The sequence below is a fragment of the Paralcaligenes sp. KSB-10 genome (genome assembly GCF_021266465.1).
In the GTDB taxonomy this organism is placed as follows: Bacteria; Pseudomonadota; Gammaproteobacteria; order Burkholderiales; family Burkholderiaceae_B.
Genome location: NZ_CP089848.1, coordinates 2,290,369 through 2,347,212, shown reverse-complemented (window position 1 = coordinate 2,347,212; position 56,844 = coordinate 2,290,369). Strand labels below are relative to the sequence as shown.

At 60.5% G+C, this 56,844-nt stretch carries 49 protein-coding genes and 1 riboswitch (2 of these 50 cut by a window edge); of the genes, 21 read left to right on the top strand and 28 right to left on the bottom strand.

Annotation, left to right across the window (positions count from 1 at the left end; genetic code table 11):
* Positions 1-93 carry the 3' portion of a VOC family protein gene (locus LSG25_RS10620; RefSeq protein WP_232740913.1) on the top strand. It extends 330 nt beyond the left edge of the window, so only the last 93 of its 423 coding nucleotides appear in the window; its start codon lies off the left edge, out of view; it ends in the stop codon at positions 91-93.
* Between the two features lie 383 nt (positions 94-476).
* On the opposite strand, the gene LSG25_RS10615 is transcribed toward LSG25_RS10620, so the two are convergent.
* The 3 genes from LSG25_RS10615 to LSG25_RS10605 form a co-directional block, all read right to left on the bottom strand.
* On the bottom strand, positions 477-1,295 hold the full coding sequence (locus LSG25_RS10615; protein ID WP_370635844.1) for an alpha/beta fold hydrolase: 819 nt from the start codon (positions 1,293-1,295) through the stop codon (positions 477-479).
* Entirely contained in the window at positions 1,292-2,845 is a 1,554-nt protein-coding gene (locus tag LSG25_RS10610) for a benzoate-CoA ligase family protein (protein WP_232740912.1), read from the bottom strand. Before LSG25_RS10610 ends, LSG25_RS10615 begins: the two co-directional genes overlap by 4 nt.
* An 81-nt stretch (positions 2,846-2,926) precedes the next feature.
* Positions 2,927-3,394 (bottom strand): DUF4863 family protein, encoded by a 468-nt coding sequence (locus LSG25_RS10605; protein WP_232740911.1) that lies wholly within the window; start codon positions 3,392-3,394, stop codon positions 2,927-2,929.
* A 141-nt stretch (positions 3,395-3,535) separates the two neighbouring features.
* Here LSG25_RS10605 and LSG25_RS10600 point away from each other — a divergent pair, with 141 nt between their 5' ends.
* The 5 genes from LSG25_RS10600 (at position 3,536) to LSG25_RS10580 (ending at position 9,679) form a co-directional block, all read left to right on the top strand.
* Positions 3,536-4,438 carry a helix-turn-helix transcriptional regulator gene (locus LSG25_RS10600; protein WP_232744648.1) on the top strand — a complete coding sequence of 301 codons (903 nt, stop codon included), beginning with the start codon at positions 3,536-3,538 and terminating at the stop codon, positions 4,436-4,438.
* 116 nt (positions 4,439-4,554) lie between these two features.
* Entirely contained in the window at positions 4,555-6,213 is a 1,659-nt protein-coding gene (gene boxC / locus LSG25_RS10595) for a 2,3-epoxybenzoyl-CoA dihydrolase (protein ID WP_232740910.1), read from the top strand.
* Between the two features lie 54 nt (positions 6,214-6,267).
* Positions 6,268-7,695 carry a benzoyl-CoA 2,3-epoxidase subunit BoxB gene (boxB, locus tag LSG25_RS10590; protein ID WP_232740909.1) on the top strand — a complete coding sequence of 476 codons (1,428 nt, stop codon included), beginning with the start codon at positions 6,268-6,270 and terminating at the stop codon, positions 7,693-7,695.
* Between the two features lie 89 nt (positions 7,696-7,784).
* On the top strand, positions 7,785-9,044 hold the full coding sequence (gene boxA, locus LSG25_RS10585; RefSeq protein ID WP_232740908.1) for a benzoyl-CoA 2,3-epoxidase subunit BoxA: 1,260 nt from the start codon (positions 7,785-7,787) through the stop codon (positions 9,042-9,044).
* A gap of 191 nt (positions 9,045-9,235) precedes the next feature.
* Positions 9,236-9,679: a MaoC family dehydratase gene (locus LSG25_RS10580; RefSeq protein WP_232740907.1), complete on the top strand. Its 444-nt coding sequence runs from the start codon at positions 9,236-9,238 to the stop codon at positions 9,677-9,679.
* 96 nt (positions 9,680-9,775) lie between these two features.
* Here the strand turns inward: LSG25_RS10580 and LSG25_RS10575 are convergent, their stop codons facing one another.
* The 3 genes from LSG25_RS10575 to LSG25_RS10565 form a co-directional block, all read right to left on the bottom strand.
* A complete protein-coding gene (locus tag LSG25_RS10575; RefSeq protein WP_232740906.1) occupies positions 9,776-10,210 on the bottom strand; it encodes a TM2 domain-containing protein in 435 nt (144 codons plus the stop codon).
* A 678-nt stretch (positions 10,211-10,888) separates the two neighbouring features.
* On the bottom strand, positions 10,889-12,082 hold the full coding sequence (locus LSG25_RS10570; RefSeq protein WP_232740905.1) for an acyl-CoA dehydrogenase: 1,194 nt from the start codon (positions 12,080-12,082) through the stop codon (positions 10,889-10,891).
* Positions 12,083-12,157: 75 nt separating this feature from the next.
* Positions 12,158-13,855, bottom strand: coding sequence for a thiamine pyrophosphate-binding protein (locus tag LSG25_RS10565; protein ID WP_232740904.1), 1,698 nt, complete (start codon positions 13,853-13,855; stop codon positions 12,158-12,160).
* Between the two features lie 135 nt (positions 13,856-13,990).
* On the opposite strand from LSG25_RS10565, the gene LSG25_RS10560 reads away from it, so the two are divergent.
* On the top strand, positions 13,991-14,881 hold the full coding sequence (locus LSG25_RS10560; protein WP_232740903.1) for a LysR substrate-binding domain-containing protein: 891 nt from the start codon (positions 13,991-13,993) through the stop codon (positions 14,879-14,881).
* 13 nt (positions 14,882-14,894) lie between these two features.
* The gene (gene ggt, locus LSG25_RS10555) at positions 14,895-16,676 is read left to right on the top strand and encodes a gamma-glutamyltransferase (RefSeq protein WP_370635843.1); all 1,782 of its coding nucleotides are present in this window, start codon (positions 14,895-14,897) and stop codon (positions 16,674-16,676) included.
* 48 nt (positions 16,677-16,724) lie between these two features.
* Here the strand turns inward: ggt and purU are convergent, their stop codons facing one another.
* The 5 genes from purU to LSG25_RS10530 are packed head-to-tail and all read right to left on the bottom strand — an operon-like array spanning position 16,725 to position 20,611.
* Positions 16,725-17,579 (bottom strand): formyltetrahydrofolate deformylase, encoded by an 855-nt coding sequence (gene purU / locus LSG25_RS10550; RefSeq protein ID WP_232740902.1) that lies wholly within the window; start codon positions 17,577-17,579, stop codon positions 16,725-16,727.
* On the bottom strand, positions 17,576-18,709 hold the full coding sequence (locus LSG25_RS10545; protein ID WP_232740901.1) for an NAD(P)/FAD-dependent oxidoreductase: 1,134 nt from the start codon (positions 18,707-18,709) through the stop codon (positions 17,576-17,578). The genes purU and LSG25_RS10545 overlap by 4 nt, the downstream gene beginning before the upstream one ends.
* Before the next feature lie 40 nt (positions 18,710-18,749).
* A complete protein-coding gene (locus LSG25_RS10540; RefSeq protein WP_232740900.1) occupies positions 18,750-19,274 on the bottom strand; it encodes a flavin reductase family protein in 525 nt (174 codons plus the stop codon).
* 27 nt (positions 19,275-19,301) lie between these two features.
* On the bottom strand, positions 19,302-19,934 hold the full coding sequence (pdxH, locus tag LSG25_RS10535) for a pyridoxamine 5'-phosphate oxidase (protein ID WP_232740899.1): 633 nt from the start codon (positions 19,932-19,934) through the stop codon (positions 19,302-19,304).
* A gap of 32 nt (positions 19,935-19,966) precedes the next feature.
* Positions 19,967-20,611, bottom strand: coding sequence for a gamma-glutamylcyclotransferase (locus tag LSG25_RS10530; RefSeq protein ID WP_232740898.1), 645 nt, complete (start codon positions 20,609-20,611; stop codon positions 19,967-19,969).
* Between the two features lie 163 nt (positions 20,612-20,774).
* On the opposite strand from LSG25_RS10530, the gene LSG25_RS10525 reads away from it, so the two are divergent.
* A complete protein-coding gene (locus tag LSG25_RS10525) occupies positions 20,775-21,653 on the top strand; it encodes a ThiF family adenylyltransferase (protein ID WP_232740897.1) in 879 nt (292 codons plus the stop codon).
* Between the two features lies 1 nt (position 21,654).
* On the opposite strand, the gene LSG25_RS10520 is transcribed toward LSG25_RS10525, so the two are convergent.
* From LSG25_RS10520 to uvrA, 3 genes are read right to left on the bottom strand one after another with little or no spacing between them, the layout of a single operon-like run.
* Positions 21,655-22,290 (bottom strand): aminotransferase class IV, encoded by a 636-nt coding sequence (locus LSG25_RS10520; RefSeq protein WP_232740896.1) that lies wholly within the window; start codon positions 22,288-22,290, stop codon positions 21,655-21,657.
* A complete protein-coding gene (locus LSG25_RS10515) occupies positions 22,287-23,552 on the bottom strand; it encodes an aminodeoxychorismate synthase component I (protein WP_232740895.1) in 1,266 nt (421 codons plus the stop codon). The genes LSG25_RS10520 and LSG25_RS10515 overlap by 4 nt, the downstream gene beginning before the upstream one ends.
* Positions 23,552-29,269 (bottom strand): excinuclease ABC subunit UvrA, encoded by a 5,718-nt coding sequence (uvrA, locus tag LSG25_RS10510; RefSeq protein WP_232740894.1) that lies wholly within the window; start codon positions 29,267-29,269, stop codon positions 23,552-23,554. The genes LSG25_RS10515 and uvrA overlap by 1 nt, the downstream gene beginning before the upstream one ends.
* A 180-nt stretch (positions 29,270-29,449) precedes the next feature.
* On the opposite strand from uvrA, the gene LSG25_RS20445 reads away from it, so the two are divergent.
* Positions 29,450-29,578 carry a hypothetical protein gene (locus LSG25_RS20445; RefSeq protein WP_255696545.1) on the top strand — a complete coding sequence of 43 codons (129 nt, stop codon included), beginning with the start codon at positions 29,450-29,452 and terminating at the stop codon, positions 29,576-29,578.
* 116 nt (positions 29,579-29,694) lie between these two features.
* Positions 29,695-30,624 (top strand): glycosyltransferase family 2 protein, encoded by a 930-nt coding sequence (locus tag LSG25_RS10505; protein ID WP_370635842.1) that lies wholly within the window; start codon positions 29,695-29,697, stop codon positions 30,622-30,624.
* 15 nt (positions 30,625-30,639) lie between these two features.
* Here the strand turns inward: LSG25_RS10505 and LSG25_RS10500 are convergent, their stop codons facing one another.
* Positions 30,640-31,143 carry a hypothetical protein gene (locus tag LSG25_RS10500; protein WP_232740893.1) on the bottom strand — a complete coding sequence of 168 codons (504 nt, stop codon included), beginning with the start codon at positions 31,141-31,143 and terminating at the stop codon, positions 30,640-30,642.
* Between the two features lie 149 nt (positions 31,144-31,292).
* Between LSG25_RS10500 and ettA the strand changes: the two genes are divergently transcribed.
* The 3 genes from ettA (at position 31,293) to LSG25_RS10485 (ending at position 33,883) form a co-directional block, all read left to right on the top strand.
* Entirely contained in the window at positions 31,293-32,966 is a 1,674-nt protein-coding gene (gene ettA / locus LSG25_RS10495) for an energy-dependent translational throttle protein EttA (protein WP_232740892.1), read from the top strand.
* Positions 32,967-32,975: 9 nt separating this feature from the next.
* Entirely contained in the window at positions 32,976-33,545 is a 570-nt protein-coding gene (locus LSG25_RS10490; RefSeq protein WP_232740891.1) for an isochorismatase family protein, read from the top strand.
* 113 nt (positions 33,546-33,658) lie between these two features.
* On the top strand, positions 33,659-33,883 hold the full coding sequence (locus LSG25_RS10485) for a glycine zipper 2TM domain-containing protein (protein WP_232740890.1): 225 nt from the start codon (positions 33,659-33,661) through the stop codon (positions 33,881-33,883).
* Between the two features lie 84 nt (positions 33,884-33,967).
* On the opposite strand, the gene minE is transcribed toward LSG25_RS10485, so the two are convergent.
* From minE to LSG25_RS10465, 4 genes are all read right to left on the bottom strand, one after another.
* Positions 33,968-34,234, bottom strand: a complete 267-nt coding sequence (gene minE, locus LSG25_RS10480; protein ID WP_232740889.1) for a cell division topological specificity factor MinE — start codon at positions 34,232-34,234, stop codon at positions 33,968-33,970.
* Between the two features lies 1 nt (position 34,235).
* Positions 34,236-35,051, bottom strand: coding sequence for a septum site-determining protein MinD (minD, locus tag LSG25_RS10475; protein WP_232740888.1), 816 nt, complete (start codon positions 35,049-35,051; stop codon positions 34,236-34,238).
* Between the two features lie 104 nt (positions 35,052-35,155).
* Positions 35,156-35,995 carry a septum site-determining protein MinC gene (gene minC / locus LSG25_RS10470; RefSeq protein WP_232740887.1) on the bottom strand — a complete coding sequence of 280 codons (840 nt, stop codon included), beginning with the start codon at positions 35,993-35,995 and terminating at the stop codon, positions 35,156-35,158.
* Between the two features lie 81 nt (positions 35,996-36,076).
* Positions 36,077-37,831 carry a glutamine--tRNA ligase/YqeY domain fusion protein gene (locus LSG25_RS10465; protein WP_232740886.1) on the bottom strand — a complete coding sequence of 585 codons (1,755 nt, stop codon included), beginning with the start codon at positions 37,829-37,831 and terminating at the stop codon, positions 36,077-36,079.
* A 111-nt stretch (positions 37,832-37,942) separates the two neighbouring features.
* Between LSG25_RS10465 and LSG25_RS10460 the strand changes: the two genes are divergently transcribed.
* The gene (locus LSG25_RS10460) at positions 37,943-39,283 is read left to right on the top strand and encodes a cytochrome ubiquinol oxidase subunit I (protein WP_232740885.1); all 1,341 of its coding nucleotides are present in this window, start codon (positions 37,943-37,945) and stop codon (positions 39,281-39,283) included.
* The gene (locus tag LSG25_RS10455) at positions 39,280-40,329 is read left to right on the top strand and encodes a cytochrome d ubiquinol oxidase subunit II (RefSeq protein WP_232740884.1); all 1,050 of its coding nucleotides are present in this window, start codon (positions 39,280-39,282) and stop codon (positions 40,327-40,329) included. Before LSG25_RS10460 ends, LSG25_RS10455 begins: the two co-directional genes overlap by 4 nt.
* A gap of 14 nt (positions 40,330-40,343) precedes the next feature.
* Here the strand turns inward: LSG25_RS10455 and LSG25_RS10450 are convergent, their stop codons facing one another.
* Both LSG25_RS10450 and LSG25_RS10445 read right to left on the bottom strand, forming a co-directional pair.
* Positions 40,344-41,756, bottom strand: coding sequence for an ATP-binding protein (locus LSG25_RS10450; protein WP_232740883.1), 1,413 nt, complete (start codon positions 41,754-41,756; stop codon positions 40,344-40,346).
* Between the two features lie 6 nt (positions 41,757-41,762).
* Positions 41,763-42,464, bottom strand: coding sequence for a response regulator (locus LSG25_RS10445; protein WP_232740882.1), 702 nt, complete (start codon positions 42,462-42,464; stop codon positions 41,763-41,765).
* A gap of 264 nt (positions 42,465-42,728) precedes the next feature.
* Here LSG25_RS10445 and LSG25_RS10440 point away from each other — a divergent pair, with 264 nt between their 5' ends.
* The 3 genes from LSG25_RS10440 (at position 42,729) to recQ (ending at position 47,790) form a co-directional block, all read left to right on the top strand.
* Positions 42,729-44,510 carry a ClcB-like voltage-gated chloride channel protein gene (locus tag LSG25_RS10440; RefSeq protein ID WP_370636006.1) on the top strand — a complete coding sequence of 594 codons (1,782 nt, stop codon included), beginning with the start codon at positions 42,729-42,731 and terminating at the stop codon, positions 44,508-44,510.
* Between the two features lie 118 nt (positions 44,511-44,628).
* On the top strand, positions 44,629-45,837 hold the full coding sequence (locus tag LSG25_RS10435) for a hypothetical protein (RefSeq protein WP_232740880.1): 1,209 nt from the start codon (positions 44,629-44,631) through the stop codon (positions 45,835-45,837).
* A gap of 120 nt (positions 45,838-45,957) precedes the next feature.
* Positions 45,958-47,790 carry a DNA helicase RecQ gene (gene recQ, locus LSG25_RS10430; RefSeq protein ID WP_232740879.1) on the top strand — a complete coding sequence of 611 codons (1,833 nt, stop codon included), beginning with the start codon at positions 45,958-45,960 and terminating at the stop codon, positions 47,788-47,790.
* A gap of 224 nt (positions 47,791-48,014) precedes the next feature.
* Here the strand turns inward: recQ and ruvB are convergent, their stop codons facing one another.
* The 7 genes from ruvB to LSG25_RS10395 form a co-directional block, all read right to left on the bottom strand.
* The gene (gene ruvB, locus LSG25_RS10425) at positions 48,015-49,079 is read right to left on the bottom strand and encodes a Holliday junction branch migration DNA helicase RuvB (RefSeq protein ID WP_232744645.1); all 1,065 of its coding nucleotides are present in this window, start codon (positions 49,077-49,079) and stop codon (positions 48,015-48,017) included.
* A 56-nt stretch (positions 49,080-49,135) separates the two neighbouring features.
* The gene (gene ruvA / locus LSG25_RS10420; RefSeq protein ID WP_232740878.1) at positions 49,136-49,711 is read right to left on the bottom strand and encodes a Holliday junction branch migration protein RuvA; all 576 of its coding nucleotides are present in this window, start codon (positions 49,709-49,711) and stop codon (positions 49,136-49,138) included.
* A gap of 21 nt (positions 49,712-49,732) precedes the next feature.
* Entirely contained in the window at positions 49,733-50,278 is a 546-nt protein-coding gene (gene ruvC / locus LSG25_RS10415; protein WP_232740877.1) for a crossover junction endodeoxyribonuclease RuvC, read from the bottom strand.
* Positions 50,278-51,870, bottom strand: coding sequence for a bifunctional phosphoribosylaminoimidazolecarboxamide formyltransferase/IMP cyclohydrolase (purH, locus tag LSG25_RS10410; RefSeq protein WP_232740876.1), 1,593 nt, complete (start codon positions 51,868-51,870; stop codon positions 50,278-50,280). Before purH ends, ruvC begins: the two co-directional genes overlap by 1 nt.
* A 21-nt stretch (positions 51,871-51,891) precedes the next feature.
* Complete coding sequence (locus tag LSG25_RS10405; RefSeq protein ID WP_232740875.1) at positions 51,892-52,131, bottom strand: helix-turn-helix domain-containing protein; 240 nt, start codon at positions 52,129-52,131, stop codon at positions 51,892-51,894.
* A gap of 35 nt (positions 52,132-52,166) precedes the next feature.
* Entirely contained in the window at positions 52,167-53,186 is a 1,020-nt protein-coding gene (dusB, locus tag LSG25_RS10400; RefSeq protein ID WP_232740874.1) for a tRNA dihydrouridine synthase DusB, read from the bottom strand.
* Between the two features lie 910 nt (positions 53,187-54,096).
* Positions 54,097-55,257, bottom strand: a complete 1,161-nt coding sequence (locus tag LSG25_RS10395) for an FAD-dependent monooxygenase (protein ID WP_232740873.1) — start codon at positions 55,255-55,257, stop codon at positions 54,097-54,099.
* Between the two features lie 81 nt (positions 55,258-55,338).
* Here LSG25_RS10395 and LSG25_RS10390 point away from each other — a divergent pair, with 81 nt between their 5' ends.
* Positions 55,339-55,818, top strand: a complete 480-nt coding sequence (locus LSG25_RS10390; protein ID WP_232740872.1) for an NINE protein — start codon at positions 55,339-55,341, stop codon at positions 55,816-55,818.
* Positions 55,819-55,939: 121 nt separating this feature from the next.
* Positions 55,940-56,140, top strand: a riboswitch (yybP-ykoY riboswitch).
* Positions 56,140-56,844, top strand: the 5' portion of a protein-coding gene (locus LSG25_RS10385; protein ID WP_232740871.1) for a sodium:calcium antiporter. It continues 300 nt past the right edge of the window; only the first 705 of its 1,005 coding nucleotides appear in the window; the start codon lies at positions 56,140-56,142; its stop codon lies off the right edge, out of view. It overlaps the preceding riboswitch by 1 nt.

Below are 56,844 nucleotides of genomic sequence, written 5' to 3'. Positions count from 1 at the left end.
ACTTTTTGGGGAGGCTACGCGGGCTATTTCCAGGATCCGGATGGCCATCTGTGGGAGATTGCGTGGAACCCGCAATTATTGCCGGAGGATTGAACGGCAATCGGCTAGTGGCGCCGTGCGCATAGTCGTGCTACCCCATAAGCATGCAAAAAGTCGCCTGCAACCGCACAAAAAACGTCAACGCAAGCGGGGGTGGCGGCCCAGGCGGGGTGAGCGAGCTTGAGTCCGCCGCGGCCGCAGCCTGGATCGGGATGCAAGGGAGCGGTTGTTTGAGCGTCAAGGGTGTCCACAGCCCGGGGGGCTGTGGACGACGCGAGTTCCGCGACCGCCCGATCCAGGTTGCGGCCGCGGGCAGTCCTGGCGCAGCCAGGACCGGACGATGCGAGCTCCACCCCGCCTGGGCCGCCACCCCCGCGTCTTAAGAACGCTTAAGAACACTCAAGAACACAAATGCCGGATGGCCACAAAGGTTCACCCTACAAACACGAAGCTCGAATGAATTCATCCATAACCTTGATGACGCGCTCGGGCTGGTCTTTGTGCGGTGAATGGCGGCAATCGGGGAGAATGCACAGGCGGGTCTGCGCGGCGTGACGCTGGATACCGCGGATTTGTTCCAGCGAACCGTACTCGTCGTCTTCGCCCTGTATGGCGAGTATCGGGCAGCGTATGCTACCCAGATACTCCTCGATGTTCCAGTTACGGAACTCCGGATTCAGCCACACATTGTTCCAGCCCCAGAAGGCCGAATCGGGATCCTGGTGATAGCGTTTCAGCCTGGCCGGCAGATCGGTATCCAGATATGCCTGTCGCGCGCCCTCGATGCTGGAAATGGAAATGTCTTCGACGAAAATATGCGGCGCGGCGACCACGACGGCCCGCGCGGCGTCGGGATACATCGCGGCGTAAAGCAGGGCGATAGATCCTCCATCGCTGTGCCCGAACAGAATCGGCTTTTCATCTTGCAGACCCAGCGCCTGGAACAGCGCGGGTAGAACCTCTTTGGCCTGCGTATGCATATACGTGACCGGCCAATGTTCTGCCCGCGGCCGCGGTGTGCTCGACCCGTAGCCGTAGCGCGAAAACACCAGCCCACGGCAGCCGGTGGCGGCGCATGCCTGCGCAGGCCAGTCTTTCCACATGGCCACCGAGCCCAGGCCTTCATGCAGGAAAACCAGCAGCGGCGCGGAGGTTTTTTCGGGGTTGAGCAACAGATATTCGATAGTCAGTTCGCGCTCCGGGAGCCGGATCTGCACATGCCTTGCTTGATTGACGGGCGGGGCGGGCATAGTCATGTATGGGTTTCCATCTGGCGCAGGCGAAAGCGCTGTATCTTGCCTGTGGCTGTTTTCGGGAGTTCTTCGGTAAAGTGGATCTGGCGCGGATATTTAAAAGGCGCAAGATGCTCTTTAACATAACTCTGCAATGCTGTCTTGATTTCGTCGCTGGGCTCATGCCCGGGGCGCAGCACCACGAAGGCCATGGTCTTGATCAGGCCTTCGGCGTCGGGTACGCCGATGACGGCGGCTTCCAGCACCATACCATGCCGGCTCAGGATATTTTCGACTTCGATGGGAGACACATACTGGCCGCTGACTTTGATCATATCGTCGCTGCGCCCGGCGTAGGTGTAGTAGCCGTCCTTGTCGCAAATGTATTTGTCGCCGCTTTTGAGCCAATCCCCGAGGAAGGTGTCGCGTGTTTTCCGCTGATTGTTCCAATACATGAGCGCAGCGCTGGGGCCCTTGATGAACAAGTCGCCGATGGCGCCTGGAGGAACGCGGGCGCCCAGTTCGTCGCGCAGTTCGACTTCGTAGCCGGGCACCGGCTTGCCCGTTGTGCCGTAGCGCAATTGGTCCGCACGGTTGGACAGAAAAATGTGCAGCATCTCGGTCGAGCCTATGCCGTCCAGGATGTAGCAGCCGAAATGTTCGGTGAAGCGGTCTCCCAGGTCCTTGGGCAACGCTTCGCCGGCCGAGGCGCATACCCGTATCGACACCTGGGATCGATCCGGCAGTTCTTTCGCGGCCAGCATGCTGGCGTACAGAGTGGGCACGCCGCAGAAAACGGTGGGCTGGAATTCTGTCAGGCGTTTGAAAACGGCTTGCGCAGTGGGGCGTTCGTCCATGAGTACGACGGTGGCGCCGACCGACAGCGGAAAGGTCAGGGCATTGCCCAGGCCGTAGGCAAAAAAAAGTTTGGCGGCCGAAAACACGGTGTCGTCTTCACGGATTCCGAGGATAGGCTTGCCGTACAGCTCGACGGTATGCCAGAGATTGCCGTGGCTGTGCACGACCCCTTTGGGCTGGCCGGTGGAGCCGGATGAATACAACCAGAAGGCGATCTCGTCGGCGCGCGTCTTGACGGCCGGTATGGCCGCGGCGCCGGTGTAGCTTTCGAAGTCTATACAGGGGGCGGACAGGGGCTGGCCGGGCTCGGCAACGATAATGTGCCTGACCTCATGATTGCAGCGCGCCATCGCTTCTTCCAGCGTGTGAAGCAGCGCCGCCGATACGAATACGGCCTGGGCACGGCTGTGCGTGAGCATGTAGGCATAGTCGTCCGGAGTCAGCAGGGTATTGACCGCAACGGGCACGACCCCGGCGTGGAGAGCACCCAGAAAGGCAATAGGCCAGTCCACGGTATCGTGCATCAGCAGCAGGGCGCGTTCTTCGCGCCGCAGGCCAAGCTGTTGCAACAGCCCGGCGAAACGGGCGCTGCGTTCGGCCAATTGGCCATAGCTGAGCGTGCGCCGGCCGTCTATGTATGCGGTCTTGCCGGTTCGAGTGGCGTTGATGTCACCGAGGTATTGGGCATAATTCAATTCGCTTGGGCAGGTGTTCATATTTGTCTCGCTGGATTATGTGTGTGCGTGCCGTTTGCGGCACCCGGAGCGCCGATGCTGCCGCCGCGTCGCGGCATGGGTTTAGCGGCTGAATTCGATGGCGCCTTGCGGCAGCAGGTAAAGGACCAGGGCCGCGCCGTCGCTGACGGTGGGGCTGTGGGCGCTGCCCGGGCCATATACCAGCCAGCCTGCCGGATTTTGGTCGAATTTTGCCGTGGGACTCAGGGGCATGATGAGATCGATTTCGCCATTCGGGTGACGATGATGAGGGCCGATAAGGTCCTGCATCTGTACGACATCCACTGAATATCCGCCAAGGTCCGCGGCCGGCTTGATGACCCGTCCATAACGAACGCCGCCTTGCTCGTACTTGCACATCCAGCCTTGCTCAATGCCGTCCTTGCAGGATTGGAAAATTTTTTCGTAGATCGGGCCGTGCGCGGGAAAACGTGCATTAAGATCGGTCTGTAGAGCGTTATCGGGAATGCGCGACCCGATTGCATCGGTGACTGTCTTGATGAGGTCCTGAAATTCCTGCACGCTGCTCATCGCGGCAACTCCTTTTTTCAAAAAAATCGTAGGTTATGGATGCAAATTAGGGCTTTTCGAAAGAAGTGTCAAGCACTATAATGCATGTTATCCGATTCCTTAGGGTTATTCTGGGTGAAAAATAAAGCATTCGATCAAGGCCTGGCGCTGGTTGCCGCCAATCCCGAAACCGGCAAGGATGCCTATCTGCTTGCGCTGGGCGAACGGGTTCGGCGCTTGCGGGCCATGCGCGGCATGACCCGCAAGGCGCTGGCGCAGGGGGCCGGTGTTTCGGAGCGTCATTTGGCCAATCTCGAAGGCGGGATCGGCAATGTGTCGATCCTGGTGCTGCTGCAGATTGCGCAGGCGTTCAATTGCGTTCTTGCCGAACTGGTCGGGGATGTAACTACCTCGAATCCCGAGTGGCTGCTGATACGCGAGCTGCTTGAAAACCGCTCGGAAAAAGAATTGCAGCAGGCGCGCGAAGCGCTGACGGGCTTGTTCGGCGAACAGCCGGCGGCACGGCAGAAAAATAAACTGCGGCAGATTGCCCTGATCGGTTTGCGGGGCGCCGGAAAATCGACGCTGGGCCGCATGCTGGCTGAAGATCTGGGCTATTCCTTTGTCGAGCTCAGTGCGGAAATCGAGCGGATCGCCGGCTGCGGGATTCTTGAAATTCACAGCCTGTATGGCCCCAGCGCGTACCGTCGTTATGAAAAGCGGGCGCTCGAAGAAGCGCTGCAGTTGTACCCCGACATGGTGCTGGCCACCCCCGGCGGCATGGTCTCTGAACCGGCCGCCATGAATCTGATGCTTTCCCATTGCTATACCGTCTGGGTCAAGGCGACGCCCGAGGATCACATGTCGCGCGTCATGGCCCAGGGCGATTTCCGGCCCATGGCCGGCAATAATGAAGCCATGGCCGATTTGAAACGAATTTTGGCGAGCCGCGAGGCTTTTTATTCCAAGGCCGATTTTGTCTGCTCGACCAGCCACCAGAGCCTGGCCGAAGCTTACGAAAGCCTGCTGTCGCACATGCGCCAGATGATAGGTGCGGCTGTATAAATCAGAAAAATGCATTTTTATGCATAATTTCTTGACTTGTGAATTTAAGTGCAATATGATGCATTTAAATTCAAGGCTATGAATTATTATTCATTTCATCAAGTCAGGAGCTGTTCATGAGCGATACCGCTACCCAGGTCGATTTTCGCACCCACCCCGGGCTATATAAGCACTGGGCATTGTCTTTCGACGGCGCCGTCGCGACGCTGGCCATGGATGTCGCCGAAGATGCCGGCTTGCGGCCCGGTTACAAGCTCAAGCTCAATTCCTACGATCTGGGCGTGGATATCGAGCTGCATGACGCCCTGCAGCGTATCCGTTTCGAGCATCCGGAAGTGCGCACGGTCGTGGTCACCAGTCTCAAAGACCGGATCTTCTGTTCCGGCGCCAATATCTTCATGCTGGGCCTGTCGACGCACGCCTGGAAAGTCAATTTTTGCAAGTTCACCAATGAAACCCGCAATGGCATCGAAGATTCCAGCCGCCATAGCGGCCTGAAATTCGTGGCGGCCCTGAACGGCGCCTGCGCGGGCGGAGGCTATGAACTGGCTCTGGCTTGCGACGAGATTTTGCTCATCGATGACCGCTCTTCGGCAGTGTCCCTGCCGGAAGTGCCTTTGCTGGGCGTGCTGCCCGGCACGGGCGGTTTGACCCGGGTTACCGACAAGCGCAAGGTGCGCCATGATCATGCCGATATTTTCTGTACGTTGGTCGAGGGTGTACGGGGCCAGCGCGCCAAGGACTGGCGCCTGGTCGATGATTTGATCAAACCCGCCCAGTTCGCCCATGGAATCAAGAGCCGGGCTCTGGAGCTGGCCGCCGGCAGCGACAGGCCGGCCGATCGCAAGGGCGTGGAGCTCACGCCCTTGCAGCGCCTGGACACCGAAACCGGCGTTTCCTACAAATATGTCGATGTGCAGATCGATCGTGAAAAACGCTTGGCCACCTGGACGGTGCGTGCCCCTGAGGCGGCTGTGCCAGAAGACATTGCCGGCATAGAGGCCCAGGGTGCCGCCTGGTGGCCCCTGCAAATGGCGCGCGAGCTCGATGACGCCATTCTTCATTTTCGCACCAATGAACTCGATATCGGTACCTGGGTGTTCAAGACTGCCGGTGATGCCTCTTATGTGCTGGCGGCCGATGCCAGCCTTTTGAAATTTGCCGGGCACTGGTTTGTGCGGGAAACCCTGGGCATGTTGCGGCGCACCCTGGCGCGTCTCGATGTGACCTCGCGCTCGCTGTATGCCCAGATTGAAATCGGTTCGTGTTTTGTGGGCACTCTGCTCGAGCTTGCCCTGGCCTGCGATCGGTCGTACATGCTGGATGATGCCGAAGCCGAACATCCCGCCGAAATCGTAGTCGACGAATTGAATTTCGGCCACTACCCCATGGTCAACGGGCAAAGCCGCATCGAGCGGCGCTTCTACGAAGAGGCTCCGGCGATCGATGCCGTGCGTGCCACGCTGGGGCGCGCCTTGTCGGCCCGGGAAGCCGAGGCGTTGGGGCTGATTACCCTTGCGCCCGACAGCCTCGATTGGGAAGATGAGATCCGCCTGGTGCTGGAAGAGCGCCGGGCCTTGTCGCCCGACGCGCTGACGGGGCTGGAGGCCAATCTGCGTTTCGGTGGCAAGGAAACCATGGAAACCCGGGTGTTCGGGCGCCTGACCGCCTGGCAGAACTGGATTTTCAATCGCCCCAATGCATCGGGCGAAAAGGGCGCACTCAAGTTGTATGGCAAGGGCGAGCAGGCCAGTTTCGATTGGAATCGCGTGTAAGCGGGGCCTTGAAGGCTGCGCGACTATATAGACTATCCTCAAGGAGTTCCAGACATGTCCGGTATCAATTATTCAGAAAAAATTCCCAACAATGTGAACTTGTCGGGCGACCGCGCACTGCAGCGCGCACTCGAACACTGGCAACCCAATTACCTGCAGTGGTGGCAGGAAATGGGCCCCGAAGGCGCCCAGAATTTCGACGTGTATCTGCGTACGGCCGTGAGCGTGCAGCCCGACGGCTGGGCGAATTTCGACCACGTCAAAATGCCGGATTACCGCTGGGGTATTTTTCTGGCCCCGCAAGACGGCAATCGCAAGGCTCATTTCGGCGAGCATATCGGCCGCGATGTGTGGCAGGAGGCGCCGGGCGAGCATCGGGCCAATTTGCGCCGCATCATCGTCACTCAGGGCGACACCGAGCCGGCTTCGGTGGAGCAGCAGCGCCACCTGGGGTTGACCGCGCCTTCGCAATACGATTTGCGCAATCTCTTCCAGGTCAACGTCGAGGAAGGACGTCATTTGTGGGCCATGGTGTATTTGCTGCACCGCTACTTTGGCCGCGATGGGCGCGAAGAAGCCGATGCCTTGCTGCAGCGCAACTCCGGCGACCAGGACAGCCCGCGTATTCTTGGCGCCTTCAACGAGAAGACTCCCGATTGGCTGGCCTTTTACATGTTCACGTATTTCACCGATCGCGATGGCAAGTTCCAATTGTGCGCTCTGGCCGAATCCAGCTTCGATCCGCTGGCGCGAACCACCAAATTCATGCTGACTGAAGAGGCTCACCACATGTTTGTCGGGGAGTCAGGTGTCTCGCGAGTCTTGCAGCGCACCTGCGAAGTCATGAACCAGCTCAAGACCGACGATCCGGCGGCGCTGCGCGCGGCCGGCGTCATCGATTTGCCCACCGTGCAGCGCTATCTGAATTTTCATTACAGCGTGACCATCGACCTGTTCGGCGCCGATCAATCTTCCAACGCCGCCATCTTTTATAGCTCCGGCCTGAAAGGCCGCTATGAAGAGAGCAAGCGCACCGACGATCATCAGCTCAAGAACGACACCTATCGCGTACTGGAAGTCGCCAATGGCCAGTTGCGGGAAATCGAAGTGCCTATGCTCAATGCCCTGAACGAGGTTTTGCGCGACGATTTCATCCGCGACTCGATGGCCGGCATCGGCCGCTGGAACAAGGTCATGGAGAAAAACGGCATTGCCTTCCGCCTGCGGGTACCGCACAAGGCATTCAATCGCAAGATCGGTACGTTGGCGGGCATACGTGTTTCGCCCGAAGGCGAAGTGTTGAGCGACGAGCAATGGAAAAACCACGAAAACAGCTGGCTGCCGACGGCCGAAGATCGTGCCTTTGTTGCTTCATTGATGGGGCGCGTGGTTGAACCCGGCAAGTTCGCCAATTGGATTGCGCCTCCGGTGATCGGCGTCAACCGCCAGCCCATTAATTTCGAATACGTTCGTTTCAATTAACATTCAAGAACAAGGCTTCCTGTGCGAAGCCTGCATTTTCGGGGTTGCAGCCCAGACGGGCGGTCGTTCCGGCAATGAGGAGTTCAATCATGACAGCACCGATACCAACTCACGTCATCAAGCAGCACCTGATCGATCCCGAAATTTGCATACGCTGCAATACGTGCGAGGAAACCTGTCCGATCGATGCCATTACCCATGATTCGAACAATTATGTGGTGAACCCCGAAATCTGCAATAGCTGCATGGCCTGTGTGCCGCCGTGCCCCACGGGCGCCATCGATAATTGGCTCAAGGTGCTGTCGGATCAGGCCTATGGCATGGACGCGCAGTTCGGCTGGAACGAATTGCCCGCCGAGCAGGCCCTGGACGAGACGCCCGCCGTTGCGCCGGCCGCGGTGATTACGGTTTCGATCGACTCTGGAGACGATCCGGCAAACGATCTGCAGGGCATGCCTTCGACCTCGGCCGGCGCCAGCATTCCGCCGTGGTCGGCTGCGCACCCCTACGTCAATCTGTACACGCACAAGAATCCAGTGATGGCCACGGTGGTGGGCAATTACCGGGTAACCGACGAGGACACCGAGAGCGATATTCACCATATCGTGCTGGATTTCGGCGATGCGCCTTTTCCCGTTCTGGAAGGGCAGTCGATTGCGGTTTTTCCGCCGGGCGCCGATAGCGCCGGCCGCGCCTATCATGCCCGCCAGTATTCCATAGCCAGCCCGCGCGACGGCGAGCGCCCGCGCTACAACAATCTGTCGCTGACGGTCAAGCGCGTGACAGCCGGCTACGATGGCAAACCCATTCTGGGCGTGTGTTCGAACTATTTGTGCGATCTGAAAAAGAACGACACCGTGCAGGTTATCGGGCCGTTTGGCAATACGTTCCTGATGCCCAATCAGGAAGACTCCAATCTGATCATGATTTGCACCGGTACCGGCTCGGCACCTATGCGCGCCATGACCGAGCGTTGTCGGCGCCTGGTGAAAGACAAAGGTTTCAGCGGCAAGCTCATGCTGTTTTTCGGCGCACGCACGCAGCGCGAGCTTCCATACTTCGGGCCTCTCATGAATCTGCCCAAGGATTTCATCGATATCAATCTGGCCTTGTCGCGATCGACCGATCAGCCCAAGCGCTACGTGCAAGACCTGATACGCGAACGCGCCGGCGAAGTAGCGGCACTGCTGGAAAGCGACAAGACCTGCATCTACGTATGCGGCCTGAAAGGCATGGAAGCCGGAGTGATCGATGCCCTGCAGGATGTGGTGTCAGGGGCGGGCAGGCATTGGCTGGACGTTCATAGCCAGCTTAAATCCCAGGGGCGCCTGCATTTCGAGACATATTAAAGCGTCTGGCGCGCTGTTCTCGAATAGAGGGCGGGCCGGCTTGCCCGGCCTGTCTGGATAGGCGCGAATGCCATTCCTGCTCCGGGCGGTTAAACTTCAAGGCTACCTGCGGTCCATTATGCCTGGCCTGCCGTCGGGCGGTTCAGGCGGCATGGAGCGCATTATCTATCATTGCTTTTAGAGGTTTTGCCATGAAATTCAGCGAATTCAAAGCCGGGATGGTGGTTACACATCCTCCTGTGGTCGTCAGTCAGGAGGAAATGCTGAGTTTTGCCAAGGCTTACGATCCGCAATGGTTTCATACCGACGTCAAACGCGCCGAGCAGGGGCGGTGGGAAGGCCTGATCGCCAGCGGCTGGCTGACCTGTAGCTTGGCCATGCGCATGGCGGTCGATGCAGCCCTGCATGACTCCGAGTCTTTTGGTTCGCCTGGCCTGGAAAAGCTGCGCTGGCTGCTGCCGGTGCGTCCCGACGACGCGATCCACCTGGAGGCAACGGTGGATTCGGTGCGTATTTCATCAAGCCGCGACGACCTGGGCATCATGCGCTGGACCTGGCGGGTATTCAACCAGCGTAAAGAACAAGTGCTCGAGGTCGAGGCCACGAGCCTGTTCGAACTGGATAACGGCAAATAGGAATGCGTTTGCAGGGGCTCATGCGCAGGGACATGAGCTATCCGTTTCGTAGGGGTATCCCTTGTGGGCTCCGGTTGTTGCACCGGGCAATGCCGCCTAGAACCAGGGTTTTCGCCCGGTTACGTAGATGCGTTCGAAGTCGGCATTCGATTTGGTCAGGTAGATTATCCCTTCGATAAAGGCGATGATGCCTATGACGATGGAGGGCAGGCTGAACAGGATGAAGCCCAGGACGAACACCACCAGCATGATCACGCCTTCCTTGGTGTAGCCCAGATAAAACTTGTGTATGCCCAGGCCGCCCAGCAATATTGCCAGAATGCCGGCGAGGATTCTTTTGGAGGAATCGTCGGTGCTTTTGTCGGGGTAGATGGCGGTTGCCGTGTCGCCCTGCGCTTCAAAATCGACCTTCTGGCCCGCCTGGCCGGGCACCTGGCCGCGCCATTCCGTGGATGCAAAGGAGTAGCGTTTACCGTCGTCGCCGGCGATGAGTCCAGAGCCGGCATTGATATCCAGAATAGAACCTTTCATGCTTTCACCTCCTGCGTGTTTTTTCGGCAGTATATCTTGCCTGGGTCTCCCTGATAAGAAGAATTCGCGGGTTTTGGCGGGTTGCCGCTTCCGTATCTGAAGAATTTGGATGACAGGCGGTTACTAGGTCGTTTTTGGTTCGGGTTGTTTGCGGGATTTGATGTTTTGGTCGCTTTGGTATTTTAAGACGCCGTCTATCGGGGCTTGGGGTCAGGCCCGGCACGGCGTGCTTCATCCGGATTTAGCTCGTCAAGGCGGGCGTCGGTCGAACTCACTACGCCTCGCACACTGCGCGAGGCTCCGTTCAGACAGCGCCCGACGACTTCCCCCGCCTTGCCGAGCTAAATCCGGCGCACGCCTTACGCCGGTCCTGACCCCAAGCCCCGATAGACGGCTCACGTAATGGCATGCCTGGAATGAACTTGCCGGCCCAAGGTATACCTCGATGCATGACCTCAACGCTTCTCTCGCTGCACCGCCCACCCTGCGGCGTCTTTATAGAATTAACCGCCGCCCACACACCAATGCACAGCCAAAGCCATCGCTCAAGCCAGTACAGGCAGCCCAAATTCACACCCCAAGCCTAAAAACGGCTCAAAACGAAAGTCATAGAAACGCATTCAGCGCGGCAAACACTCGAACCAAAAATGCTCTAGGCTGCCCCTCTTGCAAGCCGTCTTAGAAAAACGCCTGGATGCCGGTTTGAGCGCGACCCAGGATCAGGGCGTGCACATCGTGCGTGCCTTCGTAAGTGTTCACGACTTCAAGATTGACCAGATGGCGGGCCACCCCGAACTCATCGGAAATGCCGTTGCCCCCCAGCATATCGCGAGCCATGCGCGCGATGTCCAGCGATTTGCCGCAAGAATTGCGTTTCATGATCGAAGTGATCTCGACGGCGGCCGTGCCTTCGTCTTTCATGCGCCCCAGGCGCAGGCAACCCTGCAGCGCCAGCGTGATTTCGGTTTGCATGTCGGCCAGTTTTTTCTGGATCAATTGTGTAGCCGCCAGGGGGCGGCCGAACTGCTTGCGGTCCAGGGTGTACTGGCGCGCCGTGTGCCAGCAGAATTCCGCGGCACCAAGCGCCCCCCAGGCAATGCCGAAGCGCGCCGAATTCAGGCACGTAAAGGGGCCCTTGAGGCCGCTGACGCCCGGCAGCATCTGCTCTTCGGCGACTTCAACCTCGTCCATGACGATTTCGCCGGTAATCGAGGCGCGCAGCCCCACTTTGCCATGAATGGCGGGTGCCGACAGGCCTTTCATGCCCTTTTCAAGGATGAAGCCGCGGATCTTGCCGTCATATGGGCCGCCGGAGCAGTTGGCCCAAACCACGAAAACATCGGCGATCGGCGAATTGGTGATCCACATTTTATTGCCGGTGAGCTTGTAGCCATTGGCTGTTTTGACCGCGCGCGTATCCATGCTGCCTGGGTCGGAGCCGTGGTTGGGCTCGGTCAGGCCGAAACAGCCTATCCATTCGCCGCGGGCCAGCTTGGGCAGGTATTTCTGTTTTTGTGCCTCGCTGCCGAACTCATTGATAGGCACCATGACCAGCGAAGACTGCACGCTCATCATGGAGCGATAGCCGGAATCGACGCGTTCGACCTCGCGGGCGATCAAGCCGTAGCTGACATAGTTCAGGCCGGCGCCGCCGTATTCGACCGGAATCATGGCGCCCAACAGGCCCAATTCGCCCATTTCGGCAAAAATGGCCGGATCGGTTTTTTCGTTTCGAAAAGCCTCGAGTACGCGCGGCGCCAGCTTGTCCTGTGCATAAGCGTGTGCCGCATCGCGCACCATGCGCTCTTCTTCAGTGAGCTGGGTGTCCAGCAATAATGGATCTTGCCAATGGAAAGAGGGGGCTGAGGACATGGGGGACTCCGGATTCGATATAAATAATTTTAAGTTTAAAGTATTTTTGCAAAAAACACAGCGCTTATAAGGGCCTCAAGCCTTCGATGCGAGTGCCTGCTGGCGAATTTTCTGCAGCGTCGTGGTGGGCGTGATGGTTTCGGGATCGATGATGCAGTGCAGAATTGCCGGCTTTCCGCTGGCCACGGCGCGCTCGAAGGCGGGGCCGAACTGTTCTGTTGTCTCGACCCGCTCGCCATGGCCGCCGAAGGCCTGGGCATAGGCGGAAAAATCCGGATTCTGCAATGCGGTGGCGGAAATCCGTTCGGGATAATGGCGTTCCTGGTGCATGCGGATCGTGCCGTACATACCGTTGTCGATCAGGATCACGACAATGGGCAACTGGTATTGCACCGCCGTGGCGAATTCCTGCCCGTGCATCATGAAGCAGCCGTCGCCGGCAAAGCAGACCACGGTTCTATCGGGCTCGATACGCTTGGCGCCGACAGCGGCGGGCAGGCCGTAACCCATCGACCCCGATGTGGGGGCAAGCTGCGTGCCGTAACGCTTGAACTGGTGGAATCGGTGCAGCCAGGTGGCGTAGTTGCCGGCGCCGTTGCACATGATGGCGTCGTCCGGCAGCGTGGCTTCCAGGTAGTGCATGACCTGGCCCATTTGCAAGGCACCCGGGTTCTGGATCTTGTCGGGATTGCGCCAGGCAATGTGGCTGGCGCGCAACGCCTGCGTCAGGCCTGACCAGGCCGGGGCCTGGGCGGGCTGCAGTTGCGCCACGGCGTTGGCAAAGGAAGCGGGCGATACATTAATGGCCAGGTCGGCGCGATAGACGCGATTCAGTTCGCTGCCGTCGGGATGAATATGGATCAGGTATTGCGCGGGTACGGGTATGTCGAGCAGCGTATAGCTCTGGCTGGCGATTTCCGACATGCGGCCGCCGACCAGCAGGATCAGATCGGCATCCCTGATGTACTGCATCAGTTCGGGATTGCTGCCCAGGCCCACGTCGCCAACGAAAGTCGGGTGATCGGTCGAGCACAGCATTTGCCGCCTGAACTGCACCGCGACCGGAAGCTGGTAGCGCTCGGCGAATTCGGCGAATTGTTGGCTTGCCTGTTCGCTCCAGCGCGAGCCTCCCAGTATGGCTATGGGCTTTTTGGCCCGTGCAAGTTGCTGGCCGAGCTCGGTCATCTGTTGCCCGGTCGGCGCGGTTTCCACGACTTCGTAGCGCGGGGCGTCGGCGACACTGGCCTGTTCGGTCAGCATGTCTTCCGGCAAGGCGATCACTACCGGCCCCGGGCGTCCCGAGGTTGCGATATGAAAGGCGCGCGAAACGATTTCCGGTATGCGTTCGATTTGGTCGATTTCAGTGACCCACTTGGCCTGGGTACCGAATACGGCCCGATAATCCATCTCTTGAAAGGCGTCGCGTTCGCGCATGGCCCGATCGATCTGCCCCACAAACAGAATCATCGGGGTGGAATCCTGGTGTGCGATATGCACGCCGGCCATGGCGTTGGATGCGCCCGGCCCGCGGGTTACCATGCAGATTCCCGGCTGGTTTGTCAGCTTGCCGTGCGCGTCGGCCATAATCGCCGCACCGCCTTCCTGACGGCAGACCGTGACCTTGATGGCCGCGTCGTGCAGGCCGTCGAGCACCGCCAGGTAGCTTTCTCCGGGTACGCAGAAAACATGTTCTACGCCATGAGCAATCAGTTGGTCGACCAGGATATGGCCGCCTAAGCGAGGGGTGAGGACGGGGGATGGGCTGGGTTTCATAGTTTGTCCAGAATAATGTGCGTTATATGCACAAGGCAATTGATAAAATTGCACAATGTCTTGCGTATTATGCAAGACACCGTTACGGTTTAAGAGTCCGATTCTACCGCCCACCTGGATCTATAAGTCATTCTAATGAGAAACGGCATACCCAATTTAGGCGCCTTGCAGGCATTTGAGGCCACTGCGCGCCTGGGTTCGTTTTCACGCGCGGCCGAAGAGCTGGCGCTGACGCATAGTGCCGTATACCGACAGGTGGCGGGCCTGGAAGATCGTCTCGGAGTACAGCTTTTTACCAGAATCCGGCGCCGGGTCGCGCTGACGGATGCGGGGGCGGAATATGCGGCACGGGTTCGGCATCATCTGGAGCAGCTTGAAAAAGACACTTTTGGCCTGGTGTCGCGTTCCGGCATGGGCCGCAGCCTGCACATTGCCGTCCTGCCCACGCTGGCCACCAACTGGTTGATTCCGCGCTTGCCGGATTTCAAGAAAATACATGGCGACATTGCGGTAAGCCTGTCGGTCAGGACTTTGCCGTTTCAGTTCAATGACCATCCTTTCGACGCGGCTATCTACCATGCCGGGCAGATGTGGCCGCACACCCGGGGAATCAAGCTGTTCGATGAGGGCGAACTGTTGCCGGTCTGCCTTCCTGAACTCGCACGGCAGGCGGAGCGGGATGGGCTGGCGGCGCTGACGCACCTGCACATGATCTCGCGGCCCGATTCCTGGCGCCAGTGGTATCGGCAGCATCACAGGGAATACATGCCTTCCATGAGCGGCGGCCCGCGTTATGAGCTGTTCACCATGACGATGGCGGCGGTTCAGGCCGGCATGGGTGTGGCGCTGGCGCCGCAGTTCGTCGTGCAGGATGATCTGCGGGCCGGCCGCCTGGCAAGTTCTTTTGGAGGAGGGCTGACAGTGAGCGAGGCCTATTATTTTGGCTACCCCGACCATAACGAGCGATCCGAGGCCTTGCAGGCATTTGAATCCTGGTTGTCGGGACAGGTCGATTTGAATCCATAGCGGGAGATACGGCATGAAGCAAGAGCGGATATTTTCCAATCTGATTGTTGTGGGTTTGGCGCTGCTGCTGGGCGTCGGTGCGGCATCGGCCAGGAATCTGCCCGAGCCGATCCGGAAAGCAATGGTTGCCGAGGATCTCAATCCGGAGGCGGGAACGGGGCGGGTCGAGCGCCAGGTGGTGCGGGCCAGGCATTTCATGGTGACCAGCGCCAATCCGCTGGCCAGCCGGGCCGGGGTCGAGATGATCCGGCGCGGAGGAAATGCGGCCGATGCCGTCATTGCCACGCAACTGGTCCTGAACCTGGTTGAGCCGCAATCGTCCGGCATAGGCGGCGGCGCGTTCATCGTGACTTACGATGCCGCGGGGCATCGCGTACGTACCTACGATGGCCGCGAAACCGCGCCGGCGGCGGCGCGCAGCGACCGCTTTATGCGCGATCATCATGCTATCCCTTTTTGGGATGCCGTCAACAGTGGCCGTTCCGTGGGTACACCCGGTCTCTTGCGTGTCTTGGAACTGCTGCATGATCAGCAGGGGCATTTGCCCTGGAAAGCCCTGTTTCAGCCGGCCATTCGAATCGCTGAACAGGGTTTCCCGGTTTCTCCGCGCCTGCACGCCTTGCTGGAACAGAACAAGGCCCTGCGCGAACAGCCTGCCGCCGCGGCCTATTTTTACGATGCGCAAGGGCATGCCTGGCCGGTTGGCCACCGATTGCGCAATCCCGCCCTGGCCAAGGTATTCCGGCAAGTTGCGCAGCAGGGCGCCAAGGCGTTTTACAGCGGCCAGATTGCCCGCGATATCGTTCATGCCATTGCGCATCATTCCGTGCCGGGCGACATGACTCTGGCCGATTTGTCGGGTTATTACGCCCAGGAACGGGCGCCTGTGTGCGCGCCTTACGAGGCTTATAAATTGTGCGGCATGCCGCCCCCCAGTTCGGGGCCGATAACGGTTATGCAAATGTTGGCCATTCTGTCGCATACGCCGATTGACACGTTTCCGGTCGATTCGCTCGAAGCCGTGCATTATTTTTCCGAGGCCGGAAAGCTGGCTTATGCCGATCGGGATTTCTACGTGGCCGATCCGGATTTCGTGGATGTTCCAGTGCATGCCATGCTCGATCCCAAGTATCTGGCCTTGCGCGCCGGGCTGATCAAGGCCAATCGCACGATAGGCGTGGCGCCGCCTGGCGATCCGGCGCATATGCGGGCGGTGCGCGGTCGCGACGACTCGCCTGAAATTCCGTCCACCACGCATATCGTGGCGGTCGATGCGGCATCGAATGTGGTTTCGATGACCAGCACCATCGAATCGGCGTTTGGCAGCAAGATTTTCGTGCGGGGTTTTTTGCTCAACAACCAGCTCACTGATTTTTCCCTGTCGGATGTCGATGCCCAGGGCAAGCCCGTTGCCAATCGCGTCGAAGCCCTGAAACGGCCGCGCAGCTCCATGTCGCCCATGATTATCCTGAAGGACGGCAAGCCCTATATGGCGATCGGATCGCCGGGCGGCAGCGCCATCATCAACTACGTGGCCAAGACCATACGCGCAGTGCTGGATCGCGGCCTGAATATCCAGCAGGCCATCGATTTGCCCAATCTGGGCAGCCGCAACCGCTTTACCGAGCTGGAAAAAAATACCAGCCTGCATAGCCTGGCGCCGGGCTTGCGCGCCATGGGCCACGAGGTGCGCGAAGTCGAGTTTCCCAGCGGCCTGCAGGGCGTGGTGTTTACGCCGCAGGGTCTGGAGGGCGGCGCAGACCCGCGCCGTGAAGGTGCGGCGATGGGCGGATGACTATACGGCGGGCGACCACAAGGGGCGCCCTTTGCGCCCGCCCGCAGCTTAGCGGAATACGACGGTGCGGCGGCCGTTGAGCAAAATGCGATGTTCCACATGGCCGCGCACTGCGCGTGCCAGCACCAGCGACTCGACATCGCTGCCGACCTGAGCCAGGTCGTTTGCGCTCATCGCATGGTCGACACGCTCTATATCCTGTTCGATGATCGGACCTTCGTCGAGATCGGCCGTCACGTAGTGTGCCGTGGCGCCAATGATCTTCACGCCGCGCGCATGGGCCTGGTGATAGGGGCGCGCACCCTTGAAGCTGGGCAGGAAACTGTGGTGGATATTGATGGCCCGGCCGGACAGTGCTTTGCACAGATCCTGGGACAGAATCTGCATGTATCGAGCCAGCACTACCAGGTCGATGCGTTCGCGTTCAACCAGTTGCAGAATTTGCTGTTCCTGGACCGGCTTGGTTTCGGGGCTGACCGGCAGATGGAAAAAAGGCACCTTGTATGAATCGGCCAACGGCGCGTAATCGTTGTGATTCGAGACGATGCCGGCTATTTCCACCGGCAGTTGCCCACTGTGGGTGCGAAACAGCAAATCGTTCAGGCAATGCCCCTGGCGGCTGACGAGTATCAGCAGGCGTGCCTTGCGTTGTGCGTCGTAGAGCTGGGCCTGCATGTCGAATTTTTCGGCCAGGGGGGCGAAGCGCTGCTCCAGTTCCCCTATGCCGATGGCTTGGGGCAAGGTAAAGTGCACGCGCAGGAAGAAGCACTGGGTTTCAGTGTCGCCGAACTGCTGCGCATCGATGATATTGCCGTGCAGATTGAGCAGCCAGCTCGAGACGCTGTGGACGATGCCGATGCGATCGGGGCAGGAGAGAGTCAGTATGTAGTCGTAGCGTGTCATGGTGTTTGATCAGATGTAGCGGGATCGCCCAGGGCCGCGCGGGTCGCTTCGGCAATCGCGAGGCAGGCTGTCAGGCCGGGCGATTCAATGCCGAACAGGTTGACCAGATTGCGTACGCCGTGGATTGCCGGGCCGGCAATCACGAAATCGGCCGCTGGTGAATGAGGGCCTGAAATCTTGGGCCGTATGCCTGTATATCCCGGATTTAGCGCCCCATCGGGCAGATCCGGCCAATAGCGCCTGACTGCGGCATAGAATGAATCGCCGCGTCGCGCGTCCAGCGTGTAGTCTTCGTTTTCTATCCATTCGGTGTCGGGACCGAATTTGGCCTGGCCGCCCAGGTCCAGCGTCAGGTGCACGCCCAGGCCGGCATGATCGGGCATGGGATAGATAAGCCGTGAAAACGGCGCCTTGCCCGCCAGGGTGAAGTAGTTGCCCCTGCAGAAATAAGCGTCCGGTATCTGTTCGGCCGGCTGGCCCACAAGTTTGCGCGCCATTGCGGGGGCCGACAGGCCGCAGGCATTGACAACGCTGTGTGCCGTGATTTCCATGGCCTCGGCTCCCTCGAAGCGCAGCAGGAATTCGCCTGAATCCAGGATCCGGCCGCTGCTGAATCGTGTATGGAAAACGCACTGGGTGCCGTGGTTTTCAGCGTCGCCTTGCAGCGTCAGCATCAGCGCATGACTGTCGATGATGCCGGTGGATGGCGATACCAGGGCCGCATCGCAGCACAGTGCCGGTTCCAGTTCCCGGGCCTGGACGCCGCTGATCTGGTACAGGTCGTCGACGCCGTTGAGCGCGGCCCGTTCGGCGATCTGGGCCAGCCTTTGGGTTTGCTGCGGGTCGGCCGCAACAATGAGCTTGCCCAGGCGCCGGTGCGGTATGCCGCGTTCGGCGCAATAAGCATAGAGCTTGTGCTTGCCCGCCACGCATAATCTGGCCTTGAGGCTGTTTTGCGGATAGTAGATTCCGGCGTGGATGACTTCCGAGTTGCGTGAACTCGTGCCGGTTCCGATGGCTTCCGCGGCTTCGACAAGCAGCACCTCGCGTCCGGCAAGCGCCAGTTCGCGGGCCACGGCCAGGCCCACGACGCCCGCACCCAGTACGACACAATCTATATCTACAGCCATTTATTCATACGTCCTCATGATTGCGAATGAGCCCGCGCGGTCAGGCGTTCGAGAGTGGGGTTTTCGATGGAGTCAGGTCGAAGTCGCCCGCATGATATACCAGCGGCTGGCCGAAGCTGCGGTGGCAGCGTTCAACCTGGCCGATAAAAATGAAATGGTCGCCGGCCTCGACCTGGCTTTGATTGTGGCATTCGAACCAGGCTGTGCAATGCGGGTCGTCCAGCATGAGGGTACCGTGCGGCGCGCGTGTCAGCGAGACTCCCTCGAAGCGGTCCGTCTGGCTGCCCTTGGAGAATTGCCTGGCCAGGTGCAGTTGCTGGGCCGCCAGGACATGGATCACGTAGCGGTCGATTTGCTGGAAGTGAGTCAATGAAGAAGCCGCTTTGGATAAGGTCCAGAGCACCAGCGGCGGATTCAGCGAGACCGAATTGAAAGAGCTGATGGTCAGGCCCAGGGGCGTATGCTCCTCGCGTGTTTCTGCCGTCACGACAGTCACCCCGGTGGCGAAACGGCCCAGGGCGGAGCGGAAGAATCGTGAGTCGAAATCGGGCAGTTGAGCAACCATTGACAACGCGGGCCAGGAATACAGCTGTCAGGGAGCCAGCCGGGTGCTGACCCACTGGTTCTGATCGTTTAATTGAAATACCAGGCGGTCGTGCAGGCGCGAGGGCCGGCCTTGCCAGAATTCGGCATAGTCTGGCCTGAGCCGATAACCGCCCCAGTGCGGCGGCCGTGCGGGATGCGCGCCCAGTGACTCGGTCAGGGCTTGCGTGCGTGCTTCGAGCTCTTGCAGGCTGATGGGGCGGCTTTGCGGGGACACCCAGGCGCCTATGCGCGATCCCAGGGGGCGGCTGTTGTAGTACTCATCGGAGTCTTGGGCTGAAATTTTCTCGATCGACCCTTCCAGCCTGACTTGGCGCTCCAGCGCCGGCCAGAAAAACAGCAAGCTGGCGCAGGGGTTTTGTGCGAGCTCTTCGCCTTTGCGGGATTCGTAGTTGGTGAAAAAGACGAACCCGCGCTCGTCGAAGCCTTTTAACAGCACCGTACGGGCCGATGGACGGCCGCTCAGGGTGCTGGTTGCCAGCGTCATGGCGTTGGGTTCGACGACCTTGGCCTTGAGGGCTTCATCGAACCACAAGGCAAACTGGTCGAAGGGCGTGGATGCCAGCGACGCTTCGAGCAGCACATTTTTTTCGTAACTTTGACGTATATCGGCGACAGACATAGGTGTAAAAAAGAGGAGGTCAGAGTGTGAGTTTACCCGTTCCGGGCCACACTGCTTTGCAGGTGCAAGGCGACCGCCTCGAGTTTTTTGTCGCGAATGCCCGCAAGCCTGAGTGCTTGCGCTGTTTCAAGCACATATTCGGTGCAGGGACCGTAATGCCCGTGTGCCCTTTGCACGATGGCGATAAGCTGGTCTTTGGACAGATTGGTGACGTAGGCATCGGTGGCGCGATCCATGGTAAAGGCCAGGGCCTGGATGGTGCCTTGCCGGGTACGGCAGTTGAGCCATTTCGGAATATAGGCCCCGCTGGGCATTTCTCGCTTCCAGAGTTCCTTCAGCGTGGCCGGAACGGTGTTTGCGGCGATCCGGAATGCCATGCCTTTGCAGGATCCGCCCTTGTCCAGGCCGAACACCAGCCCCGGCTGCTCGGGCGTGCCGCGGTTGACCCGCGACCATAGGCATAAAGCACGATGATAGCCATTGAGAAGAGCCAGGCGGCGTTCGATAAAGTCGAATTCGGGGCGCCAGACCAGCGAGCCGTAGCCGAATACCCAGATGTCCTGGCTGGGCGCCCAATGACTCAGGCTATGGTCCAGCGAGGCCTGGCGCTCGGCGTCGGTAAGCAGGCGGAAGCTTCTGCGTACAGGAGCGGGATTGAGAACGGCTGGACTATTCACTTTGTGATGATCGGACGGGTCGCGAGCGACGTTGCCCTATTTTAAAGCACTCCGGGCCCGGCGCGCGGGAGCGCGGCCGGCCGGCGTGTACACTGGCGCTTGTCGGCAATGTCGGTCATGGATATTGCCTGCCCGAGTCGTCCTGTTTTTTTACGTGCCCGCAATGTCCGAAACTTCTTTTATCGACACAGACCGCCGCTTTGGCGGCCTTGAACGACTGTACGGCCGGCCTGCGCAAGAGAGGCTGGCGGGCACGCATATTGCCGTGGCCGGGATCGGTGGAGTTGGGTCCTGGTGCGTCGAGGCGCTGGCGCGCTCGGGTGTGGGGGCACTGACTCTGATCGACCTGGACCATATCGCCGAATCGAATATCAATCGCCAGTTGCATGCCTTGACCGAAACCCTGGGGGTATCCAAGATCGAGGCCATGGCGCGCCGCGTATACGGGATCAATCCGGGATGTCGCGTGAATCTGGTGGACGATTTCGTGACCCCGGAGAACGTGCATGGAGTCTTGCCGCAGGATCTGAGCCTGTTGGTCGACTGCACCGATCAAGCCAGTGCCAAGATCGCCATGATTCTCGAAGCCCGGACCCGGCGCATGCCGATTGTGGTGTGCGGCGGGGCGGGAGGCAAGACCAATCCACTGAGTTTGCGCGCGAGCGACCTGGCGCAATCCCTGAACGATGCCCTGTTGTCCAAGCTGCGCAACAGCCTGCGGCGCCAGCATGGCTATCCCAAGGCGTCGGATCAGGCGGGCAAACCGCGCAAGCGAGTGCCGAAAATGGGTATCAGGACTCTATGGTTCGATCAGGCCGCGCGCTTGCCCGACGCATGGCAGGACCGGGAGCGGAGTGTGGCGGCAGAAAACGCGCCGGCGTTGACTGCCGGTATGCCCTCAGGCTCCGAGGTATCTGGACAAGGGCTGCAGGGTTTGTCGTGCGCCGGTTATGGCTCCCTGGTAACCGTGACGGCTGCCATGGGTCTGGCCGCGGCCAGCGAGGCCATGCACTATGTGATCGAGGGACGCTTTCCGGCGTGAATTACAGCGTCGCGTCCAGCCAGCCGCGCAGTGCGTTGGAGATGCGGATCGCCTTGGCAGCAAGCAAGTCGCGACGGGTGATCCTGGCCTCCCGGACAAGGCCGTCATCGAGTAGCGCCTGACGCTGCACTCCGGGCAACAGCCCGCACGCCAGCGGCGGCGTCAGCCAGGCGCCCGCGGCATTCTGAATGTACAGATTGCTGCGGCTGCCTTCGCAGACTTCATCATTCCGGTTGCAAAACACCACATCGAAAAACTGCGGGTATTGCGCCAGCCAGTCCTGGGCGCCGGCGTACCAGGGGCGGTGCGTGGTTTTGTGTTGCAGCCAGAATGCGTCGGCCTCCAGGGCCATCGGGCTGAGATGCAGCCGAACCGGCGGGAGTGTAATGGCCAAAACGGTCGATTCCAGCGAATAATGCCCGTTCGGGTCCAGCAGCAGGCGCAAACGGTAGCTGTGAGCGGCATCGAGCCCCGCCACATGATGTCCTATGGCCTGGAACAGCGGCTCGCCGGGCCAGGCGTGACCCAGGGCCGCGCAAGATGCCCGCAGGCGCCGGCTATGCCCGGACAACAAGGGGATGATGCGCCCGGGCTCAACGCGCATGGTTTCAATAAGCTGGACGGAGGACGCGGTCATTGGCGGGTCGGCAAGCTGGATCGCGGCTGCGCGTTGGCCAATAAAGCCGCCTGGCAGCCGCGTGCGTCTGGCTCTGCGGCGGTCTCGATTCCACTGCGCAACGTCGAGTCGGCGATGGCGCCACCTGGTGCGCCGATTTGCAGCACTCGCGCTTTCCAGAGGCATTCTTCCCATTCGAGCTCGGGTTCTGAATCGTGGACGATACCGCCGCCCACGCCAAACGTACCGGCGCCCGCATCATTGATCTCGATGGTGCGGATGGCGACATTCAGGGAAAAATCGCCATCCGGCGCGAGCCAGCCCAGGCTGCCGCAGTAAATTCCGCGAGGCGTGTTTTCGAGCTCTTTTATTTTTTTCATGGCGGCGATTTTTGGAGCGCCGGTAATGGACCCGCAGGGAAAGAGGGCGCGAAGCAGTTCTTCCAGGCTTCTTCCAGGGGCCTGCGCGGTAATGGTCGAGGTGAGAGTCCAGACCGAGGGATAGCCTTCAAGGGAAAAAAGTGCTTCCACCTTGACCGAGCCCGGCGTGGCGATCCGCCCCAGGTCGTTTCTCAACAGGTCGACGATCATCAGGTTTTCGGCGCGATTCTTTTCGCTTTGCAGCAGTTCCTGCGCCGCGTGCCTATCCAGGACAGGATCGGCATGGCGTGGTGCGGTCCCTTTCATGGGGCGTACTGTCAGGGTTGCGCCCTTGCCGGCCACGAACAGTTCGGGCGAAAACGACAGGATGATGCGCGAACCGTCTTCGATGTAGGCGGCATGCGCGGCCGGGTGCCGGGCGGCAATGCTTTGGTACACCGCGCGCGGTGCAGCAGAGGTTTTGACTTCTATCGGAAAGGTGTAGTTGGCCTGATAAAGCTCGCCGCGCCGTATGCCGGTTTGCAGGATGCGTATGCTATCCAGATAGTGTGCCCTGGCGGTCAGGGGGCGGATATCAAGCCCGGCCAAGTCTTGGCCGGGCTTGCCCCATACAGGCTCGTGTCTGGCTTGCCGGTAGACCAGCGCGGTCAGGCGCGGCTTGTCGCAATCTTCGCCCGCTGGCGGGCCGGCCTGGGTTGAAAGGCTTGGCGACAAGCTTGGCTCCAGCCACTCTCCCAGTTCGTAATCCAGCAGCAGGGCCACCCAATATCCCTTTTGCCGGGCCGCCGCAATGCGTTCGAAGGCCATATGCAGGCTGGCTGCCGAGCGGGCGGTGATGCGTTCACAGAAGCCCGCCAGTTCAATTGCCTGCCCCGACAGGCGGTCTTCAAAACGGCAAAGCATCAGCGGGCGGCTTCCATGAATGTGTCGAGCACGGCGCCAGTGTGTGACGTCTGTTTGCGTGCAATGACCTGTTCCGGCGAGCCTTCCGCCACGACACGGCCTCCGCCGTTTCCACCCTCGGGGCCCATATCCAGTACCCAGTCGGCTTCGGCGATTACATCCAGGTTGTGTTCGATCACGACGACTGTGTTGCCGGCGTCGACCAGCCGGTGCAGCACGTGTATGAGCTTTTCCACATCTGCCATGGACAGGCCCACCGTCGGTTCGTCCAGCACATACAGCGTGTGCGGAATCCGCGAGGCGCGCCCGGTCTTGATGACGCCTTCGGTAAGATGCGCCTTGACGAGTTCGGTCACCAGCTTGATGCGCTGAGCCTCTCCGCCCGACAGGGTAGGCGAGGGCTGGCCCAGCGTCAGGTAGCCCAGCCCGACGTCCTGCATCAATTGCAAGGGGCGCGCGATTTTGGGGTGAGCCGCAAAATAGCCGATCGCTTCGTCGACTTCGAGCTTGAGGACTTCTCCGGCGCTTTTCTCGCGTAGCGTGACATTGAGCGTATCGCGATTGAATCGCTCGCCGCCGCAGGCATCGCAAGGTACCTTGACATCGGGCAGGAAGCTCATTTCCAGGGTCCGCAGGCCTTGACCCTCGCAGATCGGGCAGCGTCCTTCGCCGGTATTGAAGGAAAAACGAGCTGTGCTCCAGCCGCGTATGCGCGCCTCGCGCGTATCGGCAAATAGTTTGCGCACATCGTTCCAGAAGCCGACGTAAGTGGCCGGGCACGAGCGCGGTGTCTTCCCTATAGGAGTCTGGTCGACTTCAAGCACCCGGTCGATCTGCTCCCAGCCGGTGATGCCGGTGCAGCCTTGCCACGTCGGCGCTTTGCGCAGGGACACGGCGTGGGCAAGATTCTCGAGCAGCACCTCGCGCGCCAGGGTGGATTTGCCTGACCCGGATACGCCGGTGATTGCACTCAAACGGCCCACCGGGATGCGGGCCCGCACATTATGCAGATTGTGCAGGTGGGCGCCGACGATCTCCAGCATGGGTGTCTGCCTGTCCACCGCCCGCCGGGCCTGCAGCGGATGATGCAGAGGGTGCTTCAGGTATCGGCCGGTGATCGATTCGGGATTGTCGATCAGGTCTTGTGCGGTGCCTTGCGCCACGACCCTGCCGCCGCGGACGCCCGCGCCGGGTCCGATGTCGATGATGTGCGAGGCGCGGCGTATGGTGTCTTCATCATGTTCGACGACCACCAGAGTATTGCCGTTGCCCTCCAGCCTGGCCAGGGCGTTCAGCAGGATCTGGTTGTCGCGCGAATGCAGGCCTATGGTCGGCTCGTCCAGCACATAGCATACGCCCTGCAGATTGGAGCCCAGTTGCGCGGCCAGGCGGATGCGTTGCGCTTCTCCGCCCGAGAGGGTGGGCGCGGCGCGATCCAGCGCCAGATAGCCCAGCCCGACTTCCTGCATGAAATTGAGCCGTCCGCGGATTTCGGTAAGGATATCGCGTGCGATCTCGGCTTCGCGTCCGTGACTGACCAGGCCGGTGAAAAAGGTCTGGGCGTCGGAGACCGGCAGCGCGGCCAGTTCGGCGATGGAGCGGTCGTGCCAGCGGAAGGCCCGCGCCAGTGGATTGAGGCGCTCGCCATTGCAGCTTTGGCAGGTTTCGGTTTCGCCTTCGTACCAGGCGTTCCAGGCGGTTTCCTCGCCCGTCTGCTCGGCGTCGAAGCCGCTCAGTTGCAACCCGGTGCCGAAGCAGCCAGTGCACCATCCGTGCTTGGAATTGTAGGAGAACAGGCGGGGGTCGGGCTCGGGGTAGCTGGTGCCGCAGCTCGGGCAGGCGCGCTTGACCGAAAAATGCAATTGGCTGCCGCCGCCGTTCAGGCCCGCCGCGCGGCGGTCGGCAAGCGGCGCGGGCGTATCCCGGGTGAGATCGAGCAGCACGCTCAGGCTGCCATGTCCATGCTCGAGCGCACTGCGTATGGCTTCGCGCAGCGCCGGCTCCTGGGCCGGGTCGATCAGCAGGTCGGCAACCGGCAGCTCGATGGTGTGTTCCTTGTAGCGGTCCAGGCGCGGCCAGGGCGCGACGGGTATGAATTCGCCATCGACACGCAAGTGGGAATGCCCTTTGCCGGACGCCCATTTGGCCAACTCGGTGTAATAGCCTTTGCGCGCCACGACCAGGGGCGCCAGTATGCCCAGGTGCTGGCCTTTGTGGTCGCGCAGCAGCTGGGCCACGATTTGCTCGGGCTTTTGCGGTTCGACCGGAACGTGGCAGGTCGGGCACATCTGTGTGCCCAGCTTGACGTAGAGCAGGCGCAGGAAATGATGGATTTCCGTCATGGTCGCCACGGTCGATTTGCGGCCTCCGCGGCTGGTGCGCTGTTCTATGGCGACTGTGGGCGGAATACCGTAGATGGCGTCGACATCCGGCTTGCCGGCCGGCTGGACTATGGCCCGGGCATAGGCATTGAGGGATTCCAGATAGCGTCGCTGCCCTTCGTTGAACAGAATGTCGAAGGCCAATGTGGATTTGCCGGAGCCCGATACGCCCGTGATCACAGTGAAGGTGTCGTGCGGGATCGAGACATTGATTCCTTTCAGATTATGTTCGCGCGCGTTCAGGATATCGATGCTGCGTCGTCCGCGCCGGCCGACCAGGCTTTGCAGCGGAGTACCCTTGCCGTCGCCATAGGCGGCTTGCGGCTCGGCAAGCGCCTTGGCGCGCTGCGATTCTTCCTCGTACACAATGGCGCTGGTGTAGGCCAGCAGGGCCCGGCCGGTGTGCGACAGCGCATTGCCCGTCAAATCGCCGGGAGTTCCGAACCCCACGACCTGGCCGCCGGCATCGCCGCCTTCGGGACCCAGGTCGATCAGCCAGTCCGCGGCCCGGATGACGTCCAGGTTGTGCTCGATGACCAGCAGCGAATGCCCGGCCGCCAGGAGCTTGCGGAACGCCCGCATGAGCCGCGCGACATCGTCGAAGTGCAGGCCGGTAGTGGGTTCGTCGAACAGGAACAGGCTGCCTTTCTTGGCCACCTTGGCCGAGGAGATTCCACTGCGTGCGGCAGCCGCCAGGTGGCCCGCCAGCTTGAGCCGTTGGGCCTCTCCGCCCGACAGGGTGGGAACCGGCTGGCCCAGGCGCACATATTCCAGGCCGACATCGGCCAGCGGCGCCAGCCCCGTTTGCACATCGCGCAGGCCGCTGAAAAACTCCAGCGCTTCGTGCACGGTCATTTCGAGCACCTGGTCGATGGAAGCGCTGCGGCCGAGGTGTTCGACGCGCACTTCCAGGATTTCCGGGCGAAACCGCTTGCCGTCGCAGTCGGGACAGCGCAGGTAGACGTCGGAGAGGAACTGCATTTCCACATGTTCGAAGCCGGTGCCGCCGCAAGTGGGGCAGCGCCCGTCGCCGCTGTTGAAGCTGAAGGTGCCGGGCGTGTAGCCGCGCTCTTTGGACACGGCGGCCTGGGCGAACAGCTTGCGTATGGCGTCGAAGGCACCCACGTAGCTGGCCGGATTCGATCGTGCCGTCTTGCCTATGGGTGTTTGATTGACCATGACGACGTCGGCGATTTGCTCGACGCCGAGCAGGTGGGCGTAAGCGCCGGGCGGCTCGGTCGGCTTGCCCATGTGCTTGAGGATGGCGGGGTACAGCACATCCTGGATCAGGGTCGATTTGCCCGAGCCCGACACTCCGGTGACGCAGACCAGCCGGCCCAGCGGGATTTCGATCGTTACCTGCTTGAGATTGTTGGCGTTTACGCCATCGAGCACCAGCCTGGGCGTGTTGGCGGCGACGGGCATGGGGCGAGGCGCTTCGACACGCAGGCGGCTTCCCAGATAGTTTCCGGTGAGCGTGTCCGCGTTGCGCAATTGATCGGGCGTGCCGTCGAAGACAATCTGGCCGCCGCGTTCGCCGGGCCCTGGGCCTATGTCGAGGATGCGGTCGGCGGCAATCATGACTTGCGGATCGTGTTCGACGACCACCAGGGTATTGCCGTTGGCGCGCAGGCGATGCATGACTTCCACGACCCTGTGCATATCGCGCGGGTGCAGGCCGATGGAGGGTTCGTCCAGCACGAACAGGGTATTGACCAGTGAAGTGCCCAGGGCGGTCGTCAGGTTGATGCGCTGCACTTCTCCACCCGAAAGAGTTCGGCTCTGGCGATCCAGCGACAGATAGCCCAGGCCCACGTCGCACAGGAATTTCAGGCGGGTTCGAACCTCGCCGAGGAGCAGGTCGACGGCAGCGTCGAGCGCTGTGCCAAAATGAATATCGGCGAAAAACTGCTGGACCTGGGCGATGGGCAGGCGCATCAGGTCGTGGATGCCCAGGCCCGGCAGGGCGTTGAGCTGTTCGCGGGTCCATTGCGCATGCACCGGCATGAAGCGCGGGTAAGGATCGTCGGCGCGGCCTTTGGCATCGCCCAGACGCCAGAGCGTCGCATCGGGCTTCAGGCGCGAGCCGCCGCAGGCCGGGCAGGGTGTGTAGCTGCGGTATTTCGAGAGCAGCACGCGCACATGCATTTTGTAGGCGCGCGACTCCAGCCAGTCGAAAAACCGCTGCGCGCCGTACCACTGCGTTTTCCAGGCATTCTGGCCGCCTTTCCAGTCGGCGGTGCCGTTGATGACCCAGTTTTTTTCGTCTTCCCGCAGGTCTTTCCAGGGCACGCTCAGGCGCACGCCGGCGGCGGGCGCATAACGCTCCATTTCGAGCTGGCATTCTTTGTAGCTGGCGGTTTGCCAGGGCTTGACCGCTCCTTCGTTAAGCGTCTTTTTTTCGTCCGGCACGACCAGGCCGTAGTCTATGCCCATGACCCGGCCGAAACCGCGGCACGATTCGCAGGCGCCCAGCGGCGAGTTGAACGAAAACGTGCTCGGCAAAGTAGGGGAGTATTCGATATTGCAGTGGGCGCAGTGCAGGCGGTTGCTGAAGCGCAGGACGGTTTCATCCTCGCTGCCGTCGTTTGTGGTGTGGATTGCCAGATGCCCGTCGCCCTGCTTGAGTGCCGCATCCAGGGCTTCCATGACACGCGCTGTTTCGGCGTTGGCATAGCGGAACCGGTCCTGCGTGACATGCAGCACCCGCAGCTTTTCGGTCTTGTCCGAACGGCGTCCCTTTCCTTTGCCTTTCGCGGCGGCAGGTACGGTGCGCGTAATGGTTTCTTCGTGATGGATGCGCGTATAGCCTTGCTGTTCGAGAAAACCGCGTACTTCTTCTTCGGTGAAGTTCGCCGGAATAACGACGGGGAAGGCGACGACCATGCGTGCCTGGTGCAAGTCGCTGCGCAGGGCCAGGTGGCGCTGGATGGATTCGGCGCTGTCGCGCTGAACCTCGGCCGCGCAACACTGGCAATACAGGCGGCTCATGCGCGCATACATCAGCTTCAAATGATCGTTGAGCTCGGTCATGGTGCCCACGGTGCTGCGCGAGTTGCGCACCGGGTTGACCTGGTCGATGGCAATAGCGGGCAAGATGCCTTCGATGCGTTCCACCTGCGGCTTATCCATGCGGTCCAGGAACTGGCGCGCGTAGGGGGAAAAAGTCTCTACGTAGCGCCGCTGGCCTTCGGCATACAGCGTGTCGAAGGCCAGGGAGCTTTTGCCCGAACCGGATACTCCGGTCAGAACCAGAAGTTCCCCGGTATTGATCGACACATCAAGGTTTTTCAGGTTGTTTTGGCGCGCGCCAATAATGCGGATTTGTGAGCTCATACCGATATGGTAGCTGTTCTTTGTCCAGGGACCCCAGCAAGCGGGTTTTTGGGCGAAAAACTGATTTTGGAGTAGAATGGTGGGTTAATTATCAATTGGCGCTCTATTTTAGGAGCGTTTAGTCAGTTTTGGCGGGCACGTGTTTAGTCATACCCCGCCGTGTAAAGATCGGAGATCATCATGGCAGAAATCAAACGTACCCGTCGCAATACCCTTGAGCGCCGTTGCTTGGGCAAGGCTTTCAAGCGCCTTTTCGTCAAGGCTCCCAAGGGCGTATTCAAAATGCTCGAAAAAGTAAAACGCGCCTGAATTCCGGTTCGGCAGTGTGTGTCTTGATGTAATCAAGGCAAAGAAACCGCAAGCTTTCACGTTTGTGGTTTTTTTTCGCCTATTATTTTGCGTATGCACTACTAGGCAAAATAATCATGCCCAGCACCTGGCGTCATCTTTTTACCGTTTTGACTCCCAGCTACAACCGGGCGGATACGCTTGGGCGCGTGTATGCCTCATTGTGCGGGCAGTCGTTTCAGGATTTCGAGTGGCTGGTCGTGGACGACGGCTCGACCGACAATACCCGGGCGCGGGTTCTGCAGTGGCAGCAAGAGGCGCGTTTTCCGGTTCGCTATGCCTGGCAGCCCAACCAGCACAAGAAAACCGCATTCAATCATGGTGTGCGCGAAGCCCAGGGCGAATTGATCGTCGCCCTGGATAGCGACGACAGCCTGGACGCCGATGCGCTCGATGCCATGGCGCGGGCCTGGTCCGGGATATCGCCTCAGGATCGTCCCCGCTTTGTGGCGGTTACGGGTTTGTGCGCCAGGCCAGACGGCGGCATTGTGGGCGATAGATTCCCCGAGGACGTGTTGGATGCAAGCGTGCTCGATATGACATTCAAGTACCGCGTCCGGGGTGAAAAGTTCGGCTGCATGCGCACCGAGGTGCTGCGCCAGTTTCCGTTTCCCGACGAGATTCCCGGCTTTGTCCCCGAAAGCCTGGTGTGGCGCGCGATGGCGCGGGCCGGATTCCAGACTCGTTTTGTCAACCAGGTTTTTCGGGTTTATTACGACAGCCCTGATTCGCTGTCGATGCAGGGCCGCAACAGTCAGCAGCACGCTTTGGGGCTCTGGCTGCTGGCGCACGATACGGTGGTCAAGTGCCTGCCCTGGTTTCGCTATCAGCCGCAGGCTTTCTTCGTTGCGGCGGCCCGCTACACACGCTTCGCCCTGCATATCCGGCGGACCGGGCAGGCCCTGCCGGCCGATCGTCCTCTTACAGGGCTGGGCTCGCGCCTGCTGGTCGTGGCCATGTGGCCTGTGGGCGCACTGCTGTATGGCCGCGACCGCTTTCGCCGCTAAGCCCGCACCGCAGATTCAGTGCAGGTGACGTGGCGAGCCGGGCGCTTGATCCTCGGCGTCGTCATCGTCATCGACGTCTTCATCGTCGTCTTCGTCATCATCCGGCAAGGCTTCGTCAATCAGATTGAAGGGCAGTATTTCGCGCAGATTGTCGGTCCAGGCGATTTCATCGCCGCCTTGGTCGATCTTGATGAAGCGTACGCCTTCCAGCGTGGACAGCTGGATAGCCCATAGATATTCGCAATCGAAGAAACCGTCGTCGATATCCAGGCCCCCTCTGTTGCCCAGAAGCCTGGCGCCGGCCCCTCCGACCTGCACAATGGTTTGATCGTCGCCAACAGTGTCTTCTGTTCCCAGAGGCACAGCGAACAAGGCCCATTCAAAGCCGGTTTCCTCGGCGTCCATGACTTCAGCCAGCACTGGCTTGCCCATATAGGCGCTCAGGGCGTCGGCCGTGCGGCCGAGGAGGTCGAGTTCTTCGGCGGTAAAACAGGGTTTGGAGTCTGGGATGGACGGCATTGGTGGCACTGGGTGGGGAAATAATCCCGGTATTTTAAAGCATGGCCGTTCGAACGCATGGCCTCCTTGACAGGCTGTTGCCGCGAGCGGCTTTATTTCCGCATACAGCCTACAATCGAAGCTTTCTGATTTCCTCCTATTTTCCAGACATGGCTCAATACGTATACACGATGAATCGGGTGGGCAAAATCGTGCCGCCCAAGCGGCAGATCCTGCGCGACATTTCCCTGTCTTTTTTTCCCGGCGCGAAAATCGGCGTTCTGGGCCTGAACGGCTCGGGCAAGTCCACGCTGCTTAAAATCATGGCCGGCATCGATCAAGAGATCGAAGGCGAAGCCGTTCCCATGCCCGGCATCAAAATTGGCTATCTGCCTCAGGAGCCTCAACTGGATCCCGAGCATTCCGTGCGCGAGTCGGTTGAAGCGGGCCTGGGCGAGATCTTCACGGCGCGCAAGCGGCTTGACGAGGTTTATGCCGCTTACTCCGAGCCCGATGCCGATTTTGACAAACTGGCCAGCGAACAGGCCGAGCTCGAAGCGGTCATCGCGGCGGCGGCATCCAGCGGCGCCGACGACATCGAGCATCAAATGGAGATTGCGGCCGACGCGCTGCGGCTGCCTCCGTGGGACGCGACCATAGGCCAGCTGTCGGGCGGCGAAAAACGCCGGGTAGCCTTGTGCCGCCTGCTGCTGTCCAAGCCCGATATGCTCTTGCTCGATGAGCCGACCAACCACCTGGATGCTGAAAGCGTCGAATGGCTGGAACAGTTTCTGCACAAATTTCCGGGCACTGTGGTCGGAGTGACACACGATCGCTATTTTCTCGACAATGCGGCTGAATGGATCCTGGAGCTGGACCGCGGCTATGGCATTCCCTGGAAAGGCAACTACAGCTCCTGGCTCGAGCAGAAAGAAGCCCGCCTCGAGAAAGAAGAAGCGTCCGAATCGTCTCGCCAGAAAACCATCAAGAAAGAGCTCGAGTGGGTGCGTCAGAGTCCCAAGGGACGCCAGGCCAAGGCCAAGGCGCGCTTGGCGCGTTTCGAGGAATTGTCGTCGCACGAATACCAGAAGCGTAACGAGACACAAGAGATTTTTATTCCCGTTGCCGAGCGCCTGGGCAATGAAGTCATCGAATTCGATAACGTCTGCAAGGGCTATGGCGATCGCCTGTTGATCGACAAGCTCAGTTTCAGGATTCCGGCCGGAGCGATCGTGGGCATTATCGGTGCCAACGGTGCGGGTAAATCCACGCTGTTTCGCATGATGGCGGGCAAGGAACAGGCCGATTCGGGCGAGGTCAGGATCGGCAAAACCGTGCAGGTGGCTTTTGTGGATCAGTCGCGCGAGTCGTTGCCCGACGATAAAACGGTGTTTGATGCCGTTTCCGATGGGGCCGATCTGCTGACGGTGGGCAAGTTCGAAATGGCCTCGCGCGCCTACCTGGGGCGCTTCAATTTCAAGGGGGCCGATCAGAACAAGCTCGTCGGCAAGCTGTCCGGAGGCGAGCGCGGCCGCCTGCATCTGGCCAAGACGCTACTCACGGGCGGCAATGTATTGCTGCTGGATGAACCGTCGAACGATCTGGACGTCGAAACCCTGCGGGCGCTCGAAGATGCCTTGCTGGAATTTGCGGGCTGCGTGCTGGTCATCAGTCATGACCGCTGGTTCCTGGATCGTATCGCCACGCATATCCTGGCTTTCGAGGGCGATTCGCAAGTCGTGTTTTTCGACGGCAACTACCAGGAGTATGAGGCCGACAAGAGGCGTCGCCTGGGCGAGGAAGGGGCCAAGCCCAAACGCCTGCGCTACAAGGCCCTGAAATAAGCCGTCGCCATGAGGCAATTGCGCGCCGAGGATTCCGTTCTGGTGGTGGTCGACATGCAAACCCGTTTGCTGCCGGCCATACATGACTGCATGCAATTGCTGGCCCGGGCCCAGGCTCTGGCCGGCGCGGCGCGCTTGCTGGATATCCCTGTGATTGCCACCGAGCATTGCGCAGCGAAAATCGGTCCCACTGCGACAGATCTGCGTCCATTCCTGCATCATATTGTGCATAAAATGCATTTTAATGCGGCTAGTGAGCCTGGTTTCGTTGAACAATTGCCTGGGAAACGATCGCGTGTGTTGTTAATCGGCACGGAAGCGCATGTATGTGTGTTACAAACTGCATTGGGCCTGATGGACCTGGGTTTATGCCCGGTATTGGTCGCCGACTGCATTGGGTCCAGGCGTCAGTCCGATCGCCACATTGCGCTTGCCCGGGCAGCGCACTATGGTATCGAGGTGGTGAGCGCCGAAATGGCTATGTTCGAGTGGCTGGAGTCGGCGCATCACCCTCGCTTCAAGGAAGTGCTGGCCCTGATCAAGTCGTGCAATACAAGGCCGATGCCTGAAGGGCCTTGATACATATTTTTCGTCCACTCACAGCGTGTGGGCCTGAAGTTTGCGATGCTGACGGCTCGTCAGGTATAGTAAATTCAAGCTATTAAATAGTATCTAGTATTGGAGGAAAAAAAGTGAAATTAAACTCAATCTGCAAATTCGCGGTAGTAGCGGTGCTGGTGGCAGCTACTGCGGGCTGCTCGTCCTGGGATAGCATGAGCCGTCGTCAAAAAAGCACGGTAACCGGTGCCGGTATCGGCGGCGTGGCGGGTGCCGTGATTACCGGCGGAGGCGTGCTTGGTACGGTTGGTGGCGCCGCCATCGGCGGGATTATTGGCGATCAGGTCGGCAAACACTGACCTTCGCCTGACGGGCGGCACAGGCACATGGCCTGGCAAAAGGGAGCTACTTTTCCCCTTTGCCAGGCCATGTGCTTTGTGGCGTCAGCTGCTGGCCGCCTCGGCCTGGGGCATCTCGATCTTGACTTCAAGAATTTCCAGGGAATCCTGGCGATCAAGATTCACTTTGATGTCTTCCGGGTTGATCTTGACGTATTTGGAAATAACCGCCACCAGTTCCTGCTGCAACTGGGGCAGGAAGTCGGGAGCGCGGCTGCCGCCGCGTTCGTTGATGAGGATGAGTTGCAGGCGATCTTTGGCGACACTGGCGGAGGTCTTTTTTTGCCCGAGCAGGAAAGAAAGAAAGGACATTTTATTTCCCTCCGAACAGGCGCTTGAACAGGCCGGGTTTTTCGTAGTCGACAAAGCGCAGCTTTTTTTCTTCTCCCAGATAGCGAGCCACCACGTCTTGGTAGGCGGTGGAAACGTCGCTGTCGCGGATATGAATGGCCGGAACCCCCTGGTTGGAGGCCTGCAGTACTGATTCGGACTCGGGAATCACGCCTATCAACTTGATGCGCAGGATGTCTTCGATGTCTTTGAGCGACAGCATTTCGCCGTCGGCCACACGCTTCGGATTGTAGCGAGTCAGCAGCAGGAATTCTTTGATGGGTTCTTCGCCTTTGACGGCGCGAAACGATTTGGCGGACAAAATACCCAGGATCCGGTCGGAGTCGCGCACCGACGAAACCTCGGGATTGGTGACGACCAATGCGTCGTCGGCGAAATAAGAGGCCATCAGCGCCCCGGTTTCTATGCCGGCAGGCGAGTCGCAGACTATGTACTCGAAACCCATGTCCTTGAGATCGTTGAGCACTTTTTCGACGCCATCTTGCGACAAGGCATCTTTATCGCGCGTTTGGGACGCAGGCAATATGAACAGGTTTTCCAGTTGCTTGTCGCGGATGAGGGCCTGGTTGAGGGTGGCTTCGCCTTGAATTACATTGACGAAGTCGTACACGACACGACGTTCGCAGCCCATGATCAGATCCAGGTTGCGTAAACCGACGTCGAAATCGATCACTGCGGTCTTGTGACCGCGCATGGCCAAGCCAGAAGAGAAGCTGGCACTCGTGGTAGTTTTACCCACGCCGCCTTTGCCGGACGTCACCACAACAATTCGCGCCATGACGATAAAATTCCTTTGTTATTGATAAATCACGTAATCGTAATGCAAAAATGCAGTTTTTGAGCTTAACTTGAAGTTATTTGATAATCTGTTGGCAACAAAACTTAACCCGGTGTTCCCAGCCCGATGATGCGCAAGGCTTCGCCTTCCAGTTGCACAATGGTAGGCTGATTGTGCAGGCTTGGGTCCAGCCTGGTTTCGATCACTCGATAAACGCCGGCGATCGCGAGCAATTCGGGATCGAGCTGGGTCGTGAAGATGCGCGCGCTGGTGTCGCCGCGCGCCCCCGCCATGGCCTTGCCGCGCAGCGGCCCGTAAACGTGGATGTTGCCGTCGGCAATGACTTCGGCCCCCTGGCTGACGACGCCGATGACGATCAGGTCGGTGTTGCGGGCGTAAATGCGTTGTCCGGAGCGCAGCGGGCGATTGATGACCATGGCTGCCGGCGCGATGGCCGGCAATGCCGCGGCTGCGGCTGCGGCTGCGGCTGCGGCTGTTTCGGAGGGCGCAGCCGCCGGCGCGACGGATTCGCTGCCGGACGGGGCCGCTTTTGCCGCGGGTGGGGCGACAACGGGGACTTCCTTGTCGGGCGCCGGGGTGGCGACCGGGCGGGGTACCGGATTTGCCAGATCGACGCTGGTCAGGCCCTGAGCCCGGGCGGCTTCCAGATTGCCGTCCTGCGCCATGACGCCTATCGGGTACAGGTCGTGCTTGCGCAGCGCCTCGGTCAGGGCGGCCCAGTCTATGGTTTCTTCGATGGCCGAGGCGTCAATGACGACAGGCTCGTTCTCGAAGAAAGATCCGGCATCGCTCATGCGCTGTTCGAGAGCGGAGATCAGCTCAGGCAAGCGGGAGCTGTGCAGGACCACGCGTACGGCATAGAGGGTGGCGCTTTTGAAATCCAGTGCCAATTGACTTTCACGGTTTGAAGAAGAGTCGTTCACAGATTGTCTTTTGCAATTAGAAATGGCTTTATTTTAAATGGCGTCGTGATTTGCTTCAGCGCTGCTCGCGTTCGACGCGGGCTACGCCCACGAGTCCCGCAGCGTGACCGCCCGGTTGATGACGGGCTGTTCCGGGGTTGAATCAAGCTGGTCGGCAACAAAATACCCCAAACGTTCGAACTGCCAGAGGGTGCCCGGCTCGGCCCGTGTGCCCGGTTCGAGCCAGCCTTGAACGATCCGGCAGGAATGCGGGTTGATGGCCTGCAGGAAATCCTTGTCGCCGGAATCGGGGTGCGGGTCGGAGAACAGGCGGTCGTAGAGGCGTACCTCGGCGGCGACCGCGTGGCTGGCGCTGACCCAGGTGATGGTGCCTTTGACTTTGACCGATTCCGAGCCCGGTGTCCCGCTTTTGGTGTCCGGCAGGTATTCGGCATGCACTTCGCTGATGTTGCCGTGTTCGTCTTTGACGAAACCCGTGCAGGTCACGATATAGCCGTACTTCAAGCGCACGGTATTGCCGGGGAAGAGCCGGAAGTATTTCTTTGGAGGCTCTTCGCGGAAGTCGTCGCGTTCAATCCAGAGCTCGCGCGAAAATGGAAATTCGCGTACCCCGGCTTCCGGCTGATGAGGGTTGTGCGGCGCATGGCACAGTTCGGACTGGCCTTCCGGGTAGTTGGTAATGATCAGCTTGATTGGATCAAGTACCGCAATCCGGCGGCTGGCTTGCGGGTCGAGGTCGTCGCGCAGGGCCTGCTCGAGCAGGCTGTAGTCGATACGCGAGTCTGCCTTGGAGACGCCCAGGCGTTCGCAGAACAGGCGTATGGATCTGGGCGTATAGCCGCGTCGCCGCAGCCCGACCAGGGTCGGCATGCGGGGGTCGTCCCAGCCCTTGACGTGTCCCTCGCGCACCAGTTGCAGGAGCTTGCGCTTGCTGGTGACGACATAGGTGAGATTGAGGCGCGCAAATTCGTACTGGCGCGGCAAGGGGCGCAGGAGCTGCCCCAGATCGGCCAGCCTGTTCAGTATCCAGTCGTAAAAGGGCCGCTGATCTTCGAACTCGAGCGTGCAGATGCTGTGCGTGATGCCTTCCAGCGCGTCTTCAACGGGATGCGCCCAGGCGTACATGGGGTAAATGCACCAATCGTTGCCGGTTCGGTGGTGGGCCGCGTGCCGGATGCGGTAAAGCACCGGGTCGCGCAGATTGATATTGGGCGAGGCCATGTCGATCTTGGCGCGCAGGGCCAGACTGCCATCGGGGTGTTTGCCGTCCCGCATTTCACGAAGCAGCGTCAGGGACTCGGCGGCGGGCCGGTCGCGCCACGGGGAGTTCGTGCCTTTTTGGGTCAGCGTGCCACGACTGGCGCGCATTTGTTCAGCGTTTTGCTCGTCGACATAGGCGTCTCCGGCCTCGATCAGCGCTTCGGCGAATTGGTATAAATACCCAAAGTAATCGCTGGCGAAGTAACAGTTTGTCTCGCCCTGGTTCTCCCAACTGAAGCCCAGCCACGACACCGCGTCGATAATGGTCCTGACGTACTCGTCTTCTTCTTTTTCGGGGTTGGTGTCGTCGAATCGCAGATGGCAGGCGCCGTTATAGTCGCGTGCCAGCCCGAAGTTCAGGCAGATGCTTTTCGCATGACCTATGTGCAGATAGCCGTTGGGCTCGGGCGGAAAGCGGGTGCGGATCCTGGCCGGATCGTGTGTTCCCCGCGCCTGGATGGCGGCTGGGCCGGGCTTTCCCGCCCAGAGCTTGTCGGCGTAGCGGGCGCCCGCCAGATCGTTGTCGATAATGGTGCGCAGGAAATTCGAAGGTGGCGGAGTCAGAGCGGAGGTCATACGGAAAGCAGTGTGTGGTGTCTTGCAAAGTAAGCATTTTGCCACGTTCCGTCCAATTTGCTTGCAGGCGGTAGTCATGATGGCCGCAGAGGCTCTACACTAGCGCACATTATGACGAACTCCGCTCTCTGGCTATCGCAGATCCAGTTTTTTATCAGCCTGGGTTTTTTATCGCTGTTTCTGGCGATAGAGCTTGGCCTTGCCTGGCTGTTGCTGTTTTTCAAAATTCGCGGCCGCCTGTCCGGGGAAGCGGGCTGGACGGTTGCATATCGGTTCTGGGTGCGTGTTTTCGCTCTGGCGTTTGTGCTCACATTTGCGTCCAGCATGCCGGTTCTGATCCAGTTCGGCAGCCTGTGGCCCCGTTTGATGGACAAAATCGGCGAAATTGCCGGCCCTTTGCTGACCGCGGCCATTTTGACCACATTTATCTTCAAATCCTGTTTTTTGGGTGCAATGCTTTTCGGGCAGCGCCGTTTTTCGGACTCCGTGCATACAGCCATGGTATTCATGACGGCGCTGGGAGTGACTCTGGCCGCGTTGTGGATGGTGGTCCTGATGTCCTGGATGCAGACGCCTGCCGGGGCGAACCTGATCGACGGTCAATACCATGTCGTCAACTGGTTCGATGTGCTGTTCAATCCGTCCGTAGGCTGGCATGCCGCCTTGCTGGTCCTGAGTTCCGCCCTGACCGTGGCCTTTCTGATGCTGGGCGTCACGGCGGGCCAGACTTTGCGGCGTCCCCTGGACGACAGCGAGCGCCTGGTGTTCAGGACTTCCTTGAGCGTCGCCATGGTCGGCGTCGTGCTGCAGGCGGCGGCAGGAGCCGGGACCGGCATGATGATCGCCCAGCATCAGCCGGCCAAGGCGGCGGCCACAGCGGCGTATTGGCAATCCGGCACGCAGCCGGTGCTGGTGCTGACGGCCTGGCCGGATCAGGCCGACGGCAGCAATCTGGCCGCCTGGGAATGGCATCATGCCGGCGGGCGCTGGCTGGGGCAGGATGACAAGGGGCAGTTTGTCGGGCTTGACCATTTCTCGGGCATGAGCCCTCCGGTTGCCCTGGTTTTCTGGTCTTTCCGGCTTATGCTGCTGATTGGGCTGTTAATGGCTCTGGCCGCCTGGGTGACCTTTTTTCGTTTGCGCAAGAAGCAGTACGACCCAAGCGTCTTGTCTGAGAGATGGCGCCGATTCTTGCGTCTCATGATGTTTTCCGGATGGGGCGCAAGCCTGGCGGGACTGTGCTATGCCTTGTTCGGCCTCTATCCCTATGCCGTGAACGGCACCGTGACGCTAAGTGAAATTGCGAGCTCCACCCCAAGTAATGTTCTGGCAGGGGCAGGGGTCGCTTATCTGGTGTTTTACGGCGTGCTGATGCTGGGCTTCCTGCAGTTGCTGCGACACATCGCCCGCTATGGCGTGGTGCCGGTTGCCCGCAGACGGGGGCGCGCATGATTGTTTCCCTGGCGCTTTCCCTGGGGATGAATCCGCAGGATCCCGCATTCTGGATGCCGCTTGCCTTCATGGGCATTCTGTTCACGGTCATTGTGGCCGGCACTATTCTCGATGGCTTCGATATCGGCGTCGGCTGCCTGGCCTTGTTCGCTCCCCCCGACTTGCGTCCGCGCATGCTGTCGCTGCTCAGTCCCTGGCGGGACGCCAACGAATTCTGGCTTTTCCTGGGCATGGGCCTGTTTGTGGCGGCATTTCCCAATGCCTGGGGCAGTGTCATGGGCGAGCTTTATCTGCCCTTGTGCGTACTGGCGCTGGGGGTCATGCTGCGTTCGGTATCGTTCGAGTTCCGTTTGCGCGCGCCGATCGAGATGCAGTCCCGCTGGCTGGCCGGATTCAGCCTGGGCTCGCTGATTACGGCGTTGGCCCACGGTTTCTTGCTGGGGCAACTGGTGGTGACGTATCAGACCGGAGCGGGCTATTTGTGGTTTTCCTTGTTTGTCGGCTTGTGCGCGCTGGCGGCCTACTGCCTATTGGGCGCCGCCTGGCTGATTATGCGCGAAGGCGGCGAACTGCGTGTTCGGGCCGTCATGTGGGGCAGGCGCGCGGTGCGCTGGGCGGCAGCCGGCTCGGTTGGGGTATCGGTGGTGCTGGCCTTTGCCAACACAGGTGTTTTTCTCAAATGGAGCGACGGCCCTCAATGGCCTGTCGTGGTTGGCCTGTGGGGGTTCATGCTGATTGGCTTTGTATCGATTGAAATGTGCCTGCAACGCATGATCAATCGCAGCTATCGGACGACCGCCTTTCCCTTCACCATGACATTGCTGATTTTCCTGGTCACTCTGGGTGGCCTGGGTTACAGCTTTTTCCCGTATCTGGTGCTGGATGACATCACGATCTGGGATGCGGCCGCCTCGGTGGCGTCCCTGCGCCTGATTCTGTCCGCAGCGGTCATCGCCTTGCCGGTTGCGCTCATTTTCAATATTTGGGTGTATTGGCGCATGTTTGGTTTGTCGAAGGCGCCGACGCCCCCCGTGTTCAAGGCCTGATGCGTGGCGTCCGCTCAGGCGTCGGCAGTAGCCAGCAAAGGCAGTTTTACGGTTACCCGCAGGCCTCCCGAAGGGGCCTGGCCCAGTGTCAGGGTGCCGCCGTGAGCCTTGGCGATGGCGTCGGCCAATGCCAGCCCCAGGCCCACCGATCCGGTCAGGGTGCGGGCGTCGTCCAGCCGCGAAAAAGGCCGTAGCGCTTCGCCGCGCCGCTCGGGTGCGATACCGGGCCCGTAGTCTGAAATAGTCATGATGGCCCAGTGATCGTCGGCGGTCAGCGCAACTTCGACAGGAGGCTTGCCATGATTGAGGGCGTTGGTAACCAGATTGTCGAGCAGGCGCCCCAAGGCAATGCGATCGGCATTGAGCGTAAGGGGCTTTGCCCATAATTCGGTCAGGCGCACGGCGCTGCCGGCGCTCTCCCAGGCCGAGGTCTGTTCTTCCAGCCAGCCATTGAGCGCCAGCGGTGTGAAGTGGTAGGTGCCCGGGTCGGTGCCGCGTACGAAGCCGATAAACTGGTTGACCATGCGCTGCATGTCCTGGATGTCTTTGCGCATGCCGTCTTTGAAAGTCGAATCGTCGACCATTTCAATGCGCAGCCACATGCGCGACAAAGGGCCCTTCAGGTCGTGGGGCAGGCCGGCCAGCAAGGTGCGTCTGACGGCTCCCGACTCCGCCAGGGCGTCGAGCATGGCATTGAAGCGCTCGCCCAGTATGCGTGTTTCCGTGGGACCCGAAGGCGTGACGCGTTGTGGCTGTCCGGCCGCCAACTGGTCGGCGGCGCTGGCCAGGCGCGTCAGGGGGCGCGTGATGTGCCACGAAAAAATCGCGGAAATCAGCAGGAACAGCCCCATGCCGCCGAGCCAGAAGAAAATCGCCGGCGTTGTCACGGGCGGCGAAATATGGTCGAGCGGAATGACCAGCCATTCCCGGTTCTGCGGCGCCTCGTCGTCGCCCAGATTGGGCATAAGCGAGATATACAGCCGAGGCCGGGGCCCTTTCGAGAGCGCCACGCGGGTGCCGTCGTTCAGGCGAATGTTGAGAGATTGGACAAAGAGGCGCAGATCGCGCCGCATGTCGTGGGGCAAGGGGGGAGGGCCGTGCCGCCTGTCGCGCCGCAGCTCCGGCGGCAGCCTGGGGCGCTCGTTGATGCGGGCCTCCGAAGGCAGGCTGCGCGACCATAAATGCCATTCGTTCTGCGACGCCGTGCGTACGAAATCGGCACGTTCGTCGGCAGGAATTTTAGCCAGCGCGGCGCGCAAGGTGCTGATGGTTGTCGCGGTATATTGAACCGCCACCTCTTCGGTGAATTTCTTGCGGTAATACGTGATGGTGGCTACTGTGGCCGCCTGCGCCAGCAAAACCGTACCCAGCGTGAGCAGGATCATGCGTACGCGCAGGGACCTGGGTATGAGCCGGTGCCATTTCATGGCTGCTCAGGGGGCAAAACGGTAGCCCACGCCCCAGACGGTCTGTATCCAGCGCGGCTGTTTCGGGTCGTCTTCGATGGAGCGGCGCAGGCGCAGGACAGCGATGTCGATGGCACGGTCGTTGCGCTCGCCTTCGTCGTCGTCGCGGGCCAGGGCCAGCAAGCGATCGCGCGACAGCGGCTTGCCGGGGTTCTTGACCAATGCTTCCAGCAGGTTGACCTCGCCGCCGGTCAGCTTGACCACGGCCTGGTTTTTGTAAAGCTGGCGTGTGCTCGGATCGAACACGAACGGCCCGAATGCGACGGGTTGCTCTTTGGTGAGTGCCGAAGCGCCTTTCTTCCGGCGCAGAACGGCTTCGATGCGGGCAAGAAGTTCGCGGGGGTCGAAGGGTTTGCCGACGTAGTCGTCGGCGCCGGCCTCGAGGCCGACGACGCGGTCCACGGTTTCGTCGCGCCCCGTCAGCAGAATGACGGGAATGTCCTCGCCCTGCTGCCGCAGTCGGCGACAGGCTTCGGCGCCGTCGCCATCGGGCATCATGCGATCGAGTACGACGAGGTCGGGGGAATAACGTTGTATGCGCTGAACCAGATCGCTGCCGTCGGCGGCCAGCAATGTATCGTAGCCGTGGCGATTCAGGTAATCGGCCAGCAACTGGCGCAATGCCGGATCGTCGTCGACGACCAGAATTTTGACTAAAGGGGTATCCATAGCCGGCAGTGTGCCGATTCGCCGGCCGGCTGGCAAGGCTTGGAAATGAATTGAAATACCTGGCTGCCGTGTTTTTCGTGTCGCGTCGGCGGAACACCCCAAGAATATCGGGTGCCGTGGATGCATCCTTTTGCAGCAAACGAAGCCATTCGCGTCTATGATTACAGGCCTGCCGTGACTCCAGGCCCGTCCTGGCCGATAGTGTCGTTCGGGTAACTCGGCGTCGCCGGCCTGTTTTCCGGTTTTTTATACTGATTCTGCATGATGGCTGATTTGGTTTCCTCGATGCGCAAACGCCTGGAAGGCTATGCCTGGCTTTCCGATTTGCCCGCCATGCTCTGTTGGGCCGCGGTCGTTGGCGTTCTGGGTGCGCTGACCACCATCGCTTTCCACGAAGGTATGCACCTGGTCCAGCACTGGGTGACCGGGCATAGCGGCTCCATCGTCCAGGTAACGCAAGGCCTGCCCTGGTATGGTCGCCTGCTTTTTCCGATGGCCGGGGGGGTGGTGGCCGGAGCCCTGTTGTGGTGGGCCGCCAAAATCAAGGCTGGCGCCAATTCGGACTACATGGAGGCGGTTGCCATAGGCGACGGCCGCCTGTCGATCCGGCAAGGCCTGTTGCGATCGCTGTCCTCCCTGTGCACGGTGGCTTCGGGCGGTTCGATAGGGCGCGAGGGCGCAATGGTGCATCTGGCCTCCCTGAGCGCTTCGGCCATCGGCCGCTTTACTTCCTTCAATACCGCGCGCCTGCGGCTGCTGGTGGCTTGCGGTGCGGCCGCCGGCGTGGCCGCCGCTTATGGGGCGCCGATTGCCGGTGCCTTGTTCGTGGCCGAAATCGTTCTGGGCACCATGGCCATGCAAAGCTTCGGCCCCTTGCTGATTGCCGCGGCCACGGCAAATATCGTCATGCGCATGGCGGGCCATTACCAGACCACCTATCAGATGACGAATATCCCGCAGATTGGCGGCGTCGAGATTCTGCCGTTCATTGTGCTGGGGGTTCTGGCAGGAGTGGCCGCCCCTCAATTCCTCAAATTTCTCGATTTTTCAAAGAAAACCTTCAAAGGCACCAAACTGCCGCTGCCGGCCCGCCTGGGCCTGGGGGGGGCCTTGCTGGGACTTCTGTCGATTTTCATGCCCATGGTTGCAGGCAACGGCTATAGCGTGGTGTATTCCCTGTTGCATACGAACTGGACCTGGTATGCCGTCCTGCTCATCCTGGTGTGCAAGGTGCTTGCCACGGCGCTCACGGTGGGGTCCGGGGCGGTCGGCGGTGTATTCACACCCTCCATCTTTGTGGGTGCCGTGTTTGGCACCCTGTTTGGGCAGATCGTGGCCATGTTCTGGCCCGGCATGTCCGCCGAGCCGTATCTGTTTACATTGGTGGGGATGGGGGCTTTTCTGGGTGCGGCAACCAGCGCGCCGCTCATGGCCATTTTGATGATTTTTGAAATGACCTTGAGTTATCAGATTGTGTTGCCCCTGATGCTGGCTTGCGTAATCGCCTATTTTGTATCGCGGGCCATTGCCGAGGTGGCCATGTACGAGGTCACGCTGGTGCGCGAGCGCGACGTATTGTTGCGCCACCAGCTGCGCCATACCGAACTGAATGAAATGATCAAGCCGGCGGTCACGGTCGTGGCGACCACTGCTCCGGTCAAGGCGGCCTTGCAGATGTTTCTGGATTATCCCGTCAAGTACTTGTATGTGGTCGATGAAAACAATATATATCAGGGCGTGATCGCGCAGCAGGACCTGACCAGCTTGCTGCTCAATCAGAGGGATGCCCAGGACCGACTGGCTGGCGAGGTATTGCGCCTCGATTTTGTGAAGCCGCTGCATCCCGATATGACGCTGGACGACGCGCAGGAGTATTTTGTGAACTTTACCGGCGAGCGTCTGCCGGTTGTGAGCCGCGAGCAGCATCCTCGGTTGTTGGGCGTGGTGTATAAGTCTTCTTTGCTTGAAAAATATTGCGCGCTTAAAAAATCCATGGATGCCAGCGGCGAAGTCATGCTCGACGTTCGTGCCAGGCGCGCCAGATGACTTCCGGGTATACGCCGGCCCCAAGGCTGCGTTACCATTAATTCGAGTGTTTGAAGATTGTGGCGCGGCATGGTGTGCCGATGTGGTGTGGGCAGTTATGGCAATAAAAGTTTTTTGTTTGAAGAATGGTTTGCGAATGGCGCTGGCGGTGGGCCTGTATGCCGGATGCGTCCAGGTCCACGTTCCGGCAAAAGCCGATGCAGGAAACTGGGCCGGCCCTCAATTTATCGCGCAGGCGCAAGCCGCGGAATTGCCGGTAGTGGGTCTGGCGCGGAACATCCTCGCCGATAGCGGCCCCTCGCTGGGCGATCTTGCTCCCGTACACCTGTATTCAGTGCCGGAGGTTTCTGTGGAGCCTCCCCAGGGTTTGCCACCCGCCGATGCGGCAGATGAATCCGTGCCGTCCACCGATGCGCAGGCCGATGCTGCCGGCCCATCGATAAGCGAGCTGGAAGAAGGCTGGCGCACACCGGATTATGCGCCGAGCGGCTGGATGCCCATGGGAGAGGTCTTGACCGAGGAAGGAACATGGGTGCCGGATCGCACCGCGGGCGAAGGCTGGACGCTGGGAACCCATAACTGGCGCTATACCAGGGGCAATGGCACAGGCCTGACTCTCGGCAATGACCTGGCGGCGGCGCCGGGCTGGGGCAATGCGGCTCGCATGGGTGGCATTCGGTTTTCTCAATCCTTGTCCAATGGCAACGTTGCCGCCGATCAGTGGCAATACTCCGCCATGGCGGGTGCGCTCGATTATTCTCCCAAGGCGGCGACAGAGGGCGGCTTGTTGTATGGGCCGGCGGCTGGCAATACCGTCGTGCGTTATGGCTGGACTTCCAGCCTGACGCTGGAGTCCCAGCTTGAATGGGCTCCCGACATGAAGAATATGGGTGTGGGGGGACAGTACGATACGCATCAATGGGGGGTATGGAAGGCGGGTGTGGCCAAGGCCAGCCGGGATATGCATGAGGGCCTGCGCTACCAGATCGGATACGAAACCAGCATTCTGGATACGCTGAAACTGTCATGGACCAATGAGCAGCGCACAGCCGGCTTTTCGGATTTGAGCCGTTACGAAAACTTTTCCACCGACGCGGGGGGGCTCACCCGCAATCTTTTGTCGGCGACCTTGCCTCTGGGCCGCTGGGGCGATCTGACGGGTTCTTACGAAGCGATCGATACGGCGGCTGGCCCGTCCAGGGAATATCTCGGGGTGGCCCAGCAATTCTGGCTAAGCCCGAATCTGCAGGTTTCGCTCAAGGCCGACCGCGATCGGCTCAGTGGCGATTATGATGTAGGCCTGCGCTTTTCCATACCCATTAAATAGCCGTTTCGGCGTCGCCAGCGTATTTGCCGGGGTCGACGCCATCCGCCGGACGATTAAAATGCCTTTTTGGCATCCGCTCCGGCAAAGGAGCGGAGCCGCCCACTTTCTTATTGCCGCTGAATGTCTGCTTCCCACAAAACGATACTCGATACCCTGCAACGCGTGTTTGGCTATGAGTCTTTCCGCGGCGATCAGCAGGCCATCATCGAGCATCTCGTCGACGGAGGGGACGCCCTGGTTCTGATGCCCACCGGCGGCGGCAAATCGCTGTGCTATCAGATTCCAGCCTTGGTCAGGTCCGGCACAGGGGTGGTGGTATCGCCGCTTATCGCCTTGATGCAGGACCAGGTCGATACCCTGACCGAGCTGGGCGTGCGGGCCGCCTTCCTGAACTCGACGCAGGACTGGCGCACGGCTCGCGAGGTGGAACAAGCCTTCCTGGCGGGCGAGCTGGATCTTTTGTACGTGGCACCCGAGCGTTTGCTGACCGAGCGATGCCTGGAGCTGCTGGCCGGAGGGGAGATCGCCCTGTTTGCCATTGACGAGGCCCACTGTGTTTCGCAGTGGGGGCACGATTTCCGCCCGGAATACCTTGGCTTGTCGATCTTGTCGGAGCGCTGGCCTGCGGTGCCTCGCATAGCGTTGACGGCCACCGCCACGACCGTGACCCGCCGGGAGATCGCGCAGCGCCTGGACCTGACTGCGGCGCGTCACTTCGTTTCCAGCTTCGACCGGCCCAATATACGCTACCGTATTGTCGAAAAGGCCGAGGTCAAGCGCCAGTTGCTGCAGTTCATACAGACCGAGCATCAGGGCGATTGCGGCATTGTTTACGGCCTGTCGCGCGCCAGGGTCGAGGATACCGCCGAGTTCCTGTGCCAGCATGGCATTCCCGCCTTGCCGTACCACGCCGGCCTGAGCGCCGCCGTGCGCGCTGGAAATCAGTCGCGCTTCCTGCGCGAAGACGGCCTGGTCATTGTGGCCACGATCGCGTTCGGCATGGGCATAGACAAACCCGACGTACGCTTTGTGGCGCATATCGATCTGCCCAAGTCGGTCGAGGGCTATTACCAGGAAACCGGCCGGGCCGGCCGCGATGGCCTGCCGGCGACGGCCTGGCTGGCATATGGCTTGCAGGACGTGGTGCAGCAGCGCCGCATGATCGACGAGTCGCCGGGCGAGGACCTGTTCCGGCGGCGCCTCGGATCGCAGCTCGATGCGATGCTCGGTTTGTGCGAAACCGTATCGTGCCGGCGCCAGCGCCTGCTGGCCTATTTCGATCAGCGCATCGAGCCTTGCGGGAACTGCGATACCTGCCTGGAGCCGCCGCAAGCCTGGGATGGCACGGTTGCCGCCCAGAAAATCCTGTCGGCCGTGTATCGTCTCTGGCGCGAGCGAGGCCAGCGCTTCGGCGCGGGGCATCTCATCGACATTCTTCGCGGCAAGCTGACTGAGCGCATCAAGCAGTACGAACATCAGAGCCTGAGCGTATTCGGAATTGGCTCGGATTTGTCCGAGCAGGCATGGCGTGGCGTCTTTCGTCAATTGCTCGCGCAAAGCCTGTTGGCCGTGGATCAGGAAGGCTATGGCACCCTGGCCCTGACCGACGCGAGCCGCCAGGTGCTTAAGGGGGAAAAGACCCTCATGCTCAGGCGCGAGCCGGAAAAAACGGCGCGTTCGAGCCGATCGACAAGTACGCGCCGCAAAGAAGCGGAAATTGTCCTGCCGGCCGAGGCGCAGCAGCGTTTCGAGGCTTTGAGGGCCTGGCGTGCCGAAGTAGCCCGCAGCCATGGCGTGCCGGCCTATGTCATTTTCCATGATGCGACTTTGCGTGAAATCGCGGTGCAGTCACCGTCGTCTCTGGATGAACTCAGTCATATCAGCGGGGTGGGCCTGCGCAAGCTCGAGGCGTACGGTGAGGAACTGCTGCGCAACGTGCGCGCGGCGCCGTAGGGGGGAGCTTGGGGGGGCTGTCTATGGCGACTATCCTCGTTCTTGAGACGCGGGGGTGGCGGCCCAGGCGGGGTGGAGCTCGCATCGTCCGGTCCTGGCTTTGCCAGGACTGCCTGCGGCCGCGGCGGACTCAAGCTCGATCACCCCGCCTGGGCCGCCACCCCCGCTCGCGTTTAAGGGTTTTTGTGCGATCGCAGGTCCACGTGACTAAACGGGAATATTGTTCAGGAAAACAGTTCGTTGCTGTCCGCGGCCTTGGGTGGGGCCAGGCCCAGGTGCTGCCAGGTCGTTTTGGTGGCCATGCGGCCGCGCGGGGTACGCTGCAGATAGCCATGCTGAATCAGGTAGGGCTCGATGACGTCTTCGATGGTATCGCGCTCTTCGCCTATGGCGGCGGCCAGGCTGTCGACTCCGACCGGGCCGCCGTCGAATTTATGGATGATCGCTTCGAGCAGTTTGCGATCCATGAGGTCGAGGCCTTGCGGATCGACTTCTAGCATGGCAAGGGCCGCGCCGGCCACGGCGGCGTCTATCTTGCCATTGGACTTGACCTCGGCGTAGTCGCGTACGCGCCGCAGTAGCCGATTGGCGATGCGGGGCGTTCCGCGCGCGCGTTTGGCGATTTCGATGGCGCCGTCGCTGGTCAGGCCGGCATTGAGCAGGCGGGCGCTGCGGGTGACGATGTGGGTCAGGTCGTCGGTGTTGTAGAACTCGAGGCGGGATACGATGCCGAAGCGGTCGCGCAGCGGATTGGTCAGCATGCCGGCGCGTGTCGTGGCGCCCACCAGGGTAAAGGGTTGGAGATCGATCTTGACGCTGCGTGCCGAAGGCCCTTCGCCGATCAGGATGTCGATTTGAAAATCTTCGAGGGCCGGATAGAGAATTTCTTCCACCACCGGCGACAGCCGGTGAATTTCGTCGATGAACAGCACATCGTTTTTTTCCAGATTGGTCAGCAGGGCGGCAAGATCGCCGGCACGCTCCAGTACCGGGCCGGAGGTTTGCCGCAACTGCACCCCCATTTCGTGTGCCACGATGTGGGCCAGTGTCGTCTTGCCCAGCCCGGGCGGCCCGAACAGCAAGACATGGTCCAGCGCCTCGCCGCGGTTTTTCGCGGCCGTGATAAAGATATCGAGCTGTTCGCAGACGCGCTGCTGGCCGACATATTCGCTGAGCGCGCGCGGCCGCAAGGCCCGTTCGACCGATTCTTCATTGGGCGAGGTGCTCTGCGGCGCAACGATGCGTTCGGCGGGGGGCGTGCTGGATAGCGAGTCGGAATGAATGGCCATGGTCTTGGTGAAAGGCAAGTATAGATATCGTACACTACTCGATCGCAGGAGCGTATTTACCTTTTGGCGAGCGATTTAAGCGCCTGCCGAATGCCTTCGGAAACGTCGATGCCCTCGGGCAGGCCTTTGAGTGCGGCCAGCGATTCGCTATTGGAATAGCCCAGCGAAAGCAGGGCATTCAGGATGTCGTCCGTGCTGGAGGGGATGCTTGCCGCGCCGTGGCCCAGATCGGCGCCCAGCTTGCCGCGCAGTTCCAGCAACAGGCGTTCGGCGGTTTTCTTGCCTATGCCTGGAACACGCGTAAGGTGCGTGGTTTCCTGGCGTGTAATGGCGCTGGACAGTTCTTCGACAGTCATGCCCGATAGCACTGCCAGCGCGGTGCGTGCGCCGATGCCCGTGACTTTGATCAGCGCCCGGAATGTCGAGCGCTGGCTGGCGGTGGAAAAACCGTACAGGGTATGGGCATCTTCGCGCACGGCCAGATGCGTGTAGAGCGTGACGCGCGCGCCGGTTTCGGGCAGGTCGTAGAGGGTGCTCATGGGCACGTCGATTTCATAGCCTACGCCGCCCACGTCGATGCAAACCATGGGGGGGGTCTTTTCCAGCAATGTGCCGGTGATGCGTCCGATCATCGGGGCGTCCTCAGTAAGTGGTTAACCGATCAGGCGTCCGCCGCGCAGGCGGCTGCCCTGATGGCCGGTCAGATCGCCGGCCTGCTTCAGGCGCTGCGCAAGCGGTCCGACGTGGGCATGGCAGATGGCGCAGGCCAGGGCATCGGCGGAGTCGGCGGCGGGCAGGCCGTCGAGGCTCAGCAAATGCTGCACCATTTTTTGCACTTGCTCTTTGGCGGCATGACCGTTGCCCACCACCGCTTTCTTGATCTGTAGCGCAGTGTATTCGTGAACCAGCAGCTGGCTGTCCGCCAGGGCGCACATGGCGGCGCCGCGGGCCTGTCCGAGCAGCAGCGTGGATGTGGGGTTGGTGTTGACGAACACTTTTTCCATGGCGGAAACCGTCGGCTGATTGGCCTGTACGATTTCGCGCAGATTGTCGAGTATGACTTTCAGGCGCTGCGCCAGCGGTTGATCGGCAGGAATGACGATGGTGCCGCTGGTGATATAGCTCAGGCGCATGCCTTGGGCTTCGATAACGCCGAAGCCCGTGCGGCGCAAACCCGGGTCGATTCCGAGAATGCGCATCAGTGGCGGAAGTGACGGGCGCCGGTCAGCACCATGGCGATGCCCCGCTCGTTGGCCGCCGCGATGACTTCATCGTCGCGCATGCTGCCGCCCGGTTGAATCACGCAGTTGGCGCCGGCATCGATGACGACGTCCAGCCCGTCTCGAAACGGGAAGAACGCATCGGAGGCCACTGCCGAGCCGGCCAGAGTCAGGCCGGCATTGGCCGCCTTGATCGAAGCGATACGGGCCGAATCGACGCGGCTCATCTGACCTGCGCCCACGCCGACCGTCATGCCATTGGCAACGAAAACGATGGCGTTGGATTTGACGTATTTGGCGACTTTCCAGGCGAACATCAGGTCTTTCATTTGCTGTTCTGTCGGTGCCTTGCGCGTGGCCACCTTGAAGTCGCCCGCGGCCACCTGGTAGTTGTCGGGAGTTTGCACCAGCCAGCCGCCGCCGATCCGTTTGACGTCGAAAGCGTTATGAGCCTGCCCTTGCGGCACTTGCAGGACCCGCACATTTTTCTTGGCGGCGAAGATTGCCAGGGCGTCGGCATCGTAGCCGGGGGCCAGCAGAACTTCGACAAACTGCGTGCTGATTGCCTGGGCGGTGGCGGCATCGACCTGGCGGTTGAAGGCAATAATGCCGCCGAACGCCGAGGTCGGGTCGGTCTTGAAGGCTTGTTGATAGGCGGCCAGAGGGGCGTCGGCAATGGCCACGCCGCACGGATTGGCATGCTTGACTATGACGCAGGCGGGGGTGTCGAAGCTGCGCACGCACTCCCAGGCCGCATCGGCGTCGGCAATGTTGTTGTAGGACAGTTCTTTGCCCTGCAACTGCCGGTAGCCGCCCAGCAGGCCGGCACCCTGATGCGGGTCGATATAGAAGGCGGCGGCCTGATGCGGATTTTCGCCGTAGCGCAGGATTTGCTGCTGCTGCATTTGCAAGGTAAGAGTGCGCGGCCATGGATGGCGGGCGGGAGCCTGCTCCTGCTCGGGCTCGGCCACGGCCAGGCTGCTCAGGTAATCGGCGATCGCGCCATCGTAGGCCGCGGTATGGGCGTAGGCTTTGGTGGCGAGCTCGAGGCGCAGGCCGTATGACGTTTGCCCCGCGGGACTGTCCATTTCGGACAGCACACGCGCATAGTCGCTCGGGTCGATGACTACCGTGACTCCGCCCACTGCCGTGCCGTGATTCTTGGCGGCGGCGCGCAGCATGGCGGGGCCGCCGATATCGATGTTTTCGACGGCATCGGCAAAGGAGCAATCGGGTTTGGCGATGGTTTCGCGAAACGGATACAGATTGACGACCAGCAGGTCGATACGCTCTATGTTGTGCTGTGCGAGTGTATCAAGATGTTCCTGGCTGTCGTGGCGCGCCAGCAGGCCGCCATGGATTTTGGGGTGCAGGGTCTTGACCCGGCCGTCGAGAATTTCAGGCGAGCCTGTGTGGGCGGCCACTTCGGTGACTTCGAGTCCGGCTTGCGCCAGCAGTTTTGCCGTGCCTCCGGTCGAGAGCAGCCGCACGCCGCGCTGGGCAAGTGTCTGGGCAAATTCAACAATGCCGGTTTTGTCCGAAACCGAGAGTAAAGCTGTCTGGATCTTCATGTGTGGGGCGGGAATAGGGAATTAAGGTTGCAGATTGTGGGCGAGCAGCTTCTTGCGCAGCGTGCTGCGGGTAACGCCGAGTATCTCGGCGGCTTTCGATTGATTGCCCTTGGATTTTTCGAGGGCGACTTGCAGGACAGGCCTTTCTACGCAATTTACAACCATGGCCAGTATGTCGCGCGGCTCGGAGTCGCCGAGGTCGGAAAAGTAAAGTTCGAGGCGGTCGCGTACCGATTGTTCTAAGGGATTCTTGTTACTCATGGCGGATAATTAAATAAGGTTGCGGCATTCGCGGTTCAGGCGGCTAGGGCTTGATTCGGCAGGGGCGCAACGAGCTCGTCGGAAAGATGATGATCGAACCATTGCTTGAGGGCAGAGGTTTGATCGCGGGTGTTGTCTATTTGGTTAATGCTGCGTAACAGTGTTTCGCTATCGGGCAGGTCGGCAAGATACCAGCCGATATGCTTGCGCGCGGAACGCACGCCGGTGAATTCTCCGTAGAACCGGTAGTGGTCGTCGAGATGATCCAGCAGGCATGAGCGCAGTTCGCCGTAACTGGGGGGCGGCAGGCGCGACCCGGTTGCCAGATAATGCGCCACTTCGCGGAAAATCCATGGGCGGCCTTGTGCGGCTCTGCCGATCATGACGGCATCGGCACCGGTGTACTGTAGTACGTATTGCGCTTTTTCGGGAGTATCGATATCCCCATTTGCAATGACGGGAATTTTGATTGCGTTTTTCACTTCCTTGATCGTATCGTACTCGGCGTGGCCCTGATACAAATCGGACCGGGTGCGCCCGTGCAGGGTCAGGGCGGCGATGCCCGCCTGCTCGGCTAGAGCCGCGATGCGTAGCGCATTGCGATTCTGGCGATCCCAACCGGTACGGGTCTTGAGCGTAACCGGCACGCCCAGAGGCGAGCAGGCGCCGACCACGCTGTCGAGAATGCGGGCGACCAGATCTTCGTCGCGCAGCAGTGCCGAGCCGGAGGCGACATTGCATACTTTCTTGACCGGGCAGCCCATATTGATATCGATGATGCAGGCGCCTTTCTCGATATTGAACAGGGCTGCTTCGGCCAGCATGCCGGGATCGGAGCCGGCGATCTGCACGGAAATGGGGTCGATTTCACCGTCGTGATTCAGGCGGCGCGATGTTTTGACGCTTTCCCACAGGCGCGGGTTGCTGGCGGCCATTTCCGAAACGGCGTAGCCGGCACCCAATTTTTTACACAATTGCCGGTAGGGGCGATCGGTTACCCCTGCCATGGGGGCAACAAAAACAGTATTGGGAAGGGACCAGGGACCAATGCGCATCGGGGGATTTTAACCCCCTATTTGAATTCGTCAGGCTATTTCGTAGCGTCGGGGGTTTGTGTCCGGGGCCGATCGGCGGTAAAGCACGCTGTTAGCGCATTTTTGCTTCGAGTGTTTGCTGCACTGGACGCTTTTCAGTCATTTTATTTTTGAGTTGTTTTGGCTTGAGCTTATGACTTTGGGTTGTGTTTGCCGTGTTGGCTGGGGGGGTCTTTCTATAAAGACGCCGCAGGGTGGGCGGTGCTGTGCAGTCCGGCACGTCCAGCGGTCGTGGTGCTGCGCACCCCGACTGCCCGGGTCTGCCTCGTCCAGGCGGGCGTCGGGCCAACTCACTGCGCCGCTAGCGCGGCTCCGTTCAAACAGGGCCCGCCGAAAGCCCCCGCCTTCCCTTCGTCAGCACCCGGCGCTGGACTACCGCCGGACTGCACAGCACCGCCCACCCTGCGGCTCGCGTTGAGGCAATGCATCGAGGTATACGTTGGGGCTGTGGGCATTTAGTCAATCGAGTCATCAATCTCGGTAGATGTGGCCAGGTGATAAAGGTACGGGTGCACGCACGTTAACGGTTTTATTGATGCAGGCCCGTTAACGGTAGGTGCAAGCACATTGATTCCAGGCAAGCCGTAACGTGAGCCGTCTATCGGGGCTTGGGGTCAGGACCGGCGTAAGGCGTGCGCCGGATGCTACCGTAGGGAAGGCGGGGGCTTTCGGCGGGCCCTGTTTGAACGCAGCCGCGCCAGCGGCGTAGCGAGTTTGGCCCGACGCCCGCCTGGACGAGGTAGATCCGGATCAAGCACGCCGTGCCGGCCCTGACCCCAAGCCCCGATAGACGGCGTCTTTATATACCAAACCGTAAATACCAAAGCGACCAACCCATCAAACCCCGTAAACAACCCGAACCAAAAATACTCTAGCTGCGTAGCCCCCGCAGCAAATGGCGTGCCAGCGGCGCACGCAGCGTGGCGCTCAGATCAAGGGCCAGCAGGCTCAAGCCGCAGGCGTGTTCGATCAAGGGGTTTTTCGTGGCAAAAATTCGCGGCAGGAAATCTGTAATGCCAGCCGTCAGCCAGCGGTCCGGCCGCCGATTCTGCGCAAACCGGGCCAGCAGTGGTCCCGGATCGTCCTGGCTGCGCTGCAGCCATGGGGCGAGCGACTGGGCAAGCTGGACGGCGTCGCGCAGGCCCAGGTTGAGCCCCTGGCCGGCGACGGGGTGCAGCGTTTGCGCCGCATTGCCGATGGCGACCGTACGCCCATTGAGCAGGGAAGGGCCGGCATGCAGCGCCAGAGGAAACACATGGCGTGGGCCTATGCAGGTAAAGTGCCCGAGGCGATCGCCGAATTGCTCGTGCAGCGCAGTTGCGAACGTCTGGTCGTCCAGTCCCCGGAGATGTTCGGCCCGCAGTGGCGAGCAGCACCAGACAATGCCGTACAGATTGGCCGCCTGGGGATGCGGTAAAACGGCGAGAGGGCCTTCCGCGGTGAAGCGCTCGTATGCCCAGTTTTGGGCGGGCCGACTGGCGCGCACAGTGGCCAGAACGGCGTGCTGGCGGTAATCGCGCTGTACGCCCTTGGGCCGGGCGCCGTCCGACTGGACGAGCAGTGCGCTCGACAGGCTGCGGTCTGCGAGGTCGATCCGCACCGTTCCGGCGCATTGGGTGGTAACGGTCGATGCACTGATGACGTCGATTCCACAGCGTGCCACGGCCGCGTGCAAAGTGGCCAGCAGCCGGTCGTAGGACACCACGCTGCCCAGGCGGGGCACATTCAGTTCGGTATGGCGTACCAGCGTGCGGCCAAGCCGTCCGCGCTGGGACACGTGTACGGTTTCTATGCTGGCGGCCTGGTCCGGCCACGCTTGCAAGTGTTCGAGCAGAACGCGGCTGCCGTGATTGATCGCCAGCGTGCGCGGGTCGGTGGCCTCTGTGACTGCGGTCAGGCCGGGGGCGAGAAAATGCTTGCCTATCAGGGCGATGCGCTGCGGAATCGGCGCTTTGCCGGCCAGCAGCAGGGCGAGTGTGCATCCCACCGGTCCGTCTCCGGTAATGGCAATATCGTATTCAGGTGAATCCATCGCTTTTTCCCAGCCTCTACTACAATGCATAAGATTTTAAAGCTTTAGTGTAAAAACCCTTGCGGTCAACCGAGGTGTAGCATGACGCAGTCGGAAGTTTCTTCGAATCTATCAATATCTTCCCTGTCACCGGCCGCGCCGGGGCTTGCGCATCGCAGCAAGACCGCCGTGGCCTGGCTGGCGTGCCTGCTGGGCGTGTTTGGAGCGCATTGGTGGTATCTGGGGCGCCCGCGCGCCTGGATGGTCACCGCGTATTCCTGTCTTATGATCGTCCTCGCCAGGTTCTATCCCGTCTGGTGGGACAACCCTCCCTTCCTGCTGTTGCTGTTGCCCATTGCCGATGGCTATATCGAAGCGCTTATCTTCGCCCTCAAACCTGACGACAAGTTCGACCAGAAATACAACCCTCATTCCGCGCGGGTGACCCGAACCCGCTGGGCTCCCGTCATAGCCGCCATTGTCACTACGGTGCTGATGGGCGTGGTGCTTGTGTTCGGCATCGCCATGGCCGTCATCTACATTTATACTTCAATGGGCTGGCTCGATGGCTTGAAGCTGTAGGCCAGTTTCCTTGAATTCCAGTGCGCATTTACAGGTGCCGCGCATTTCCGGCACAGATCGGCCCGGACTCGGGCCACTCTGTTGCGGCGGATCTTTCGAAACACATCTGTTAGAATCCCTTTTCTCCGTCATTGGGGAGTAGCTATCCCTTGGCTTTGGCCAAGAGAGCTTGCGTCAACATACTTGGTGATCCTTCGCCATGGCGCAAGCGGTTGTTGCCTTCGGGCCGCGATCCTGCGAGACCTTTGGCCACGATGCGTCGCTCTGCCGGGCGAAGCGCGTCGTTGCGCCATGGTTATCGCTTCGCCCGGCCCAGTCCTTATGCTGCTTTCCATCATTCTGTTCCTGTCTTCAGCCGCGGCGATTTACTTCGCCTGTGAATTCTTTGTCAATGGCGTCGAATGGGTGGGCTATCGCCTGAACCTGGGCGCCACGGCCGTGGGCACCATATTGGCGGCATTTGGCACGGCCCTGCCCGAAAGCGCGGTGACCTTTGTCGCGGTGGTATTTGGCGGCACCCCCGAGCAGAAGGATATCGGGGTGGGCGCCGCCTTGGGCGGGCCCCTGGTGCTGGCCACTCTGGCGTATGCCGTGGTGGGCTTTGCCATGTTGCGCAGAGCCAGGCTGACCCCCGGAGTACCCTGTACCATCGCTGCGGATCAGCAACGCCTGGCACGCGATCAGGCTTGGTTCATGGCCATTTTCGTGATCAAGGTGCTGTTGGGTGTGCTGGTGTTTGCCTGGAAGCCCTGGCTGGGGATACTGTTCCTGCTGGCCTACGGTCTTTATGTGAAACACGAGCTTGGCGCGGAAGACGGCGGCGTCGATGTCGACGGGCTGGAGCCGCTCAAGATCCGGCCCCGCGATTCGAGTCCGACGATGTTCTGGGCACTGCTTCAAACGCTGCTGGCGCTGCTGGTCATTGCCGTGGCTTCGCATACGTTTGTCCGGCAGATCGAAACCATCGGGATCTGGGCGGGTGCGTCGCCGCATATCGCCGCCTTGCTATTGTCCCCCGTGGCCACC

Coding starts and splice junctions, on each gene's coding strand:
- LSG25_RS10405 (WP_232740875.1), bottom strand. CDS start 52,131: ATGAGTAACAAGAATCCCTTAGAACAATCGGTACGCGACCGCCTCGAA.
- LSG25_RS10545 (WP_232740901.1), bottom strand. CDS start 18,709: ATGGCTGTAGATATAGATTGTGTCGTACTGGGTGCGGGCGTCGTGGGC.
- LSG25_RS20445 (WP_255696545.1), top strand. CDS start 29,450: ATGGCAGAAATCAAACGTACCCGTCGCAATACCCTTGAGCGCCGTTGC.
- LSG25_RS10565 (WP_232740904.1), bottom strand. CDS start 13,855: ATGAAACCCAGCCCATCCCCCGTCCTCACCCCTCGCTTAGGCGGCCAT.
- LSG25_RS10505 (WP_370635842.1), top strand. CDS start 29,695: ATGCCCAGCACCTGGCGTCATCTTTTTACCGTTTTGACTCCCAGCTAC.
- LSG25_RS10525 (WP_232740897.1), top strand. CDS start 20,775: ATGTCCGAAACTTCTTTTATCGACACAGACCGCCGCTTTGGCGGCCTT.
- LSG25_RS10450 (WP_232740883.1), bottom strand. CDS start 41,756: ATGAAATGGCACCGGCTCATACCCAGGTCCCTGCGCGTACGCATGATC.
- purU (WP_232740902.1), bottom strand. CDS start 17,579: ATGACACGCTACGACTACATACTGACTCTCTCCTGCCCCGATCGCATC.
- LSG25_RS10610 (WP_232740912.1), bottom strand. CDS start 2,845: ATGAACACCTGCCCAAGCGAATTGAATTATGCCCAATACCTCGGTGAC.
- LSG25_RS10500 (WP_232740893.1), bottom strand. CDS start 31,143: ATGCCGTCCATCCCAGACTCCAAACCCTGTTTTACCGCCGAAGAACTC.
- LSG25_RS10520 (WP_232740896.1), bottom strand. CDS start 22,290: ATGACCGCGTCCTCCGTCCAGCTTATTGAAACCATGCGCGTTGAGCCC.
- LSG25_RS10445 (WP_232740882.1), bottom strand. CDS start 42,464: ATGGATACCCCTTTAGTCAAAATTCTGGTCGTCGACGACGATCCGGCA.
- ettA (WP_232740892.1), top strand. CDS start 31,293: ATGGCTCAATACGTATACACGATGAATCGGGTGGGCAAAATCGTGCCG.
- LSG25_RS10460 (WP_232740885.1), top strand. CDS start 37,943: ATGACGAACTCCGCTCTCTGGCTATCGCAGATCCAGTTTTTTATCAGC.
- LSG25_RS10615 (WP_370635844.1), bottom strand. CDS start 1,295: ATGACTATGCCCGCCCCGCCCGTCAATCAAGCAAGGCATGTGCAGATC.
- minD (WP_232740888.1), bottom strand. CDS start 35,051: ATGGCGCGAATTGTTGTGGTGACGTCCGGCAAAGGCGGCGTGGGTAAA.
- LSG25_RS10605 (WP_232740911.1), bottom strand. CDS start 3,394: ATGAGCAGCGTGCAGGAATTTCAGGACCTCATCAAGACAGTCACCGAT.
- LSG25_RS10455 (WP_232740884.1), top strand. CDS start 39,280: ATGATTGTTTCCCTGGCGCTTTCCCTGGGGATGAATCCGCAGGATCCC.
- ruvA (WP_232740878.1), bottom strand. CDS start 49,711: ATGATCGGACGCATCACCGGCACATTGCTGGAAAAGACCCCCCCCATG.
- purH (WP_232740876.1), bottom strand. CDS start 51,870: ATGAAGATCCAGACAGCTTTACTCTCGGTTTCGGACAAAACCGGCATT.
- dusB (WP_232740874.1), bottom strand. CDS start 53,186: ATGCGCATTGGTCCCTGGTCCCTTCCCAATACTGTTTTTGTTGCCCCC.
- LSG25_RS10575 (WP_232740906.1), bottom strand. CDS start 10,210: ATGAAAGGTTCTATTCTGGATATCAATGCCGGCTCTGGACTCATCGCC.
- boxC (WP_232740910.1), top strand. CDS start 4,555: ATGAGCGATACCGCTACCCAGGTCGATTTTCGCACCCACCCCGGGCTA.
- LSG25_RS10390 (WP_232740872.1), top strand. CDS start 55,339: ATGACGCAGTCGGAAGTTTCTTCGAATCTATCAATATCTTCCCTGTCA.
- LSG25_RS10395 (WP_232740873.1), bottom strand. CDS start 55,257: ATGGATTCACCTGAATACGATATTGCCATTACCGGAGACGGACCGGTG.
- ggt (WP_370635843.1), top strand. CDS start 14,895: ATGAAGCAAGAGCGGATATTTTCCAATCTGATTGTTGTGGGTTTGGCG.
- LSG25_RS10580 (WP_232740907.1), top strand. CDS start 9,236: ATGAAATTCAGCGAATTCAAAGCCGGGATGGTGGTTACACATCCTCCT.
- ruvB (WP_232744645.1), bottom strand. CDS start 49,079: ATGGCCATTCATTCCGACTCGCTATCCAGCACGCCCCCCGCCGAACGC.
- boxB (WP_232740909.1), top strand. CDS start 6,268: ATGTCCGGTATCAATTATTCAGAAAAAATTCCCAACAATGTGAACTTG.
- ruvC (WP_232740877.1), bottom strand. CDS start 50,278: ATGCGCATTCTCGGAATCGACCCGGGTTTGCGCCGCACGGGCTTCGGC.
- LSG25_RS10490 (WP_232740891.1), top strand. CDS start 32,976: ATGAGGCAATTGCGCGCCGAGGATTCCGTTCTGGTGGTGGTCGACATG.
- LSG25_RS10515 (WP_232740895.1), bottom strand. CDS start 23,552: ATGCTTTGCCGTTTTGAAGACCGCCTGTCGGGGCAGGCAATTGAACTG.
- LSG25_RS10560 (WP_232740903.1), top strand. CDS start 13,991: ATGAGAAACGGCATACCCAATTTAGGCGCCTTGCAGGCATTTGAGGCC.
- uvrA (WP_232740894.1), bottom strand. CDS start 29,269: ATGAGCTCACAAATCCGCATTATTGGCGCGCGCCAAAACAACCTGAAA.
- LSG25_RS10540 (WP_232740900.1), bottom strand. CDS start 19,274: ATGGTTGCTCAACTGCCCGATTTCGACTCACGATTCTTCCGCTCCGCC.
- LSG25_RS10570 (WP_232740905.1), bottom strand. CDS start 12,082: ATGTCCTCAGCCCCCTCTTTCCATTGGCAAGATCCATTATTGCTGGAC.
- boxA (WP_232740908.1), top strand. CDS start 7,785: ATGACAGCACCGATACCAACTCACGTCATCAAGCAGCACCTGATCGAT.
- pdxH (WP_232740899.1), bottom strand. CDS start 19,934: ATGTCTGTCGCCGATATACGTCAAAGTTACGAAAAAAATGTGCTGCTC.
- LSG25_RS10465 (WP_232740886.1), bottom strand. CDS start 37,831: ATGACCTCCGCTCTGACTCCGCCACCTTCGAATTTCCTGCGCACCATT.
- recQ (WP_232740879.1), top strand. CDS start 45,958: ATGTCTGCTTCCCACAAAACGATACTCGATACCCTGCAACGCGTGTTT.
- LSG25_RS10440 (WP_370636006.1), top strand. CDS start 42,729: ATGGCTGATTTGGTTTCCTCGATGCGCAAACGCCTGGAAGGCTATGCC.
- minE (WP_232740889.1), bottom strand. CDS start 34,234: ATGTCCTTTCTTTCTTTCCTGCTCGGGCAAAAAAAGACCTCCGCCAGT.